The organism is Kocuria sabuli (assembly GCF_040981185.1).
Lineage (GTDB): Bacteria > Actinomycetota > Actinomycetes > Actinomycetales > Micrococcaceae > Kocuria > Kocuria sabuli.
Map to the genome: position 1 here is coordinate 1 of NZ_JAVHZE010000019.1, position 56143 is coordinate 56143.

The 56143-nt window shown below is 68.6% G+C and carries 55 protein-coding genes and 3 pseudogenes (1 of these 58 cut by a window edge); 33 read left to right on the forward strand and 25 right to left on the reverse strand.

What is annotated here, in order from left to right; all coding sequences use genetic code 11:
- Window positions 1–185 (forward strand): hypothetical protein (locus RE027_RS14985; RefSeq protein WP_368809076.1); only part of this gene is annotated, 185 nt, incomplete at its 5' end.
- Between the two features lie 356 nt (window positions 186–541).
- A complete protein-coding gene (locus RE027_RS14990) occupies window positions 542–1261 on the forward strand; it encodes a GAF and ANTAR domain-containing protein (RefSeq protein ID WP_368809077.1) in 720 nt (239 codons plus the stop codon).
- On the opposite strand, the gene RE027_RS14995 is transcribed toward RE027_RS14990, so the two are convergent.
- Window positions 1187–1483: a hypothetical protein gene (locus tag RE027_RS14995; protein WP_368809078.1), complete on the reverse strand. Its 297-nt coding sequence runs from the start codon at window positions 1481–1483 to the stop codon at window positions 1187–1189. The genes RE027_RS14990 and RE027_RS14995 overlap by 75 nt on opposite strands.
- 370 nt (window positions 1484–1853) lie before the next feature.
- Here RE027_RS14995 and RE027_RS15000 point away from each other — a divergent pair, with 370 nt between their 5' ends.
- On the forward strand, window positions 1854–2843 hold the full coding sequence (locus tag RE027_RS15000; RefSeq protein WP_368809079.1) for a GAF and ANTAR domain-containing protein: 990 nt from the start codon (window positions 1854–1856) through the stop codon (window positions 2841–2843).
- A 274-nt stretch (window positions 2844–3117) separates the two neighbouring features.
- Window positions 3118–4194 (forward strand): SDR family oxidoreductase, encoded by a 1077-nt coding sequence (locus RE027_RS15005; RefSeq protein WP_368809080.1) that lies wholly within the window; start codon window positions 3118–3120, stop codon window positions 4192–4194.
- A gap of 324 nt (window positions 4195–4518) precedes the next feature.
- Here the strand turns inward: RE027_RS15005 and RE027_RS15010 are convergent, their stop codons facing one another.
- A complete protein-coding gene (locus RE027_RS15010) occupies window positions 4519–5394 on the reverse strand; it encodes a LysR family transcriptional regulator (RefSeq protein WP_368809081.1) in 876 nt (291 codons plus the stop codon).
- A gap of 89 nt (window positions 5395–5483) precedes the next feature.
- On the opposite strand from RE027_RS15010, the gene RE027_RS15015 reads away from it, so the two are divergent.
- Complete coding sequence (locus RE027_RS15015) at window positions 5484–6428, forward strand: DMT family transporter (protein ID WP_368809082.1); 945 nt, start codon at window positions 5484–5486, stop codon at window positions 6426–6428.
- A gap of 198 nt (window positions 6429–6626) precedes the next feature.
- Here the strand turns inward: RE027_RS15015 and RE027_RS15020 are convergent, their stop codons facing one another.
- Window positions 6627–7484: a glycoside hydrolase family 26 protein gene (locus RE027_RS15020; RefSeq protein ID WP_368809084.1), complete on the reverse strand. Its 858-nt coding sequence runs from the start codon at window positions 7482–7484 to the stop codon at window positions 6627–6629.
- A gap of 496 nt (window positions 7485–7980) precedes the next feature.
- On the opposite strand from RE027_RS15020, the gene RE027_RS15025 reads away from it, so the two are divergent.
- Window positions 7981–9042, forward strand: a complete 1062-nt coding sequence (locus RE027_RS15025) for a glycosyltransferase family 2 protein (RefSeq protein WP_368809085.1) — start codon at window positions 7981–7983, stop codon at window positions 9040–9042.
- Window position 9043: 1 nt separating this feature from the next.
- Window positions 9044–9196 (forward strand): hypothetical protein, encoded by a 153-nt coding sequence (locus tag RE027_RS15030; protein ID WP_368809086.1) that lies wholly within the window; start codon window positions 9044–9046, stop codon window positions 9194–9196.
- A 288-nt stretch (window positions 9197–9484) separates the two neighbouring features.
- On the opposite strand, the gene RE027_RS15035 is transcribed toward RE027_RS15030, so the two are convergent.
- On the reverse strand, window positions 9485–10660 hold the full coding sequence (locus tag RE027_RS15035) for a PP2C family protein-serine/threonine phosphatase (RefSeq protein ID WP_368809087.1): 1176 nt from the start codon (window positions 10658–10660) through the stop codon (window positions 9485–9487).
- Window positions 10661–11076: 416 nt separating this feature from the next.
- Here RE027_RS15035 and RE027_RS15040 point away from each other — a divergent pair, with 416 nt between their 5' ends.
- On the forward strand, window positions 11077–11706 hold the full coding sequence (locus RE027_RS15040; protein ID WP_368809088.1) for an Ltp family lipoprotein: 630 nt from the start codon (window positions 11077–11079) through the stop codon (window positions 11704–11706).
- 223 nt (window positions 11707–11929) lie between these two features.
- Here RE027_RS15040 and RE027_RS15045 read toward each other — a convergent pair whose 3' ends face one another.
- Window positions 11930–12133 (reverse strand): hypothetical protein, encoded by a 204-nt coding sequence (locus tag RE027_RS15045; protein WP_368809089.1) that lies wholly within the window; start codon window positions 12131–12133, stop codon window positions 11930–11932.
- A 467-nt stretch (window positions 12134–12600) separates the two neighbouring features.
- Between RE027_RS15045 and RE027_RS15050 the strand changes: the two genes are divergently transcribed.
- Genes RE027_RS15050 through RE027_RS15060 form a run of 3 tightly spaced genes read left to right on the forward strand, consistent with a single transcriptional unit; the run spans window position 12601 to window position 15226 of the window.
- The gene (locus RE027_RS15050) at window positions 12601–12726 is read left to right on the forward strand and encodes a hypothetical protein (RefSeq protein WP_368809090.1); all 126 of its coding nucleotides are present in this window, start codon (window positions 12601–12603) and stop codon (window positions 12724–12726) included.
- Complete coding sequence (locus tag RE027_RS15055; protein ID WP_368809091.1) at window positions 12726–14177, forward strand: hemolysin family protein; 1452 nt, start codon at window positions 12726–12728, stop codon at window positions 14175–14177. The genes RE027_RS15050 and RE027_RS15055 overlap by 1 nt, the downstream gene beginning before the upstream one ends.
- A complete protein-coding gene (locus RE027_RS15060; RefSeq protein WP_368809092.1) occupies window positions 14174–15226 on the forward strand; it encodes a hemolysin family protein in 1053 nt (350 codons plus the stop codon). Before RE027_RS15055 ends, RE027_RS15060 begins: the two co-directional genes overlap by 4 nt.
- Before the next feature lie 348 nt (window positions 15227–15574).
- On the opposite strand, the pseudogene RE027_RS15065 reads toward RE027_RS15060, so the two are convergent.
- Window positions 15575–16309, reverse strand: a pseudogene (locus RE027_RS15065) (aldo/keto reductase); the annotation flags it as partial.
- Between the two features lie 11 nt (window positions 16310–16320).
- On the opposite strand from RE027_RS15065, the pseudogene RE027_RS15070 reads away from it, so the two are divergent.
- Window positions 16321–16818 (forward strand): annotated as a pseudogene (locus tag RE027_RS15070) (putative PEP-binding protein); the annotation flags it as partial.
- A gap of 112 nt (window positions 16819–16930) precedes the next feature.
- Window positions 16931–17758 carry a pyruvate, water dikinase regulatory protein gene (locus tag RE027_RS15075; RefSeq protein ID WP_368809093.1) on the forward strand — a complete coding sequence of 276 codons (828 nt, stop codon included), beginning with the start codon at window positions 16931–16933 and terminating at the stop codon, window positions 17756–17758.
- Window positions 17759–17854: 96 nt separating this feature from the next.
- Here RE027_RS15075 and RE027_RS15080 read toward each other — a convergent pair whose 3' ends face one another.
- Entirely contained in the window at window positions 17855–18316 is a 462-nt protein-coding gene (locus RE027_RS15080) for a hypothetical protein (RefSeq protein ID WP_368809094.1), read from the reverse strand.
- 661 nt (window positions 18317–18977) lie between these two features.
- On the opposite strand from RE027_RS15080, the gene RE027_RS15085 reads away from it, so the two are divergent.
- On the forward strand, window positions 18978–19415 hold the full coding sequence (locus RE027_RS15085) for a VOC family protein (protein ID WP_368809095.1): 438 nt from the start codon (window positions 18978–18980) through the stop codon (window positions 19413–19415).
- A gap of 321 nt (window positions 19416–19736) precedes the next feature.
- Here the strand turns inward: RE027_RS15085 and RE027_RS15090 are convergent, their stop codons facing one another.
- Window positions 19737–20189: a hypothetical protein gene (locus RE027_RS15090; protein WP_368809096.1), complete on the reverse strand. Its 453-nt coding sequence runs from the start codon at window positions 20187–20189 to the stop codon at window positions 19737–19739.
- A gap of 274 nt (window positions 20190–20463) precedes the next feature.
- On the opposite strand from RE027_RS15090, the gene RE027_RS15095 reads away from it, so the two are divergent.
- Together RE027_RS15095 and RE027_RS15100 are read left to right on the forward strand one after the other, a co-directional pair.
- On the forward strand, window positions 20464–20730 hold the full coding sequence (locus RE027_RS15095; RefSeq protein ID WP_368809097.1) for a hypothetical protein: 267 nt from the start codon (window positions 20464–20466) through the stop codon (window positions 20728–20730).
- A 146-nt stretch (window positions 20731–20876) separates the two neighbouring features.
- A complete protein-coding gene (locus RE027_RS15100; RefSeq protein ID WP_368809098.1) occupies window positions 20877–21098 on the forward strand; it encodes a helix-turn-helix transcriptional regulator in 222 nt (73 codons plus the stop codon).
- A gap of 439 nt (window positions 21099–21537) precedes the next feature.
- Here the strand turns inward: RE027_RS15100 and RE027_RS15105 are convergent, their stop codons facing one another.
- Complete coding sequence (locus tag RE027_RS15105) at window positions 21538–21669, reverse strand: hypothetical protein (protein ID WP_368809099.1); 132 nt, start codon at window positions 21667–21669, stop codon at window positions 21538–21540.
- A 319-nt stretch (window positions 21670–21988) separates the two neighbouring features.
- Here RE027_RS15105 and RE027_RS15110 point away from each other — a divergent pair, with 319 nt between their 5' ends.
- Complete coding sequence (locus RE027_RS15110) at window positions 21989–22867, forward strand: phosphatase domain-containing protein (protein WP_368809100.1); 879 nt, start codon at window positions 21989–21991, stop codon at window positions 22865–22867.
- A 666-nt stretch (window positions 22868–23533) separates the two neighbouring features.
- Here RE027_RS15110 and RE027_RS15115 read toward each other — a convergent pair.
- Both RE027_RS15115 and RE027_RS15120 read right to left on the reverse strand, forming a co-directional pair.
- The gene (locus RE027_RS15115) at window positions 23534–24205 is read right to left on the reverse strand and encodes a response regulator (RefSeq protein ID WP_368809101.1); all 672 of its coding nucleotides are present in this window, start codon (window positions 24203–24205) and stop codon (window positions 23534–23536) included.
- Window positions 24202–25407, reverse strand: coding sequence for a sensor histidine kinase (locus RE027_RS15120; protein ID WP_368809102.1), 1206 nt, complete (start codon window positions 25405–25407; stop codon window positions 24202–24204). Before RE027_RS15120 ends, RE027_RS15115 begins: the two co-directional genes overlap by 4 nt.
- 154 nt (window positions 25408–25561) lie before the next feature.
- On the opposite strand from RE027_RS15120, the gene RE027_RS15125 reads away from it, so the two are divergent.
- The 3 genes from RE027_RS15125 to RE027_RS15135 all read left to right on the forward strand — a co-directional run bounded on the left by RE027_RS15125 (window position 25562) and on the right by RE027_RS15135 (window position 26955).
- Window positions 25562–25984, forward strand: a complete 423-nt coding sequence (locus RE027_RS15125; protein ID WP_368809103.1) for a hypothetical protein — start codon at window positions 25562–25564, stop codon at window positions 25982–25984.
- A 34-nt stretch (window positions 25985–26018) separates the two neighbouring features.
- The gene (locus tag RE027_RS15130) at window positions 26019–26249 is read left to right on the forward strand and encodes a hypothetical protein (RefSeq protein WP_368809104.1); all 231 of its coding nucleotides are present in this window, start codon (window positions 26019–26021) and stop codon (window positions 26247–26249) included.
- A gap of 145 nt (window positions 26250–26394) precedes the next feature.
- Window positions 26395–26955, forward strand: a complete 561-nt coding sequence (locus RE027_RS15135) for a multicopper oxidase domain-containing protein (RefSeq protein WP_368809135.1) — start codon at window positions 26395–26397, stop codon at window positions 26953–26955.
- Window positions 26956–26969: 14 nt separating this feature from the next.
- Here the strand turns inward: RE027_RS15135 and RE027_RS15140 are convergent.
- Both RE027_RS15140 and RE027_RS15145 read right to left on the reverse strand, forming a co-directional pair.
- Window positions 26970–27326: pseudogene (locus RE027_RS15140) on the reverse strand (transposase); the annotation flags it as partial.
- A 212-nt stretch (window positions 27327–27538) separates the two neighbouring features.
- A complete protein-coding gene (locus RE027_RS15145; protein WP_368809105.1) occupies window positions 27539–28444 on the reverse strand; it encodes an alpha/beta fold hydrolase in 906 nt (301 codons plus the stop codon).
- 62 nt (window positions 28445–28506) lie between these two features.
- Here RE027_RS15145 and RE027_RS15150 point away from each other — a divergent pair, with 62 nt between their 5' ends.
- The gene (locus RE027_RS15150; RefSeq protein ID WP_368809106.1) at window positions 28507–29061 is read left to right on the forward strand and encodes a TetR/AcrR family transcriptional regulator; all 555 of its coding nucleotides are present in this window, start codon (window positions 28507–28509) and stop codon (window positions 29059–29061) included.
- 661 nt (window positions 29062–29722) lie between these two features.
- Here the strand turns inward: RE027_RS15150 and RE027_RS15155 are convergent.
- A complete protein-coding gene (locus RE027_RS15155) occupies window positions 29723–30001 on the reverse strand; it encodes a GNAT family N-acetyltransferase (protein ID WP_368809107.1) in 279 nt (92 codons plus the stop codon).
- Window positions 30002–30215: 214 nt separating this feature from the next.
- Here RE027_RS15155 and RE027_RS15160 point away from each other — a divergent pair, with 214 nt between their 5' ends.
- Together RE027_RS15160 and RE027_RS15165 are read left to right on the forward strand one after the other, a co-directional pair.
- Entirely contained in the window at window positions 30216–30713 is a 498-nt protein-coding gene (locus RE027_RS15160; protein WP_368809108.1) for a hypothetical protein, read from the forward strand.
- A gap of 1 nt (window position 30714) precedes the next feature.
- Window positions 30715–30915 (forward strand): helix-turn-helix transcriptional regulator, encoded by a 201-nt coding sequence (locus RE027_RS15165; protein WP_368809109.1) that lies wholly within the window; start codon window positions 30715–30717, stop codon window positions 30913–30915.
- A 468-nt stretch (window positions 30916–31383) separates the two neighbouring features.
- Here the strand turns inward: RE027_RS15165 and RE027_RS15170 are convergent, their stop codons facing one another.
- From RE027_RS15170 to RE027_RS15190, 5 genes are all read right to left on the reverse strand, one after another.
- The gene (locus RE027_RS15170; protein ID WP_368809110.1) at window positions 31384–31824 is read right to left on the reverse strand and encodes a DUF5956 family protein; all 441 of its coding nucleotides are present in this window, start codon (window positions 31822–31824) and stop codon (window positions 31384–31386) included.
- Window positions 31825–32148: 324 nt separating this feature from the next.
- On the reverse strand, window positions 32149–32784 hold the full coding sequence (locus RE027_RS15175) for a VC0807 family protein (RefSeq protein ID WP_368809111.1): 636 nt from the start codon (window positions 32782–32784) through the stop codon (window positions 32149–32151).
- A gap of 181 nt (window positions 32785–32965) precedes the next feature.
- On the reverse strand, window positions 32966–33586 hold the full coding sequence (locus tag RE027_RS15180; protein ID WP_368809112.1) for a TetR/AcrR family transcriptional regulator: 621 nt from the start codon (window positions 33584–33586) through the stop codon (window positions 32966–32968).
- A gap of 738 nt (window positions 33587–34324) precedes the next feature.
- Window positions 34325–34792 carry an alpha/beta fold hydrolase gene (locus RE027_RS15185; RefSeq protein WP_368809113.1) on the reverse strand — a complete coding sequence of 156 codons (468 nt, stop codon included), beginning with the start codon at window positions 34790–34792 and terminating at the stop codon, window positions 34325–34327.
- A 145-nt stretch (window positions 34793–34937) separates the two neighbouring features.
- On the reverse strand, window positions 34938–35546 hold the full coding sequence (locus tag RE027_RS15190) for a hypothetical protein (protein ID WP_368809114.1): 609 nt from the start codon (window positions 35544–35546) through the stop codon (window positions 34938–34940).
- Window positions 35547–35648: 102 nt separating this feature from the next.
- Between RE027_RS15190 and RE027_RS15195 the strand changes: the two genes are divergently transcribed.
- Window positions 35649–36635, forward strand: coding sequence for a GlxA family transcriptional regulator (locus RE027_RS15195; protein WP_368809115.1), 987 nt, complete (start codon window positions 35649–35651; stop codon window positions 36633–36635).
- Window positions 36636–37207: 572 nt separating this feature from the next.
- On the opposite strand, the gene srmL is transcribed toward RE027_RS15195, so the two are convergent.
- On the reverse strand, window positions 37208–38332 hold the full coding sequence (srmL, locus tag RE027_RS15200) for a PheS-related mystery ligase SrmL (RefSeq protein WP_368809116.1): 1125 nt from the start codon (window positions 38330–38332) through the stop codon (window positions 37208–37210).
- Between the two features lie 446 nt (window positions 38333–38778).
- Between srmL and RE027_RS15205 the strand changes: the two genes are divergently transcribed.
- The 3 genes from RE027_RS15205 to RE027_RS15215 all read left to right on the forward strand — a co-directional run bounded on the left by RE027_RS15205 (window position 38779) and on the right by RE027_RS15215 (window position 41902).
- Window positions 38779–39264 carry a GNAT family N-acetyltransferase gene (locus RE027_RS15205; RefSeq protein WP_368809117.1) on the forward strand — a complete coding sequence of 162 codons (486 nt, stop codon included), beginning with the start codon at window positions 38779–38781 and terminating at the stop codon, window positions 39262–39264.
- A 528-nt stretch (window positions 39265–39792) separates the two neighbouring features.
- Window positions 39793–40998, forward strand: coding sequence for a cupin domain-containing protein (locus tag RE027_RS15210; RefSeq protein ID WP_368809118.1), 1206 nt, complete (start codon window positions 39793–39795; stop codon window positions 40996–40998).
- Between the two features lie 67 nt (window positions 40999–41065).
- Complete coding sequence (locus RE027_RS15215) at window positions 41066–41902, forward strand: sucrase ferredoxin (protein WP_368809119.1); 837 nt, start codon at window positions 41066–41068, stop codon at window positions 41900–41902.
- A gap of 206 nt (window positions 41903–42108) precedes the next feature.
- On the opposite strand, the gene RE027_RS15220 is transcribed toward RE027_RS15215, so the two are convergent.
- From RE027_RS15220 to RE027_RS15240, 5 genes are all read right to left on the reverse strand, one after another.
- Window positions 42109–42741 (reverse strand): dihydrofolate reductase family protein, encoded by a 633-nt coding sequence (locus RE027_RS15220; RefSeq protein ID WP_368809120.1) that lies wholly within the window; start codon window positions 42739–42741, stop codon window positions 42109–42111.
- Between the two features lie 179 nt (window positions 42742–42920).
- Window positions 42921–43616 (reverse strand): GntR family transcriptional regulator, encoded by a 696-nt coding sequence (locus RE027_RS15225; protein WP_368809121.1) that lies wholly within the window; start codon window positions 43614–43616, stop codon window positions 42921–42923.
- Between the two features lie 190 nt (window positions 43617–43806).
- Window positions 43807–45045, reverse strand: coding sequence for an FAD-dependent oxidoreductase (locus tag RE027_RS15230; RefSeq protein ID WP_368809122.1), 1239 nt, complete (start codon window positions 45043–45045; stop codon window positions 43807–43809).
- A gap of 58 nt (window positions 45046–45103) precedes the next feature.
- Window positions 45104–46051 (reverse strand): ornithine cyclodeaminase family protein, encoded by a 948-nt coding sequence (locus RE027_RS15235; protein WP_368809123.1) that lies wholly within the window; start codon window positions 46049–46051, stop codon window positions 45104–45106.
- Between the two features lie 114 nt (window positions 46052–46165).
- Window positions 46166–47734 (reverse strand): alanine/glycine:cation symporter family protein, encoded by a 1569-nt coding sequence (locus RE027_RS15240; protein ID WP_368809124.1) that lies wholly within the window; start codon window positions 47732–47734, stop codon window positions 46166–46168.
- Between the two features lie 1018 nt (window positions 47735–48752).
- Between RE027_RS15240 and RE027_RS15245 the strand changes: the two genes are divergently transcribed.
- From RE027_RS15245 to RE027_RS15270, 6 genes are all read left to right on the forward strand, one after another.
- Complete coding sequence (locus RE027_RS15245) at window positions 48753–50150, forward strand: PucR family transcriptional regulator (protein WP_368809125.1); 1398 nt, start codon at window positions 48753–48755, stop codon at window positions 50148–50150.
- Between the two features lie 141 nt (window positions 50151–50291).
- The gene (locus RE027_RS15250) at window positions 50292–51920 is read left to right on the forward strand and encodes a thiamine pyrophosphate-binding protein (protein ID WP_368809126.1); all 1629 of its coding nucleotides are present in this window, start codon (window positions 50292–50294) and stop codon (window positions 51918–51920) included.
- A 38-nt stretch (window positions 51921–51958) separates the two neighbouring features.
- Window positions 51959–53314 carry an NAD-dependent succinate-semialdehyde dehydrogenase gene (locus tag RE027_RS15255; protein WP_368809127.1) on the forward strand — a complete coding sequence of 452 codons (1356 nt, stop codon included), beginning with the start codon at window positions 51959–51961 and terminating at the stop codon, window positions 53312–53314.
- A 17-nt stretch (window positions 53315–53331) separates the two neighbouring features.
- Complete coding sequence (locus RE027_RS15260) at window positions 53332–54732, forward strand: NAD(P)/FAD-dependent oxidoreductase (protein ID WP_368809128.1); 1401 nt, start codon at window positions 53332–53334, stop codon at window positions 54730–54732.
- Window positions 54733–54912: 180 nt separating this feature from the next.
- On the forward strand, window positions 54913–55173 hold the full coding sequence (locus RE027_RS15265) for a hypothetical protein (protein ID WP_368809129.1): 261 nt from the start codon (window positions 54913–54915) through the stop codon (window positions 55171–55173).
- Between the two features lie 205 nt (window positions 55174–55378).
- Window positions 55379–56143, forward strand: the 5' portion of a protein-coding gene (locus tag RE027_RS15270; RefSeq protein WP_368809130.1) for a purine-cytosine permease family protein. It continues 645 nt past the right edge of the window; only the first 765 of its 1410 coding nucleotides appear in the window; the start codon lies at window positions 55379–55381; its stop codon lies beyond the right edge, outside the window.

Sequence of the window (56143 nt, forward strand, 5' to 3'; positions counted from 1 at the left end):
GGGTACGCCCCGGGGAGATGATCGAGGTGTGGGATGAGCACCACCTGCGCCATGCCGGCACCGTGAGTCAGGTGGCGGCCCACCTCGGGGTGCTGTGGATGCGCGAGGCCAGCAGCGGGATCCCCAAGCTGATCCCCGTCGACGAGTACCGGCTGCGCCACGCCTGGATGGCCCACGCCGTCTGAGGCAGGCGCAGCCCCTCCCAGCAGCCCGTGCCTCTCCGGCAGAGGCAGCCTCCGGGTGGGGTGAGGCACCAGCACGATGCGTGAGGCCCGCCCCGGCACGGTCACCCCGTGCCGGGGCGGGCATCACCACGTTCGGAAGCCCCTGCCTCCGCAGAGTTCCCGCCCTGAGCGGGTTCACCTGGACAGCGGCCCCGCCTGCTCCGTGACCGTGCGCGGCCCGCTCCCTCCACTCTCATCAGGCGTAGCCTTGGCAGGAGGAGTACGGCTCGAGCGAGGAACGACCAGTCGTCGATGCCACGGCGGCGCGCACGGTGCGCAGTGGGCTCGAGCCGCCCTGTTGGACCGAGGAGGTCCCCATGCAACCCGAATCCTCCGCGATGGAACTGACCGCGGTCTTCGCCCGCATCCAGAACATGCTGCTGTCCCAGGAGCACGCCACCGCCGCGGTGCACCAGCTGGCCCAGGTCGCCCAAGACCTCATCCCCTCAGCCGCTGGCGCTGGGGTCTCCCTGATCGACGCCCACGGCAGCAGAACCAGTACCGGGGCCACCGATCATCTCGTGGAGGCCGCCGACGCCCTCCAGTACGAGCTGGGCGAGGGCCCCTGCCTGAGCGTCTGGGCCACCGAGACCCTCCAGCGCGTCAACGACACCACCGACGACGACCGCTGGCCCCAGTGGTCAGCGGCTGTTGCTCGATCGGGGATCCGCTCGATGCTCAGCGTCCCGCTGGTGTTCCAGGACCGGTGCCTGGGGGCGATGAAGGTCTACGCCACCGTCGGCGATGCCTTCACCGGTCACGAGGAGCAGCAACTGGGCCTGTTGGCCGCAGCGGCGGCCACCTTGCTGGGCGCAGCGCAGACCCGCGCGGCCCCACAGCGGCTCAGTGCTGCGCTGCAGGCCGGGTTGGCGGATCGACAGACGATCGACCGGGCCATCGGGATGCTGATGGAACAACGGGCCACCGATCCCGACGACGCCCATGCCGTGTTGATCACGGCCTCACTCGCCCAGGGCCGGCCCATGGTCGAGATCGCCCGCCAGATCCTTCAGCGACACCCGGACCCGGGCGCCTGAGTTCGCACGGTGGATCCCGACGAGGTCGGGGCCGAACAAGCCCACCTGCTGCTCGAGGTCATCGGCCGTGCCGGTATCGAGGTGAGGCAGCTGTGGATCGACTACTTCATCCTCGGCGGTCACGCCGGGAAGATCGAGGTCGAGGCCTGTCTGCACCACTGCCTGGACCTGCCCCGGCTCCAACGGGACCTGTTGACCCACGCCGCCTCCGAGCTCATCCACCGGCAACCTCCGCTGCGCGCCCTGTCCACCTGGGACCTGCTGAAGCCTCCAGGCCGTGCAGCGAAGGAGTGGATGGGTTCTCTCTGCCGTGAGGTCGTGTTCCTCGGCCAGTTTCTCGGGCGGGGCTTCCGGTGCACAGTTGCCTGCGGTCCTCGGGCACCCCACGGTCAAGCTCTGGGGAAGGTCTGCGAGGGAGGAGGCCGGTCCTGCGGTGGTGGCCTCCGCCTGGGCCCGGGTGAGGCAAGAATAGAACCGGCCTCCGCCGTCCCTCAGGGGGCTGTGCTCGATGGGGTGCTGGAGTGCATCCTGGTCTCAGAGCCCGCACGGCGAGGCCGTTCGCCGAGCAACCCCGGATGGAAAGAATCAGATGATGGGTGACCCCGAGCCCGAGGCGGTCCAGGACCGCACCCGCAGACATCGGTCTCAGGCACGAGCCCGAGATCAGGAACTGGGGGCCCAGGCGGAAGAGCCCGAGCAGGAGGACCAGTCCCGGATGCGGGCCTGGAAGACCCGGCAGGCCGCCGCCGGTGACATGGGCCTGGAGGTCGGCGACCCCCGCGCCCAGCAGGAGGACGGACATCGGCCCCGAACCGAAGAGACCGGGACGATGGGTGTCGCCTCATCCGATACGGCGAGCCCGGCTCGTCGGCGCCGGGAGGACAGCAAGGTCCACGGCACCGGGGACCTGGCCGGGCAGCTGAGCGAGCTGGCCCGCACCCTGCAGCACGAGCAGGACATGGATGCCACCCTGGCGGCGATGGTGTACGCAGCGCTGGAGTTGATCCCCGGGGCGGCGGCAGCGTCCATCTCGGTGGCCCGGGCCCACCACACCATGACCTCCCATGCCGCGTCCTCGGAGCTGGCGGCGGTCGTGGACCAGTTGCAGGAAGAGCACGGGGAGGGACCGTGCCTGGATGCAGCCTATGTGGAGAACATCGTGCGGGTCCCGGACTTCGGCCAGGAGAACCGGTGGCCGTCCTTCGCTCCGGCCGCCGCCGAAGCCGGGGCGAGGTCGATGCTGTGCTTCCAGCTCTACACCGACGAAAGGGAGCTTGGGGCGCTGAACGTCTACGGCGCCGAGACCGAGGCGTTCACCGCCACCTCGGAGGAGGTCGGGCTGCTGGTCGCCGCGCACGCGGCCGTGGCCTTCGCCGATGCCGAGCAGATCGCCCGGCTCCACCGGGCTTTGACCACCCGGGATCTGATCGGTCGGGCCAAGGGTATCTTGATGGAGCGGTTCAAGATCACCGACCAGCAGGCCTTCGTGGTCCTGACCACGGCCAGCTCCCGTTCCAACCTCAAGCTGCGCGAGGTGGCCGAGCAGCTGGCCACCACCGGCACCTTCCCCGGTGAGCACTGAGCAAAAGCGCATGGGCGGCTCGGACCCGCCCGCTGGAGTCACGGTGGACCAGAGGCCGGCCCTCAGGCGAAGCCACGGAGACGGCACCAACCGTGGAACCTGCATCGCCCAGACTCCCTGTGGACCGCGTTGCGGTGGGGGTTCCCCTAGGAGCGTTCCGGTCCACGAGGGGCGACCTCTGCCGGGCAGCCTCCGGTGCTGTGGATTCTTCCCTCCGCGCACATCGCCCTTCGGGGGAAGCGGTGCGCGGAGCGCGGTGGCACAGTAGGATCCCATGAACACATCTGAGACCTCCGCTCGGACCGCCCTGGTCGTCGGAGCCAGCGGCATCGCCGGCTCCGCGATCGTCGAGCAGCTCACTGCCCAGGACTGGGACGTGGTGGCGCTGTCGCGCGCTCCCGTGCCCGGCAGCACCGCCCGGCACGTGAGCGCGGACCTGCGCTCGGCCGAAAGCCTTGCCGCGGCGCTGGCCGGTGAGCGGCCCACGCACGTGTTCTTCACCGCGTGGTCCCGCCAGGCCACCGAGAAGCAGAACATCGAGGTCAACGCCGCCATGGTGCGCAACCTCCTGGCAGCCCTGGCCCACGCCCCGGTGGAGCACGTGGGGCTGATGACCGGGCTCAAGCACTACCTGGGCCCGTTCGAGGCCTACGGGAAGGGCGAGATGCCGGACACCCCCTTCCTGGAGGAGGAGCCCCGGCTGCCGGTGGAGAACTTCTACTACGCCCAGGAGGACGAGCTGTGGGCCGCCGCCGGACGCCAGGGGTTCCGCTGGTCGGTGCACCGGGCGCACACGGTGACCGGGCACGCGGTGGGCAACGCCATGAACATGGCGCTCACCCTCGCCACCCAGGCCGCGATCTGCCGGGAGACCGGCCGGCCCTTCGTGTTCCCCGGCTCCGAGGTCCAGTGGAACAGCTTGACCGACATGACCGATGCCACGCTGCTGGCCGAGCACATGATCTGGGCCGCCACCACGGAGGCGGCGGGGAACGAGGCCTACAACGTGGTCAACGGGGACGTCTTCCGGTGGCGGAGGATGTGGCCGGTCCTGGCCGACTACTTCGGGGTCGACGGGGAGGGTTTCCAGCAGGCGCCGCGGCCCCTTCAGGAGCAGATGCGCGGCGTCGAGGACGTCTGGGCGCGGATCGTGGAGAAGCACGGGCTCGTCGAGCCCGATCTTGCACGGGTGGCCTCGTGGTGGCACACGGACGCGGACCTGGGCCGCCCGATCGAAGTGGTCGCCGACATGAGCAAGAGCCGGCTGGCCGGGTTCACCGGCTATCGCCGCACCCAGGACTGCTTCATCCGCCTGTTCGAGCGCTACCGGACCGAGGGCGTCATCCCCTGAGCAGACCCACTGGCCGTCACTACGGCACCGATGATCGGCATCGATGTCCGTCCAGGAGCAGCAGGAGGGGACGAGCCCGACGGACGAACCATGACTTGTCCGTCACTGCACCGGATGGGTGCACACGAGTCCCTTCCCCGCTGTCCAGAGGCACCCGGGCGCCCAGGACCAGGTCCTTTGTACGGGTCGCGCAGGACGACAGAGGTGCTGGATGATCCGTGGAGCTCATCCGTTGCAGTTGAGGTTCCCTTGCCATGCGGGTGATGTTGGAGTGTCGCTGTGTGGTGGGCGCAGGGATGGTGATGAGGTGATGTTCCGGGTCACTCAGTCGGCTGACATGGTCGTGATCAGCTCGAGCATGCGGCTCACCTGTGGATGCCACGGTCGCGCGGACGGGCCGGCGAATACGAGCCTCCGCTCCAGGCGGGGAGTGATGTCCACCATCACGAGGGTGCCGGGCAGCATCGAAGAGGCCAGGGACGGCATGATCGCCACCCCGATGTCGTTTTCCACCATGCTGAGGAGGGTGGAGAGTTCACGGACGCGCTGCGCGGGGTCGTAGCGGACACCGCTGAGCGCATGAAGTTCCTTGATCTGTGGTTCGCACCCGCCCGAGGACACCAGCAGCGGGTCATCCAGCAACTCGGGCAGCCCTACCTGATCCAGGGAACTGAACGGGTGGTCGTTGCGCAGCACGGCCCGAAACCTGTCCTGGAGCAGTTCCACACCGTCCGCCGGCATGGGCTCGGGGTCGATGAGGATGGCGCAGTCCACCACGCCGCTGTTGAGCCACTCCTCCAATTCGTCGTCGTCGCCTTCGAAGACCCGTATGTCGACGCCTGGAAGGCACTCGGCCCAGTGGTTCAGCAGTCTGGGCAGCAGGCGATGCGCCACGGTGGGCGACGCGGCGATTTTCACTGTTCCTGCGGGTTTGTTCTGGTGGTGCTCGCTGATCAGGGATTCGATGGCCCGCGTTGCCGCCAGGGCAGTGCGCGCGTGCGGCAACAGGGCCCGGCCTAGTTCTGTGGGGCGAAGCGGGCTTGTGCGGTGTACCAGGGGTGCGCCTGCGGTCCTCTCCAGTGCCGCGACGCTGTGCGAGACCGAGGACTGGTCGACGCCGAGGTGGTCGGCTGCCGCACCGAAGCCGTCGTGCTCCACCACCGCTGACAGGACCGCCAACTGTTTCAGCGTCACTCCCATGGAAACTCCTCATGTTTGGATGGCCTGAATGCATTGGACTCATGATGCCCCAGGTGGCGACGCTGGACGCAGACAGATGAGGGGAGACCATGGCAGCCGAAACCGGACAACCAGCGAAAGCGTCGTCATCCATCGGGGCGCAGTACATCGCCGCGGCAGCTGTCTGGGGGGCGAGCTTCCTGTTCATCAAGGTCGCGGTCGAGGGACTCTCACCCGCGCAGGTCGTGCTCGGCCGGCTGGCGGGAGGGGCGCTGTTGCTGGCGCTCATCATGACCGTCACGCGCCGCCGGTGGCCAACGGGCACCAGGACCTGGTTGCACCTTTTCGCCATGGGAATCCTGATGTGCGTTGCCCCGTTTCTCCTGTTCTCCTGGGCGGCACAGCACCTGCCCTCCGGGGTGTCGAGCATCTTCAACGCGACCACTCCGATCGCGACGATGATCATCGCTCTGGCAGTCCTGCCCGAGGAACGCCTCACCAGGATCAAGACGGCAGCGATGATCATCGCTGCCGGGGGGATCGTCCTTGTTCTCGGGCCGTGGCGGCTCCTGGCGGACCTACAGGACGCGAACCTCCTCGCCCAATGGGCATGTTTGGGCGCCACCACCTGCTACGGGCTGGGATTCACCTACACCCGTAGGTTCTTCCGGGCCCACACCTATGACGCCACCACGGTCGCTGCCGGCCAGATCGGCGCCGGCGCCCTGGTGATCGCGGCCCTCGCACCCGTCATCGGTCGCGATCCGGTCGACCTGTCACCCGCGATCGTCATCAGCATCATCTTGCTCGGCGCGGTCGGGACCGGCATCGCCTACGTCTGGTACACCAACGTCATCAACGCCTGGGGCGCGACCCTGGCCTCGACAGTCACCTACCTCACACCCATCGGAGGTGTGATCCTCGGAATGCTCGTCCTCCAGGAACAGATCCGCTGGAACGAGATCGTCGGGGGAACCATCGTGGTTCTGGGGGTTCTGGTCAGCCAAGGCAGGCTCAGGGTGCGTCCCCCGACGCCCCACAACGACCTCCCCTAAGACCTGGTCTCATCACCTGATCTGTCGTTGCCCACCCGCCTGGGAGTGGTTCGCAGTGCCTGCACGGGGGACTGCCCCGTCGGCCCGACCTGTCGCCACTTCCTGCATCAGTCCCTGGGGACCCCGGTCCCTTCCCCTCATGGAAAGGGGTGCTGATGCGCGTTCGGGTGACGTCATCGAGGGGAGTGTGTTTCTCCCCTACTTCTGCATCACCTCCTGTCCCAGCTGTGCTACTGCGTTCCGGTAGGCGGTTCGGGCTCGGGGCGAGGAGTTGATCCGCCAGTCGAGCTCCTTGTCCAGGTGGAACCAGACAGCTGCTCGAACGTCGCCCTGTTGTTGGAGGTGCGCGAAGAGCTGGGTGATCCAGGCGGCTTTGGCCCCGCCGTCCTCGGGATCCTCTGCCGAGGCTGTTTCGGTGATGATGATCGGCAGGTCGGTGCCGAGGGACCGGAGTTCCTGGATCCCTCTCCGGAAGAGGGCGGATGGTTCGATCCAGCCGGCAGGGCCGGCCGAGCCCCAGTTGTAGCCGTCCAGTCCCAGCAGATCGACAGCCTCAGGGCCGGGGAAGTAGTCCGTGAGCGGACCGGAGTTCTCGGCGGTGAGGCCGTCAGGAATGTTGGGGGCCCAGCACCAGCGCACCCTCTCAGCGCCTGCGGTCTCGAAAATGTCGCGGACGTGGTGCCAGGCCTGCACGTAGTGTTCCGGGGTGTTTCCCTGCACGCCGGCGCCCCAGGGATACCAGTTGCCGTTCATCTCGTGGGCGAAACGCAGAACGACGTCCTGTCCCCAACGGGCCAGATCCTGCGCCCAGGCGCGAATGTGGTCGTCGTGCTCCCCTGCGGCGATCTGGAGCAGGGTGAACCGTGGTTGCTCCACCACAGGGGAAGGGAACTCGCCGGTGGAGGGGGCATGCCACGGTTCCCACGTGAGGATAGGCACCGCCCCCTGCTCCCGGGCCGCGTCGAGGGCCTGCCAGGGCGGGTGCTCCAGCGTCCAGTCGCAGAACAGGAGCATCCACTGTGCTGGGGATCCTGCCATGGCGTTGTAGGCGCGCACGGACCCATGGTCCTGGGGGCCTTTCGGAAGGCAGACCCCGACTTCCAGGGGGCGGGTGCGGGCCGGCGGAGGAAAGGACGGGGGCGTCGGGGGGCTGCTGCAGCCGGTGAGCATCAACGCCCCCATCCCGACCAGCACGACCCGGCGGGTCGGCTGGCGGCCGTGTTCGGGGAGCGTGCGGAACGAGGACGGCACTGCACGGGCCGGGCGAGTCGTCGTCATGGTCCGCCGAGTCTAGCCACTGCCGAGCAGAGTTCGTGGTGCGCTCACGTCGCCTGCTCCCAGGGCAGCCGCCTGAGCTGTCGATGATGACACATCAAGTAATACTTGCTGGTAGCTTGTTGCTTAAGCATACTCATGAGTAGTTCAGGAGCGGGGGCTCCGACGAACCGCGCCGAAGTGGGCACTTCAGGCGATGGCGTCGCCCTCGTTCACACCGTGGGGGCGGTGCTGGGGATCCATGTCGCCTCCCCACATTCGTGGCTGGGGGGGCCGAATGAAGATCGTTGCGCTGGTGCCTGCTTACAACGAGTCCGCAAGCATCGGGACCACGATCCAGGCGATCCTGGACCAGGACCGGCCGGCGGACCGGGTCGTCGTGATCCCGAACGGGTGCACCGACGACACCGCCGAGGTGGCACGACGCTATCCGGTGACCGTCCTGGAGCTGCCGCAGCTGGAGCACCGGAAGTCCGAGGCGCTCAACCGCGCCTGGGCTCGGTACGGCCAGGACGCCGACGTGGTCGTCTGCGTCGATGCCGACACCTGGCTGCCGCCCAACGCCTTCGCGGAGTGGGCCGGTGAGTTCACCGACCGGCCGAGCCTCGGCGGGTCGTCGTCGAAGTTCACCATGCAGGCCCCCGATCTCCTCTCACGGTTGCAGAAGGCGGAGTTCGCCACCTGGACCGACACCAGCCTGCGGCGCGGTACCACGCACGTGCTGGCCGGCACCGGGTGCGCGATCAGCGGCCCGGCCCTGCGTGAGGTGGCCGCCCGGGACGACCGGGAAGGACCCTGGTGCTACACCAGCGCCACCGAGGACTTCGAACTGACCTACCGCCTGCGGGAGCTGGGCTATTTCTGCCAGGTCTCCCCGCACGTGCGCGCGTACACCGACAGCATGAAGGACCTGAAGTCGCTGTGGAACCAGCGGCTCAAGTGGCAGGTGGGCACCATCGAGGACCTGTTGACCTTCGGCATGAACCGCCTGACCCTCCGGGACTGGGGCCAACAGGCGATGGGCCTGATGAATGCGGCACTGAAGCTGCTCTGGATCGTGGTGCTCGTCGGTTTCGCAGCGATCGGTGACCTCCAGTTCGTCCTGTTCTGGTGGCTGCTGCCGCTGTTGTTCGTCGCTCTCGACGTGAAGCGCGCGATGCGGATCCCGCACCGGGACAAGAAGGACCTGCTCATCGCGGCATCCTTCTTCCCCAACGAGGCCTTCATGTGGCTGCGGGCCGGATGGTTCGTCCGGTCGTGGGCCGAGGTCCTGGCCTCGAGGATCACCAATCAGAAGACCGACCGATGGGCCGCGCAGTACGCGGCGGAAGGAGTTTGACATGTATGGAGCTCAGGAGACCACTGCCGGGGGAACGGTGCTCGTGGCCGCAGGACTGGCCAGCGGAGCCTGGATGCTCGCCGTCGTAGGACTGGCCCTGGCCGGTATCGCGCTGGTGGCACTGCTGCGCAAGCCCGGTCCGCACCGGCCGTAGGACTGACCCGGGACTGCCGCCGCGGTCCCGGCAGGACAGCACAGGGGCGCCTCCCCGCGGAGGTGCCCCTTGCCTGCCGCATCAACCATCCGGCTGATAGACGGCGAACAGTTCTGGTGGGGTCCGTGCCTCACCAGGCATGGCCGGCTCGTCCGGAAGGCTCCTCCTGGCACCCGTTGCGCCCCCGCCCGAGTGCACCCGTCTGCTGACGGCCCATGCGGGTGGGGCTGGTGATCGACAGCAGGTGGACGGGGGCGCCCGGTGTGCTCACCGGGGGACGGTGACGGCTCAGGTGGTGCGTCTGAGGGCGAGGACGGTGGTGTCGTCCTCGGCGCCGGTGGAGGCGGCGTAGTCGCTGCACAGGGTCACGAGCTCCTCGGCGGTGGTGGCCAGAGCATTGAGGGTGGCAGCGGTGGAGACGGCGGCCTCGAGGTCGTCGAAGAAGTCCAGGAAGCCGTCGGAGACCACCAGCAGCGTCTGCCCGGGCAGCAGGGTGGTGGTGTGCACCTGCCAGGTCCACTCCGCCAGGACTCCCAGGGGTGGGCCCGAGGAGGCCAGCCGGCGGTGGGTGCCGTCCGGGGACAGGATCAGGGCCAGGCCGTGACCGGCGTCGATGTAGCCCATTTCCCCGGTGCCGGTGTTCAGCTGGGCGATGAAGGCGGTGATGAACGCCCCGGCCTCTTCCAGCAGCGGGGTCAGCGCCCCGGCGGCGCGTTTCATCGCCTCCGGGGCGGTGTTGTACTGGAAGGTGGCGCGCAGCACGGCCCGGGCCGAGGCGGAGAGCAAGGCCGCCGGGATGCCCTTGCCCATCACGTCGGTGACCATCGCCTGCACCTCATCGCCCATAACCACCCAGTCGTAGCAGTCCCCGCCGATGAACCGCGCCGGCAGGCACCGGCCGGCGGCCTCGAGCGTGGGAGTGCTCAGTCCGGTGCTGGGCATGAGCATCTGCTGGATCTGCTCGGCCCGGTCCTGTTCCATCTGGGCGGCGAGTTCGCGCTCGACCCATCCGGCCATCTCCGCCAGGATCCGCCGCTCCCGGGCATCGAGTTCCCGCGGGGTGCTGTCGACCAGGCACAGGGACCCGACCGGCTCACCACCGGGGGCGTGCAGCGGGTGACCGGCGTAGAAGCGCACCGGGTCGGCTCCGGTGATGAAGGCGCTGCCGGCGAAGCGGGCCTCGGTCACCGCATCGGCCACGATCAGCGGGGCGTCCTGCTCGACGGTCCGGGCGCACAGGGAATCGGTGCGACTGGCGTGGACCAGCCCGTCCAGCCCGGCCTCGGCCTTGGTGAACTGGCGTTCGGCGTCGATGAGGTTCACCGCCGCGGCCTTCACCGAGAAGACGTCCCGGGCGATGCGCACCACACGGTCGTAGCGCTCCTCCCGGGGGGTGTCGAGGATGTGCAGGGCGTGCAGGGCATCGACCCGTGCCGCCTCCACCTGACCCATGTGCGTTCGCATACTCCCAGGCTATCGAGGTGGCACGCAGCACCGCTCCACTGCCGGCCGGTGTCGTCGTCCGGTCGCTCAAATCCATGTGCTGTCCCGTGCAGGTGCGGCAAGGTGCGGATCAGTACCGGGCAACGGGTCACTGTTGGGTGGTCGGCCCCGATGCACCCGGGCAGTCAGCACATCCCGGCGAGGAAGGCTCATGGTCGACCGCTCCGCCTGAAGTCTCATCACGGGCCCGCCACGCTGCAGTAGTCGTTCCCCCGCGCCGATCCGGGTAGATCCCTCTTCGCGAGCCCTGGGTTCCGACCGGCACCGCCCGTGAAGTGCTGTACGAAAGTAATCAATGCACTCGACATTCGTCGAGAGCGCCACGGTGGCGCCCAGACAGAGACCTGGGAGACCTGCAGCAGCCACAGAGGGGATCCATGATGCGCAAGTCCGACAAGCAGGCCCTGGCCGTTTCCAGCAGCCTGGCAGCACTGCTCTTCCTCGGCGGTTGCGGTGCCGAAGAAGCCGCCACATCGACGCCGGCAGCCTCGGCTTTCCAGGACACCTCCGAGTCGGACCAGCGGGTTGCCAATGCGGAGGCTAGGGCCACGGAGGCTGAGGAGCGGGCGGAGGAGGCCGAGGAGCGTGTCGCGGAGCTGGAAGCCGAGGCGGAGGCCAAGGCCGCGGATGAGGCCGCGGACGAGGAGGAGCCGGAGATCGAGGCGGCAGATGAGCCGGCGGCTCTCGATCCGGAGCCGAACCGCGATCAGTCGTCGATGACGATGTCGCAGCAGAACGCGCTCGGCTCCGCCCGGGACTACCTGGAGTACACGGTGTTCTCGCGCTCCGGGCTGATCGAGCAGCTGGAGTTCGAGGGCTACTCGACCGCGGATGCCACCTCGCCGGTCGACAGCCTGAACACCGACTACAACGCTCAGGCGGCCAAGGCCGCCAAGGACTACCTCGACTATTCGTCCTTCTCCCGTTCCGGCCTCATCGAGCAGCTGATGTTCGAGGGGTACACCGCGGAGCAGGCGACGTACGGCGTGGATCAGACCGGGCTCTGACCGCGCGGGACTGCCGCGGTCGGAGCAGTGCGGCTGCTGGAGGTTGAGCGTACTTGGGGCATGCCGAGGCCCCCGTGACCCCTCGAGTGAGGACTCCGGCCCGCGAAGTCCGACTTCTCAGCACCTTGGGCATGTCCCCCGATGGCGCTTTGAGCCGGATGGTGATTGCGCGCAGTACGGCCCGGGACGGATCGCCCGTGATCTCGTGAGGTCGTTGTGGGGCTCAATCCGAACCGGTGGATGTCGAGGCGCTCTCCTTCGCGGAGATCGAAGACGTCACGGATGGGTCGCAGGTGGGGCGGTGGCAGCGCCGGCATGGCCCATGAAGCCGGTGGACGAGGGCGGGGATCTTGGTGCGCAATCCGGCTTCGGTCTGCTCCTGGGCGCGGGTCTTCTCCAGGGTGGTGGTGAGCAGGTGCTTCGGCACGACGACGATGCCGTCGCTGTCGCCGATGATGGCGTCGCCGGGGTGGCCGACGGCGCTCCCGGGTCAGCGTGGCCTTGGGGTCTGAGGTGGGAGAGGGCCGGTGAGGCCACATTTTCTCGTGTAGATGGACGCGGGTGTACCGGCGGAGACAGCCTGTCTCGCCTCGCAGTGTGTGCAAGAGCCGGTCTCGTGCCATCGGAGGCGAACGCAGGGGATGAGCATCTCGGCCGTGAGCAGAGGCCGTTTCCCACTGCTCGACGACGTGCTGAGCACCTCGAGCCGCGCTGCCGCTCTCGTAGGGATTCCCAGGTTGTGCCGGGCCAGCTTTGGTAGTTTCTTGATATCAGCACCTTGATGCTGGTCCGCCGACACGAGTGAGATACGGAGATCATGAGCGCCCACTGCGACGCGCCCTGTGACAGACCCTGGCCTTCGGGCCGTGCAGATGTGACGAGGTGGTGGGACTGATGGAAGTCCGGTCCGTCCTCAACGGGGTGGCGCTGATCGCCGACTCCACGGTGTTCATGGGCGCCGGCATGGGCGACACGACGCCGTGCGGTAGCAACTTCCCGGTCGTAGGAAGGGGCAACTGATGCTGGAAGCATGGATACTGCTCGTCGTCGTCGTCCTCCTGATCCTCGGCAACGCATTGTTCGTGGCGGTGGAGTTCGCCTTTCTGACCGTCAACCGCAACCAGGTCAGGGCTGCTGAAGAGGCCGGCGACCGCCGCGCTGCCGTCCTGGAGCGGTCGTTGACGAAGACCTCCACCAATCTTTCCGGTGCTCAGCTGGGCATCACTTTGACCAGCCTGATCGTCGGCTTCCTCGCCGGGCCCTCCCTCGGCGTGCTGCTCACGGAGGGTCTCGGGCTCACCGGGATGTCCCCGGCGGCCGCCGCCGGCATCGCCACCACGGCCGCGTTCGTGATCGCCACCTTCACCCAAATGGTCTTCGGAGAGCTCGTGCCCAAGAACTGGGCGATCGCCGAGCCGATGCGGGTGTCCTACCTCGTGGTGCACCCGCAACGGATCTTCATGCTGCTCTTCGGGTGGCTGGTGCGGATCCTCAACTCCTCGGCCAACTGGGTCCTGAAGCTGCTCGGGTTCACCCCGACCGAGGAGGTCGCCAACGCCCGCACCGCCAGGGAGCTCACAGCACTGGTGTCCCGCTCCGGAACGGAAGGCACTCTCGATGCTGGCACCGCTGAGCTGATCGCGCGGTCGATCGAGTTCGGCGACCGCACGGCCGCCGACGTCATGCGTCCCCGACCGCAGGTGACCTTTTTGAACGAGCACACCGCCCAGGACGTGATCGAGATGTCCGCTGCCACCGGCCACTCCCGGTTCCCCGTGGAGGGCGCCTCAGTGGACGACATCGTGGGCGTGGTGCATTTCAAGCACGCCCTGGCCGTGCCCTTCGAGGACCGCGCCTACCGTTCCGTGCGAGAAATCGCAGTCCCGGCCACCGTCGTGACCGAATCGATGACCCTGGACCCGTTGCTGCGCGAGCTGCGCAGGCCCGGGCTGCAGCTGGCCGTGGTCGTCGACGAGTACGGGGGAACGGCCGGGATCGTGACGCTGGAGGACCTGATCGAGGAGATCGTCGGGGAGATCGACGACGAGCAGGATGAGATCATCGACCGCTACCGCCGCACCGGCGGCGGTAGCATCTCGGTGTCCGGGCTGCTGCGCCCGGACGAGCTCGGCGACATCATGGGCCTGGAGCTGCCCGAGGGGCAGGAGTCCGACACCCTGGGCGGGCTGATCGCCGAGCAGCTCGACCGGCTGCCCCAGGCCGGGGACCGGACCGCACTCGAGGCCGTGGACCACGTCCACCGCGACGAGGACGGGTTGCCCACCACCACCGAGGTCACCCTGGCCGTGGTGCGGATGGACGGGCACCGGGTGGACCGGATCGTCGTCGGCCGCGCCGATGGGCGCCGCGCCGATGCCCACCACACCGAGGGCCACCACCTTGAGAGACACCACCGCGGCGATGCCTCCGGATCCACAGCCGTCGACACCGAGAGGGGTGAGGGGCGATGACCGAGGGTCTGGCCATCCTGGTCCTGGTCCTGCTGCTGGGCGGCAACGCCTTCTTCGTGGCCGCGGAGTTCGCGATGGTCTCGGCCCGCCGCGACCAGATCGAGCCGAAGGCCGCGGCCGGATCCAGCGCGGCCAAGGTGGCCTTGAAGGGCATCGAGGACGTCTCGACCTCCCTGGCCGCCACCCAGTTGGGCATCACTGCCTGCTCCTTGCTGATCGGTGCGGTGGGGGAGCCGGCGATCGCCCACACCATTGAAGGCCCCATGGCGGACCTGGGGGTGCCGGAGGGTTTCGTGCACCCGGTGGCGCTGGTGATCGCTTTGCTGATCGTGACGTTCCTGCACATGGTGCTGGGCGAGATGGTGCCGAAGAACATGGCCATCGCCCGCCCGGCGGCCTCGGCACTGCTGCTGGGTCCGGTGCTGCGAGTGTTCGTGCTGGTCTTCCGCCCGTTCATCTGGGGGATGAACCAGTCCGCCAACCTGGTGGTCCGTCACGTGTTCCGGGCCGAGCCGCGCGATGAGGTCGCCTCGGCCTTCACCTCTGATGAGGTGGCCGGATTCGTGGCCGAGTCCGGACGGGAAGGGCTGCTCGATGCCGACGAGATCCGGTTGCTCACCGGTGCTCTGGGTTTCGAGCACCTCACCGCCGCTGAGGTGGCCATCCCGGCCGGTCAGCTGCGCACCGTGGCGGCCACAGCGACTGTTGCCCAGGTCGAGGACCTGTGCGCCGCCACGGGTTTCTCCCGTTTCCCGGTTCGGGAGGACGACGGGACACTGGTCGGCTACCTCCACACCAAGGACCTGCTCGGGATCTCGGCAGAACGCCGCCACGACCCGATCCCGCCCGGCGTGATCCGTCGGCTGACCACGGTGCCCGCCGAGGCGAAGCTGCGCCAGGTCATGCGCCAGATGCAGGAGCACCAAGCCCACCTGGCCCTGCTCACCGGCACCAGCGCCCGGGCAGGAGAAGCCTCCGTGGTGGCGTTGGAGGACGTGCTGGAGGAACTCGTCGGTGAAGTCCGTGATGCCACCACCCAAGCGGCCTGACCCGGCTTCCACCCGGTCCTGACCCGGTATGGCAAGGTCCTCGTCCCGTCCCCAGGGACGAGGGCCTTGCCATCTGTGCATTGACTGCACTCGGGGCATCCACAGCCTATGACACCACCACTGTTCCCGGCTCACTCGACCCTGGCCCATACAGCACCACGGGGAGCCCGGAGAATGGGGTGGGGCGCCCCTCAGAGTGCGAAGAGGAACCGCCACAGCGCCGGTATGCACATCGGACCGCCTTGCGGTAGGGGTTCGTCCAACGTGCCTCTCCATTCTCGATGCAGGTCTCTCATGTCCTGATTCAGCTCCCCGACCGGGCCCAGAGGCAGTCGCTGGGGGTGTGGGTCACTCGGCGCCGGTGATGGGGCGGTGGCGCTGCTGCACACCGGCGGCGCCATAGGGATAGTCGTCCATCCGTGGTGCACTGACATCGTCGAGCCGCTGTGTCTCCTCCGCGGTCAGGCACAGGTCCGTGGCGGCCATGTTGTCGACCAGCTGCTCCACGGTGCGGGCCCCCAGGATGACCGAGGTCACCGCCGGTCGGTTACTGAGCCAGGACAGGGCTACCCGGGACGGTGAGGCGCCGTGGGCGTCGGCGATCTCGCGGACGGCGTCCACGACCTGCCAGGTCCGCTCCTGGGCATTGCGGCCCTCCCAGGCCTCCATGCCGCGCTCAGGGTCTTCGCCCAGCCGGGTCGCTCCGGTGGGGTCCACGTTGCGCCGGTACTTCCCGCTGAGCCATCCTCCGGCCAGGGGTGACCAGGGCAGCAGCCCGACACCGGCGTCCAGTGCCGCGGGCACGATCTCGTGCTCGATGTCGCGCACCAGCAGGTTGTACTGCGGCTGCAGGGTGACAGGGGCCGCCCATCCGTGGGCGGATGCGACGTGCACGGCCTTGGTGAGCTGCCAGCCGAGGTAGTTGGAGAACCCGTAGTAGGAGATCTTGCCTGCTGTCACGGCGTCGTCGAGGAAACGCAGTGTCTCCTCGAGCGGGGTGAGCTCGTCCCAGGCGTGCAGCTGGTACAGGTCGATGTGCTCCACGCCCAGCCGGGTGAGCGAGTCCTCCAGCGCGGTGCGCAACGGTCAGGCACGTGCGCGAGGAGATGGGGCTGAGCAACATCAAGCTCATGGTCCCGTTCGTGCGCACCCTCGCCGAGGCCGAGGGCGTCATCGGGCTGCTGGCGGCCAACGATCTGGTCCGCGGGCACAACGGTCTGCAGATCGTCATGATGTGCGAGCTGCCCGCCAACGCCCTGCTGGCCGATGAGTTCCTGGACCACTTCGACGGATTCTCCATCGGCTCCAACGACCTCACCCAGCTCACTCTGGGCTTGGACCGCGACTCCGCCCTGGTCGCCGGTTCCTTCGACGAGCGCGACCCGGCGGTGAAGAAGCTGCTGGCGATGGCCATCTCCGCCTGCCGGGCCCGGGACAAGTACGTGGGGATCTGCGGCCAGGGCCCCAGCGACCACCCCGAGCTCGCCCAGTGGCTGCTGGAACAGGGCATCGACTCGGTCTCCCTGAACCCCGACGCCGTCGTGGACACCTGGCTGGCACTGGCCCGCACCGCGACCCAACCCAGCGCGTGACCCCCTGCCCCGGTGCGTGCGCTCCGGCCCGGCGCTGATCGCGCCAAGGCCGGGGCGTCCGCCCCGGGCGGCCACCTACGAGGTTTCCCCTGAGCAGGAAGCGAGGACAATGATGACCGGTTCCGGACCGGCGGCGTTCTTCGTCTCGGACAGCACCGGCATCACCGCCGAGACCTTGGGCAACACCTTGCTGACCCAGTTCCCCGGTCAGCACTTCGAACGCCACACCGTGCCCTTCCTCACCACCGAACAGCAGGCCCGCCACCTCGTGGCCCAGATCGATGTGGTGGTGGCCGCCGGGCGGGTTTCGATGGTGTTCTCCACCGTGGTGGACCCCGGCATCCGCAGCATCCTGGCCGGCAGCCAGGGTTCTTTCGTGGACCTGTTCGGAACTTACCTGCCCCAGCTCGAGACCGCCCTGCACACTGCGGCGAGCCTGCGTCCGGGCCGGGCCCACGGGCTCGGGGACGCTCTGCGCTACCAGTCCAGGATGAGCGCGGTCGAATACGCCATGGAGCATGACGACGGGCAGTCCATCCGCGCCCTGGAACGGGCGCAGCTGATCCTCATCGCCCCCTCACGCTGCGGCAAGACTCCAACCAGCATGTACTTGGCCCTGCAGCACGGCATCCGCACTGCGAACTTCCCGCTCGTCGATGAGGATTTCGAACACCGATCCCTGCCGGCGCCCATCGCCCCCTACACCCACAAGTGCTTCGGACTGACCTCGCAGTCGTTGCGCCTGAGCCAGATCCGCCAGGAACGACGCCCGGGAACGGTCTACGCCTCCCTGGCCCAGTGCGGCTGGGAACTGCGCAACGCCGAGGATCTGTACACCCGCCACGGCATTCCGCACCTCAACTCGGCGTCCATGTCGGTGGAAGAAATCTCGGCCACGATCCTGCAGCAGACACAGATCCAAGAACATGACCCGGTCTGAGACGCCTGTCCCGGAGCGCACGAGTACGCCCGGCTCCACCTGCCGCCCCGCACGTGGACCGTGCTTGTGTGCGGGTCGGGGCCAGGGTTCGTGCGCTCAGAAGGAGAACCTGTCGGAGGCGGACCGGTCGGTGAGCACCAGGTCCCAGCCGTGTTCCCCACGCACGACCGTGGCGTCCTTCACGGTGCCGTCCGCGGCGAACCAGTACAGGCGGTTGCCGTGCCTGTGGACCCGGTAGCCGGACTGGCCGGCCACCCACGTGCCCTCGATCAGGGCCTTGGCCCGGCTGCCGGGCCACGTGGAGTAACTGAGACTTCCGAGAACAGTCAGGGTGAGGCTGATTCCCAGGGACGCGGCCACGAGTGTCGGCGGTACTCCAGGGATGGTGGCGATGGTGACGATGAGGGACATCGTGACCAGCAGAACCCCGAGAGGGTGGTTCCACCCCTTTGGTTCGGGCAGGCGGGGAGTGGGCGCCACGAACGGGAAGACGCGGACCGGGGTGGCGTCGGTGGTGGTCGGCCGGCGGGCGTCGTCGAAGAACTGCTGCAAGCTCATGGGGACTCCTGGGGCGTGCGGCACCGACCGCACGGAGCGGTCCGGAGGAGAAAGGGGTGGTGTGCGGGCTGCCGCTGAATTCGAGGCCGAAGCACCGCTGAGATCCGATTCATTGTTCCACCGTGGAGCTCATGCCGCCCCGTCGACGGATCGTTCGCTTCCTCACACCAGGCGGCAGGCAGCGGGCCACCAGGCTCTGTGCTCCTGGGCGCAGACCACCTGAAGTGGCCTCGATCGGCCGACTCCTTGGCTTGCGGCCCGGGCTGCTCCCATGCACGCCCACCCGGCTCGTCGGGGACCCCCTCAGCACTCCGGGACGACGACCAACTCATGCTGGAACGATCCCTGGGACGCACCGCCCTGATCGTCATTCCGGGGCCCGGTGTCCTGTTCATCATCGGACGCTCGCTCTCACTGGTCCGAAAAGGAGGCTTGCATCGAGCAGCCGCCCCGGTACGGGGCGGCCGAACAGGATCCATGCTCCCAGCATCAGGATCACCGGCCATTTCCAGCAGCGCATGCCTCAGGGACTTTCAGACGCAGGACCACTGGAATCTTGATCAACTGCAACGGCCATGACGTTGCAGTGGGGGTTCCGCTGAGCGGAACGTGAAGAAGGGCCGGACTGAACAGATTGCCGCGGCTCGGTATCATGCAACGCATGTCCATCAAGTTCGAGAACGTCGGCATCGCCGTCCGTGACCTCGAAGCGGCGATCGCCTTCTTCACCGACCTGGGACTGAGCGTCCTGGGCCGGGACACCGTCAGCGGGGAGTGGGCGGACACCGCCGTCGGCCTCGACGGCAACCATGCCCGCATCGCCATGCTCCAGACGCCGGACGGCAACGCTCGCCTCGAGCTCTTCGAGTACATCCACCCCGAGGCGATCGAGACGGAACCCGCACGGCCTCACGAGATCGGCATGCACCGCGTCGCCTTCTCGGTCGATGACATCGACGAGTCCCTGGTGATCGCCGCCAGGCACGGCTGCCACCCGCTGCGCGGGGTGGCGACCTACGGGGATGCCTACAAGCTCGCCTATGTCCGCGGCCCCAGCGGCATCATCGTGATGCTCGCCGAAGACCTGAAGAGGCGCTGACGACCGGTCGATGGTCGCGTGACCACCGGCCCACGCATCGCCGGCGACCACAGCCGCCGGCATCCCCGGCCGGAGCAGGCCGTCGAGGAGCGTCGAGGGATGCCCACCACATGACGGCGACAACCACATGGGACGGCGCTGCCCCCTGGGCAGGTTCTTCATCGGTCGCAGCCTCAACTGATCAGTGCACCAGCCGGCGGATGTGAGGGTGTGGCCTTGCACACTGCGGTAGACGTTCCCTGCGGGAGGGGTCGGGTGCATCCCGAGTCGTCCGAGACGAGGCCTTTGATCGGGAGGGTACGGCGCACCCGGGGATGGGCTCTACCGTTCCACCATGTAGCGGGCGCCCAGGGCCTCGGCGGGCTGTTCCATGTCGATCGACCGCTCGGGGACCGCCCCGACCACCACTTCCGCACCGTCGGCGACGAACCAGTTGCGGCCCTCGACGAAGTGCACCGAACCGCCGGCCCCGGCAGTGTCGGCGAGAAGTTCGTAGACGTCCTGACGGGCCTCGTCGCTGTCGAACCACAGCACCTCGACCGTGCTGGTGCACATCACCGACTCGCCCGTGGGCCCGCCCGAGGCGGTGCGCTTGTCGCCCGGTTCCGGTGCGTCATCGGAGCAGCCCACGATCTCGTCGACGGCTTGGTAGGTGGCCTCCAGGGAGTCGAATACCGGCAGCTCCTCGGTGTCCTCGCTACAGCCGGCCACGGCCCCGACCAGCCCGAGTACCGCCGTCAGGGACGCGTACTTCTTGGTGCGGTGGTTCATCATCGACACCCATCCCGTTCGCTTCAGCCCCACCGTAGCGAATCGGGCACAGCACCTGGTGGACCTGTCACCGTGCGTTCGGGGTTGGTCTGCGCACAAGGTGTCGCGATCTCGGGCGCACCTGTGAGGTGACGTTCTTGCGCAGCGCCGGCGGAAGGAAGGGCCACGGTGTTCGCCCGTGGCCCTTTTCTTGTGCCGCGTCAAAGGCGCCCATGGGTTTTCCGCGATCATGCGCCGCTGAGGTCGCGAGCACTTCCCCGGCATCGGGGTGGGTGCGGTGTCCGATCCCACCCCGTGGGTCGAAACCTCCCGCCTGTCCCGGTACCGCATGCGCACCGACCGGGCCGGACTGCACCTGCAGTCCGGGGAAATCGTGCTGTGCGCCCCGTACGAGCCGGCTGTGCTGAAGATGGTCGTGCTCGTACGCTGCGAGGCTGACGGATACAGTCCCGGCGCCCTGATCTCCACTTCCGAGGTGAGCTACATCGGCCCCGCCACCGAACCCCTGGTCATGACCTTGTGGGACAAGCCCGGAAAACGCTGATCAGCTCGGCGCCCGTTGCCGTGCTGATGGAACGGGGGCTTCTTCTGGCTGCGGAGTGGCCACGAGGCGGCCATGGGCCGGTGGGCGGCGCCGACATTGCTAAGGTCACTTGTTAACCGGCAGAGCGATCGAAGAAGGGGTGGAGGGTGCGCAACGAGCTGAAGGCACTGCGGAAGTCCCGGGAGCTGTCCCAGGGTCAGGTGGCCATCGCCGTGGGAGTCTCGCGGCAGACGATCTACGCGGTGGAGAACGACCGGTGCGACCCATCCTTGTCGGTGGCCTTCGCCCTGGCCCGGTTGTTCCACCGGCCGGTCGAGGAGGTCTTCCACGACCCCGGGTTCCCGTCGGCGGTGCGACGGGCCGGTTGATGGCCTAGGCCTCGGTCCTGGCCACGCCGCCGGCCTCGCTCCTCAACGCCACGTCCGACGTCCTGGGGCCTCGCCTCGGGCATTCTTCTGCGGGCTGATGGCCTCGGTGCGGCCGATGAGGTGAGGGGCCACGGTACGGGGAAGCGGGAACCGCTCCGGGTTTCTCCGGGCGGGCTCGGCGGGCTGTGACTGGAGTCAGCCGGGAACGAGTTCGTGGTCGGCGTGATCAAGCAGCCAGCGGTGAAAGCAGGGGTGGCTGGCTGCTCAACCACCCCTGTGACACCAGAAAATAGTCCCGGAGACGGGCAGAAGCACACCCCTGTCGTTTTTCGGACTGTCCATCCCTGCCACGAACCATGAGGGCGTCCTGGAAGTCCGGAGGCGGTGGCCCGTGGCAGGGCGGGTCGTCCTGGTGTCACACCTGGCCGGGGTGGATTGGTCAGGTGGGTGGTCGGCTCAGGCAGCGTCGCGGGCGTAACTCGTCCAGGACGTCCTGCAACCGGTCTGTGGTGCAGGGCTGGGCCCCGCCGGGGCCGGTGCTGTCGTGGAGCACGGTGCTGGGTGCAGTCATGGTGATGTCCTCGTGCGCAAAAGGAGACCGTACCCGGTGAACAGGCGCCGGCCCCAGCAACTGCTGCTGCAGGGCGGTCTCCTGCGCTGGTTCCCGGATCCAGGACGCGCAGGCCGGGAACGGACCCCCTGCTAGCGGGTACCGTGTGCTGATGCCCCTACCTGAAGTTGCACTGAGCCGGTTCCGTCAAACTGCGATCACCCTGGCCTATCGCACGGAGACAGGCATCCGCGACCAGCTGGCACGCCGAGCGGCCGACCATGGATGGATCCCAGCGGTGATTCCGTACTCCGGATACGCCAGCGCCGACCATGCCCGTGTGCTGGGACGGGTCGTCCTCGCCCCGGCAGCCGTGGATCCTGCCGCCCGCCGCGGCATCCCCGGATGGCGGCGCCTGCTCACCCTGGAGAGCCCCGGCATCGAGATGGAAATCGAGTTCTGCGGTACCACGACCATGGTCACCAGCGACTCCGCCGGCATCATCGACGCCCGGCTGCCGTTGGAAAGCCCCCTGGAGCCGGGCACCACCACGGCACTACTGCAGCTGGAGGGCCGTCAGCAGGTCCGGGCGGACGTGCATGTGATGAGTGCTGAACCGGTGCACGCGGTGGTCTGCGACATCGACGACACCGTGTGGGTCACCGGCATCTCCCACCCGCTCCGGGCGACTTGGCGCACCCTGAGCGGCTCCAGCTCGACCAGACGGTCGGTGCCTGGCATGGCGCGTCTCCTCCAGGCCGCTGTCGAGGACCAGGACCACCCCGCAGTGGTGTACCTGAGCAACGGCCCCTGGAACTTCGTGGGTCCGGTCACCCGATTCCTCCAACGCCACGATTTCCCGCCCGGGGCGGTGCTGATGACCGACTGGGGCATCACACCGAACCGCTGGTTCCGCGACGGCCAGAAGCACAAGTCGTCGTCTCTGGCCCGTCTCGTGGAGGAGTTCCCCCACCTCACGTGGGTCCTCGTCGGGGACGACGGCGAGCACGACCCGAAGATCTACGGCGACCTGGCGCGGGCGCACCCTGAGCGTGTGGCAGCCATCGCCCTGCGCCAGGTCCGCCCGGACGCACCGACCGGAGCTGACCAGCAGAGCGGCTCGAGCAACGGAGTACCTGTCCTGCGTGGCCCCGACGGGGACGAGCTCCTCCCACTCCTGCGCCAGGCACTGCACCACAGCTCCCCAGCAGACACCTGATCGTCTTCGTGGTGGCGCGCCGCGGATCCGGTCCCGCTGTGGACGCCGCAGACGCGAGGAGGGGCTAGTTCCCCGGGTGCATGCGAAGCGGGTCCCCCACCGGCGGTTGATCGCGGTGCCCGCATGGCCGGCACGGTTCCGGGAAGGGCACGGGCTCCGGGGCGGGTTCGGTCGTACCTGCAAGGCCATCTGTGCTGGTCGGCCCAGGGGCAGCGCCTGCAACAGGTTCGGTCCCCCCGCCGATCTGCATAGGGCCCGGTCAGGGGTGTCGCCCGATGCAGAACATGCTGACCTTCGCCGGAGCACTGCGTGATGACGGTGCTGGGTGGGGTGGGTCGGAGCTGAGGATGGGGCGAGGACACCCGCACCCCGATGGTGGTCACAGTGATGATCCTGCTGTTCCCGGCGGGAGAGCTTGAGCACCGAAGCCCATCACCTCGGGTGCGGGCCACCCACACGACGTCGTCACGGAACTCTCAGGGACAGGGGGCGGACACCGCAACGTCCTTCCCGGCCGCCCCACGGACGAGCCGGATCAGGTGTCACCTGTTCGTGCGGCAGTTCCTTGAATGTGCAGGCCCCTGCACGAGTGAAACGTGCACCACCGTTTCACGGTTTCCCGGGCGGCCTCGAAGGGCAGACCAGCACTGGTTCTCAAGTGTCATCCTACGGGGGCGCTGCTTCTCCTGGCGTGACAAGTCCTGACTCGTAGCTGAGGACGACGAGTTGGGAGCGGTCGCGGGCACCGAGTTTGCTGAGGAGTCGGCTGACGTAGGTGCGTGCAGTGGCGGGGCTGATGTGGAGGCTCGTGCCGATCTCGTCGTTCGATTCGCCCAGGGCGATGCGGGTCAGGACTTCGCGTTCACGGTCGGTGAGCGACCCCAGGAGTACGGGTCGGGTTCTCGTGGTCGGGCGTTCTGCCAGAGCGCTCATAACTTTCCGGGTGATGGACGGAGAGAGCAGGGCGTCGCCGGCGGCAACGAGTCGGATGGCGCGTCGCAATTCGGCAGGGGCAATGTCCTTGAGGAGGTATCCGGCTGCTCCTGCTCGAATGGCCGCCATGACGTTCTCGTCCTCGTCGAAGGTCGTCAGTACGACGACTCTCACGTTCACGAGTTCGCGATCACCGACGATCGCTCGGGTGGCGGCGATGCCGTCCATGGTGGACATCCGGATGTCCATCAGGACAACGTCGGGCTTGTGCTGGCGAACTGCGCTGATCCCTCGACTGCCGTTGTCGGCTTCGGCGACCACTTCGATGTCGCCGTCGTGTTCGGCAAGGGTGCGCAAACCTGTTCGGACGAGTTCCTGGTCATCGACCAGTACGATGCGGATCATGGAGCCAGCCTCGCTGGCATGGTGGCCTCGACGGCGAAACCGATGCCTGCGGAGGAGCAGGTGGAAAGCGAACCACCGAGCAGCCTGACGCGCTCTGTCATCCCGGCCATGCCGTACCCGTCTCTTGGATCGGCCTGCGCGGAACCCCGCCCATTGTCGGTGACGCTGATGTGGAGACGACCGTCGCGGATGTCTGCTTTCACGTGCGCGTGGGTGGCGCCTGCGTGGCGGACGACGTTGGTGATCGATTCCTGGATCACCCGGTAGGCCGCGGCGTCAACCGGAGCGGACAGTTCCTCAGGTGTCGCGGTGATGTCGGTCCTGATCTCGAGGCCGGCACCCTGCGCGGTGTCGATCAGCTCCTGCACCGCCGACAGGGACAGGACTCTGCGTGTCTCGTCCTGGGCAGCCGACGAACGCAGGATGCGCACCATCGATCGCAGGTCCCGCAGCGTCTGCGTGCTAGCCGTTCGAATACGATCGAGGGCCTCGCTGACAGCTCGGTCATCGTGGCCGACCGCTTCAGCTCCGACTCCGGCTTGGAGCGAGATCACCGACATCGTGTGCCCGACCGTATCGTGCAGTTCCCGTGAGATGCGTTCGCGTTCGCTCTGCATCCGCAGGTCGGCCTCACGGGCAAGCTGTGATGTGGTGAGCCTGGCGATCTCTGCCTGCTGAGCCAACCGGATGCGCCTGGTACGGAAACTGTGTCCGAGAGCGATCGCGGCCGCGAACAGGGCGATGTTGGACACCGACTCGTAGCCGACGAGGAACCCGATCGCTTCTTCGCCATCTCGGATGCGAAAGTACATCGAGACAACGAACATGACGATTCCCGTCCCCACCGACCACCCCATCAGGTCGGCCTCGGCAGTGGAGAACAGAGCCGCAACGACCGGGATCGCAATTCCGATCGGCGGGTAGTCCAGCGTGTAGTACGCGAACGTCCCGAGCACACTGAGCACGAGCACGCTCCGAGGCATGGTCCTGCGCAGCAGCATCAGACCGCCGAACCCGAGCGCGAAAAGGTAGGCGACCGCGTCCGGGGATCTCTCGCCTCCGTAGCCCGTCGCGATGATGAGTCCGATGGCCAACGACACGGCAGTCCCCAGCAGCGCGTCGATGACCCACGGCGGTACCTGAACGTCACGGCGGAGATCGCCGGCCATCTCATCCGGCTTCGCCGAAGCCCGCTCAACCATAGACACCAGGGTACGAGTAGAACGCCGGGCGATCACGGGTCTCCGGGCGCTGCCCGGTGTCGCTTCTCGGCGTACTCGGACCGGGACGCGAAGCGACATGGGTCGAGATCAGGAGCCGATGTCCGCGCCGGAGCGCACTTCTAACGTTGCCGGCATGTACAAGATCAAGAACCTGCAATGGCCGCTCGTGCTCGGCCTCGGCGCCCTCGCCCTCGTCCGGCCGCTGATGAGCATCATCGAACACCAACTGGGTGCCACCGGCCCCGCGTCAGTACCGATCATCAGCACGGTCGTCATCTCGATAATCTGGGTCGCGGTCGTCGGCCTGAGCAGGGTGGCCCTCCCTGTCCTGACTCTGCTGTTCACCGGACTGACCTACGCCGTGCTTTCCATCATCCTCAGCGGAATCCTCTCCCCGATTCTCACCGGCGAACTCCAAGGCCCCTTGGCGATGCCGATTGCCATCATCCCTGTCCTGGCGGTCAATGCCGTCTGGGGTCTGGTAGCAGGATGGCTCGCCCTCCTGGTCCAGCGTGCCCGCGGGGTCCGCCGTCCAGCCGACCACTCGTCCGCCTGACGCCGCACGGTCCTCGCACCTGAAAGGAACACCCGTGCGACAAGTCGGAACCGGAGCCCTCGGGCTCGTGGGTGGAGTGTTGCTCGCCCTGATCGTGCAGGATCTGCTCGCGGTCGCGTTCCTCCAGGACGGCACCATCCCGATCGCCCTGGGCATCCTGCTGGGCTTGCTGATGCCCGTCCTCGGCATGGTCGGTGCCGGCGCGGCCGTCCTGATCGACAACCGCTACACGAAACGCCGCTCGAGGGACACGCCGGGTGTCTGAGGCTCACCCCGTCGATCTGTCCCGGCGAACCGGCCTGAAGATCGGCGGGGTGGCGGTCACCGGCGTTGCCCTGCCGAACCTGTTGGCAGCGTGCGGCATCGACAGCGGCGGCTCCAACAACAGCATCCAGTCCAGTGCCGGCCGGGTGCTCGGCAGCCAGGCACCACTCCCCGAGACCTTCCGCACCACGCTGCCCATCCCGCCGGCGCTCCAGCCGATCCGCAGCACCGGCGGCACCGACTACTACGAGACCACCCAAAGAATCGGACAAGCGACATTCCATGCGGAGCTCACAACCGAGGTGTGGGGATACGAGGGCATCCTGCCCGGACCCACCCTCGTCTCACGCCGCGGACGCCGCACCGTGGTGACCCACCGCAACGAGCTCCCCGTACCCGTCTCTGTCCACCTGCACGGCGGCGCCCGAGCACGACGGCTACCCCACCGATCTCATCCTGCCGGCGAATGGAACAGCCGCTCCTGCCGGGCACGGCGCCACGACAATCTCGCGCAAGCGAGGACTGTGTCTACGACATCGACCAACCCGCTGGGATCCTGTGGTACCACGAGCACCGAACGGACTTCACCGGGCCACGGGTTGACCGCGGCCTGGCCGGCTTCCGCCTCGTCCACGACGACACCGAGGGCCGCGCGCCGGTCCAGGCCCGGTGCTCCGGCCGCGCGCAGCTCGGCCAGCAGCACCTGATGAAGCCCCGGCCACACTCCAGCCTCGGTCCACTCCCGCAGCCGCCGCCAGCATGTGGCCCCGGAAACGCCCAGCAGGTCCCGCAGCAGCCGGTTCCAGTCGATGCCGGTCCGGAGTGCGAACACGGTCCCGGCCAGGGCGACCCGGTCATCGTCCGGCCGACGTCCCGGTTGCCGGTACGCCTGGGTGGACGTGGCGGCAGCAGCGGTTCGAATCGCTCCCGAAGCGAGTCCTGTACAAGATCCCGCATCATGCCCACCAGGGTCGCCGGGGACCCCGTCAGCGCTCATGAGCTCTGACCAACTCATTCTGGAACGACCTCTTGAACGACGGGAGTTGAAGTGGATGCGACTGCTCCCGCCTGTCGACATCGACCGAGCTCCTGCAGGTCACTCCCCATGTTGCGATCGGCTGACAACGGCACGCTGGGTCGGCATCCCACTGCATCTGCGCAGGTCGTCGTGAGTTTCCTGCACCAGATGCAGGTTTTCACGGATGGCCTGATCGAGCGCGGCGGTGCTTGCACGGTGAAACGTTCGCTCCTGCCGATGAGCGGACGTGCGAGTGGGGAATCACCCATCCGTCAAGCTGCTCGTTGGAACCAGTCGAGCGTGAGGTCGGCGACGGGGGCAGGGGTGTCGTCGGTGACGAAGTGTGCTGCGTCGTCGACGTCGGAGAACTCGACCCGGTCGGCGTACCGCTCGGGATGGCGGCAGAGATGCTCCAGGACGTCCTCGGTCCAGGGGCGGTCCTGGCGGCCGAAGACGACGAGGGTCGGCACCGTGAGCCGCCGGCGTCGGTAGACGCCCCGTGCCATGCGCATGGCTTCGGGCAGCACCAGGCCACGCAGGAGGGGACGCACCGCGGCGTCGATGTCGGGGCGGCGCATCGGGGCGAGGTGGGCTTCGACGGTCGCCTCGGACATCGGGCGGGCGACGTACGCCTCGGAGAAGGTTCCACGCAGTGAGGCGCCCGGCCGGTGCCAGATGAACCCGGGCAGGTGCCGGAAGCCCGGGGCGACCTTCGGACTGAACTTCATGAAGGCCGGCGGCACGGCCAGTTGCACTGCCGTGCGAACCCGTTCGGGGTGGTCGTAGGTCAGGTGGAAGGCGGTGAGGACACCCATGTCGTGGGAGACGAGGTGGGCGCGGTCGATGTCGAGGGCGTCGAAGAGGGCGAGCAGGTCACGGAGCCTGGTCTCGCGCCGGACACGCGGATCGTCGGCAACCGTCCAGCCGGCCCCGCGCAGGTCGGGGCAGATCGCGCGGTAGCCGTGTGCGGCGATGACGGCAGCTGTGGTGCGCCACTGCCACCAGTGCTGGGGAAAGCCGTGCAACAGCACGACGGGTTCACCGTCGCCGACGGCGGCAACGTGAGTCTGCAGACCGGGCGTCTCGACGACGAGATGGTCGAAGCCGGGAGCCTCGGGAAGCGGCGGCGACCACGCCGCGGCGTCGGGGCGGGTGATGCGGGGCTCGGGCGCTGGCATGACGATCCCCTTCTCGGGGTAGAATTACTATTTTTATAGTAGACTTTGTGAAAGGGGTGTCAATGGCGGCGGCTACCCGGGAACGCGCGCTCGAGACGGCCGTGGAGTTGCTCGGCGCGGAAGGCGTGCGTGCGTTGACCCATGCGCGGGTCGATGAGCGAGCAGGCCTCCCGCCTGGGTCGACCTCGAACTGGTTCCGCACTCGTCGGGCGCTTCTGGGTGGAATCGTCGACTGGATCGCCGAGCACGAGCGCGCCGACTTCGACCCGGCCGCGACACCAGCGATCACTGGACTCGACCAGCTGATCGAAAGCTGGTGCGCCCTGGTCGAACTGCAGACCGGTCCGTTCGCCGCACGCACCCGCGCGCGCTACGCCCTCTTCCTCGAGCTCGCCGGCGACCCTGACCTCGGTGAGCCGCTGCGCCGGCAGCGTCGCGAGTTCGAGCGGTGGACCGAGCAGATCGTGACCGCCGCCGGCATCGCCGACCCCGCGCCGGCGACCCGGGCCCTCATGGCGCTCAGCGACGGGCTGCTCCTGCACCGGCTCACCGTCGACCCCACGCTGGACATGCGCCCCGCCATCGAACGCGCTGTGCGCGCCCTGGCGCGGTCATGACCTGACGCTCCCGCGCAGAAGCCGGCGCACCACTGCAACAGGCCTTGCGCCGCGCCGGCACGCCGCAACCGTCTCTGGGCGGGGACGAGGGCGGCAGCGCAGGCGCGTAGGGAGCCAAGAACGGCTGGATCGCTGCTTCTGTTGCCCCAGACCGTCGCTGGAGGCGCAGCGGACTGTCTCCAGCGCGTTCGCCCAGGGACGGCGCTCAGAGCTCGGCGAACGTCGCAGAGACGATTCGCGTCGAAGATCGTGCAGAAGGCACTCATGACCGGAGGTGCCGCTGCCAGTCAGGCACAAGGCCGAGCTGCTCCCGCCTCATCAACACCCGTTCCCACCAGTTGTCCACGAGAACGATGTTGCAGCAGGGGTCCCCTGCTTGCGCATCGCGTGGTGGTGCCCCCCTCGGGACTCCCCTGCGGGCAGCAACATCGCGGAGGAGGTCCTGGGCGTGGATTCCGTGCTGATGGAGCTGGGAGCCTCATGGGCGGAGGCTGTGGGTGGTCGAGCCGGACGAAGGCGGTCGCAGGTCTTTGGCCATGGCCATGCGAGGCCAGCGGTCCAATCCGTGTGCTGCTTCTGCGGCGCGCAGCGCTTTGAGCTGGTCACCGAGTTCCTCCGGTGCCAGCTCGCGCCATCCCTGACGGGAGTAGAAAGGTCCGTTTCAGGGGACGTGCCGGTAGGTGGTCAACGTCATCCGGTGTGCGCCCGAGGCGGTGGCCCAGTGCTGCGCCTGCTCCAGCAGGGCGCGACCGTGACCGCGGCGGCTGTGGGCCGGGTCCACGCTGACCTGCTCCACGTGCGGGGCGCCGTCGACGATGTGGAGGCGCAGGTAGCCCACCGGCTGGTCCTCCTCGTCGGTGGACACCCAGATCCGGCCGATTCGGCGCTCTCGCTCCAGTTCGAGGAGGCCAGGTGGGGGATCCGCCGCCACAGCGTCCATGCCGAGCTCCAGGAACAGTCGACCGGCCCGCACTTCGATACTCGCCGAGGCGGTCGGTGATCCGCCGCTGTAGCTGTAGTCGTGCGGTGGTGGTGCGGCACAGGGGTCTCATCGGCGTCCGCCCATGAGCTCTGCATGGTGCCTTGACACAACCTGAGGTGTAAAAGAAACTGTACGTGTAAAGCGAGCTGTACACCTTGAGGGAGAGCCGGACATGACGGTCGAGCAGGCGCGCACGAAGTGGGGACGCACGAAGTGGGGACGCACGAAGTGGGGACGCACGAAGTTCGGAACCGGCCGCACACCGGCGATGGCCATCGCCCTTCCCTCCGGGGTGGTCCTGGGAATGGCGGGAGGCTTGCTGTCCGTGCTCGTGGGCGTCACCGCATCGAATCCGGCACTGGGCTTCTGGGTGTTCACCTCCTGCCTCACGATGCCGGCCGTCGCCCTGGTGTACGTCCTCGTCGTGGACCGTAACACGCTCGAAGGAGCGGCCGAGCGGCCCGACGACTCCATCGAATCCGGGTGGTACGACAAGGCCGCTTCGGGGTCCTTCGCGGATCTCATCCTGGTGCTCGGGATCGCGTCGATCATCCTCACGTTCATTCCCAGGGACTTCTTCGTCGATCTGAAGCTCGTCCTCCCAGCAGTCGTCGCAGTGTGCTTCGCCTCCTTCGGGGTCCGATATCTGGTGCTGCGACGGAAAGGCTGAAGTGAGGAACCTGGTCAACGACTCACGTCAACGCCTGGGGTGGTCGCAGCAACGGCTCGCCGACGAGCTGGGGGTCTCACGCCAGACCATCATCTCCATCGAACGAGGACGGTTCGACCCGTCACTACCGCTGGCCTTCCGACTGGCAGCAGTCTTCGACAGCACCATCGAGGATCTCTTCTTTCCCGATGACCAGCCATGATCCCCACGTTTTGGCGTCCGACCGACTGAGTGAAAGTGTCCGCCAAGGGTCAGCCCCACGCACAATGCTGCTGCGGGCGGTCAGGTGATCTTCTTGGCGAACGGTGCCGACGGGCCCATGTCGTTGTTGAAGCTGTAGCGGATGTCATCCGGGATCTCTGCGGGGTAGTGCACGTCCTCGTCGAGGGCCAAGCCGTAGGTCCGACGGGCCGATCCGTCCCCCACGGTGAGCAGTGCCTGTCGGTGGTGCCGCAGCCCGCGAACCCGCTCCGGCCGGTGGCCACCCCGAGGCCCTTCCAGTGGGGTCCTGGTGTGCGGTCATCGTCGACTCCTCGGTGTGCGGGCTTCCGGGGTCCTGTCCTGCGCATCGGGGATGTCGACGTGATGAGCGCATGAGCCCGCTCCTGTAGCTTCTCGTCGCAACCTCGGCCTGGTGCTGCAGGGATGTCTCGGTGGGCCCGATCTGTTCTCAGCGTCCGGCGTAGAGCTTAGCCATGGCTCGCTGGAGGATCGGGGCGATTTCGGACGGGTACGGGGCCGGGGAGGCGTGCTGGGCGATCTGCTGGTCGAGATGGGCCCAGAACTGCCGGTCATCTCGGAAGGTCAGCGGCCGGCGGATCAACCACACCCAGCCCCGCGGGGGCAGAGGGACTCCGGCGTCGAGCAGGTGGGACTCGATCTCCTCATCCACCAGCTCGCGAGCGCCCACCGTGAACGGCTCGGTCCGGGGGCGGACGTGGCCGGTGGGTCCGTGGCACTCCGCGTCCACTGTGCGACCCAGGTCGTCGACGGGCATCCTCCGGATGTTGACCGTTCCGGCTGCCCAGGCGGCCACCGCCCCCAGCCCGTTCTCCGTGGCCACCAGCCACTCGCCGCCGGGACGACCCTCGTCCACCTGATCCCAGCCCATGGTCCTCGTGGTGCTCCCTTCTCCAGTGACGGCGTCTCCCGACCCGGCATGCGCCGCCGACGATCAGGCCGAGGTCGTCATCGCCGCGACCGGGCTGTGGTTGGGACAGAACCACGGGTCAGGACGTGCGTTCATGCCTCCCGGGGATGGAGCTGCCCCATGGATACGGTGGGGGATGGCCTCGGACAGTCGTGGGAGCACCCGGGTGCTCCGCTGCACCGTGAGTGGGCTCGGCTTCGGCGCCCTGGCGGACGCTGGGCCGGAGGAGCACCTGCGTCACACGGCCGAAGAAGTCGGTGTGGAGCAGGTCATCGGAGGATCGCTTCACGGGCCCGGTTCGCTGGGCGTCGGTGGGGCCTTGCGTGCGGGGACTGTCGTCGGGGTCTGCCCCAGGTGCCGTCGACCGTAGGCCTTCGTGGCTTGGACAACGAGGGTCAACAGCAGGAGCAGCAGCCCGGCGCTGGCGGCCGGGACCACGTCGACGGGCAGGGTGTAGGACATCGCGACTCGGGTGATGGCACCGATCAGGAAGGCGATCCCCCAGCCGGCGGTCATCGCCTGGAAGATTCTGCGGAACACGGTGTTGTGCTGCCAGTCGTGCTGCCAGCGGGCGGCGGCCTCAGCCGGCATCAGTGCCACGGTGGCCTCGAACAGCACGGGCCTTCGGCTGCAGAGACTGATCAGCAACCACGTCCCGAGTAGCGCGGTGAGCCAGCTGCCCAGGGCCATCAGCAGGCGGGCGTCGGTGGTGATCAGGCCTACGGCGGAGTTGAGCACCAGCACCGTGAGGGTGAAGGCCCCGAGCCGGTCCAGCCGATGGGCGCGGACCGTGGTGATCAGTACGCGCAGCAACGGGGCGAACCCGCCCAGCACCAGCGCCACCCAGGGCTCCGCCCCGGCCAGCCGCAGCCCGTAGTACAGGGTGAAGGGCAGGACCAGGCCTGTGCCCAGCAGTCCCACCAGCGGATGCCGCCAGCAGCTCAATGCCTTCCGGGTTCCGCCCGGCGGCGCGGTGGTTCCCGCTGCGGGGGCGCCGACCGGCGCTCCGGGGGATGTCTGCACCGGATTCCTCATCGGCTGCGGCTCGGCGGGCGGGACGGTCAGCGGCGCGGCAGGGTCGGGGACGCCCATGGTGGTCTCCTCAGGGAAACTTCCGGGTGGCGAGCTCGACCAGGGTGATGAGCTCGCGGGTGTAGGTGCCCAGGTCGAAACCCGGGTCGGTGACGAGGCGCCCGGAGGCGGTGTCGATGGCGCCGCGGATCACCAGGGCCACGCTGTGGGGGTCGAAGTCCCTGAACTCCCCAGCGTGCTGGCCGGCGCGCAACAGCTCCGCGAGGTGCTCGAGCACCGGGTCGGCTTCGCCGGGGGCGAAGCGCAGGGTGCCGTCGGGCCGCCGGGAGTTGGCTGCGATCTCGACCACCGCTCGGATGTCGGCGGAGTGCTCGCGCAGGAAGGCGAGATTGGCCTCGAGGTAGCCGCGCAGCTTCCCGGCAGGGTCGTCCTCGGTCGCCAGGCGGGCGCCGATCGCCGCCCCGGCGCGGGTGTACACATCAGACACCACGTGTCCGAGCAGTTCGTCTTTGCCGGGGAAGTAGTAGGACACCACGCCCTTGCTCACCCCGGCGCGGCGGGCGATCTCGGCCAGTGAGGCCCGCCCGTATCCGGACTCAGCGATGGCCTCGATCGCACATCTCAGAAGCTGGGCCCGGCGGGCCGTTTCTGTGAAGGTCGCGGAGTTTCCCGACGCCTGGTTTGACCGCATGGTTAAAAGATAGTCCGTCTGGTCAACATGGGGAAGAGGGGGGTTGCGGGACGTACCGGACCGCGTTCGTGGTTCCTCGCGCTGGGGTCTGCGGAAGGCGAATGCGTGCGGAGCACGGTGAACTCGGTAGGACGCCGGGCCCTCGTGAGGGCCGGGGGCGTCCCACCCGCAGGACGACGCACTTCCCTGGCGAGGTGGCTCTGGCCCGAGACCCCGAGGCGGGCGGCGAGTTCCCCGGGACCCCCGCGCTCCGGTTCCGCGTGCAGACGTTCGCGTCTGATGATCTGCGCGGCCACCTCGGGCGGGACGCCGACCACGTCGTCGAACCGCGCGCACCTGACGCGCAGTCCAGTCCGAGTGCTGGGCCAGCCCGGCCAATCGTGCCTGTCCTCCCGTGCACTGACGCTACGACCACACCCACTCCACCGCGGTGAGCCGGAGGCACTGCTCTGGACAGTGGCGACGGCGAGCGTCCCGGCCGCCTGGGCCCGGGTGATCAACACCGAGAGCCTCCGGAGCAGGGACGGTCTCTCCCGCACGAAGGGGAGCAGCGCGTGCTGCGTATCCACGATCAACAGGGCAGTCGTCACGGCCCTCTCCTCGCACCGCGACCCGCGCCGCCATGTCCATCCTGCCCGCGTCCGCTCGGTGCTGCGGGCCCGAGCGATCGGTGGTAGGCCACCAGCCGGTCGGCCAGCTCGACGGGGTGGCCGAGCATGGGGCAGTGGTCCCCGGACATCACGTCGGGTTCGAGGTGGAGCCGGTCCCGGGTGACGTGCCGCATGAACTCCAGCGGCAGGAACCGGTCCCCGTGGCTGAGCAGCACCCGGGTGGGCACCACCGGCCACCTCGGCAGTGGCCAGGGCGTCCCGAACGGGGTAGCCGGTTGTTTGCCCACCAGTCCCCGGGTGCCTCGCCGGGGGCCGGGATCTGTGCCTGGAGCATCACGAGCAGTTCGGCCGAGATCTGGTCCACCACGAGTGGCGCGGTGAAGCCACCGAAGGAGTGGCCGACCACGACGACGTCCCGGCGGGTACCCACCGCCTCGACCACGGTGGTCGCGTAGTCGGACAGTCCCGCCGTGTCGTCGTCGACCGGCAGGTCGACCGCGACCACGTCATGGCCACGGGCTTGAAGTTCAGCCCTGAGCAGGTGCCAGTACCAGGCGTCCACCGCAGCGGCGTGGATCAAGGCGAAAACAGCCATCGTGCGCCCCTTCTGGGGTCGTACCGCGTGCAGCGGCATGGTGTTCCGTCCACCGTGCGTGCTGATCTCGACGCCGTCGGCGGCGGTACTCGCATCCGCACGTGCTGATGGACTGACGTGGCTGTTCTGCGACCCGGGGTGGGATTCACAGGGTGAGCACGAGAACGCCGAGCCCGAGGGTGAGATCGAGGGCCGCGCACCACTCGGCCAGCGACCGGGAAACCACCTCGTGGCGGCGCCAGTGCACGACATCCCATACGGTGTGGCCGATCAGGCCGGCAGCGATCAGCACGCGCCCGGCCTCCGGGGAGAGCCAGAGCGCACCGAGTCCCAGCGCCATGAACCCGACGGCGGCGTAGGGCTGCCACCGGTAGAGGTCCGTCCGCGTCCAGGTGCCGCGGAGGAAACCGACAACGATCGCCGTAGCGATGATCGCGACGATCCCGGCCAGCTCGATCACAGGCCCTGCCGAGGTCAGCCGAGTGACCATCACCAGGGCGACCAGCGCCCCGAGCACCGGCCAGGACCAGCGGGGACGGACGAGCACGGCAATCACCACGTACGCCGTCGTCGCCAGCACCAGCACCAGGAGCGCGCCCGTGATGCTGTGGGGGTCGTCCGTGGCGAGGTTGAACGCGGCGAACGCCAGGCCGAGGAGCGCGGGCCACCGTCGTGCGATCGCCCCTACGAGTCGAGACGCCGGCGATGTCGAGGCCGGAGACGAAAGGGTTGCGGATGAGGAATGGTGATTCATGCCCCGAGGGTAGGACCGGCCGGGCGTCATTCTTCGGGCTCCTCCTCCGCTGCGTCCGGAATCCTGGGATACTCGTCCCACGGATGCTTGGGGGAGATCCTGATGGCTGATCGTGCCACGGCGGTGCTCGCCTACGACGGGGCGGAACTGCTCGACATCGCCTGCATCACCACGCCGTTGTCGCTGGCCAATCTCATCGGTCGGTTGCCCGATCCCTATCGGGTGCAGGTGCTGAGTCTGCACGGGTCCCCGATCCGCTGCCAGACGGGCCTGACGCTGCAGGCCGACGGGACGCTGGAGCACCTGCTCGGGCCGGTCGACACGCTGTTCGTCGCCGGTGGCCTCGGCCACCACCGGGCCGCCGAGGTGGAACCCCTCCTGCGGCACGTGCGGCGCCTGGCAGCCACCAGCAGGCGGGTGGCCTCGGTGTGCACCGGCGCCAGCGTCCTGGCCGCCGCCGGGTTGCTCGACGGGCGGCGGGCCACCACGCACTGGAACTTCGCCGCCGACCTCGCCCGCCGCTACCCGCAGGTCGAGGTTGATCCGAACCCGATCTACATCCGCGACGGGCGAATCGCCACCGCGGCCGGGGTCACCAGCGCCCTGGACCTGACCCTGTCCTTCATCGAGGAGGACCACGGGGTGCCGCTGGCCCGCCAGGTCGCCCGCAACCTCGTGACGTACCTCCAGCGGCCGGGCAGCCAAGCGCAGATGAGCCTGTTCACCGGCGTCTCCGGAGAAGGCAACGACGTGGTGCAGGCGGCGATCGGGTTCATCACCACCCATTGGGACGAGGACCTGTCCACCGCGGCAGTCGCCGACCACGTCGGGGTCAGCCCCCGTCACCTCACCCGGCTCTTCAACACGCATCTGGGTCAGCCCCCGGCCCGTTTCGTGCGCCAGGCCAGAAACGATGCCGCCGCTCGACTCCTGGAGTCCAGCGCGCTGCCGGTCTCTGAGGTTGCCCGGCGGTGCGGGTTCGCCTCCGCCGAGGCGCTGCGGCAGAGCTTCGCGAGCCAGTACGCGATTTCGCCCACCGAGTACCGCGCCCGGTTCACCTCCGCGTCCCTACCCGCTCCCGCGTCGTGACTTCCCGCCGCCGTCGATGGCCCTGTCCGCGGCTGGACTGCGTCCTCTGAAGTCCTCCTTCCATCGCGCATCCGTGAGCCGAAAGGCCAGTGGACGTGAAGCAGGACGCCAGGACCACCCCGGGGCAGATGACCCGGCGATGGGAACGTCACTGTTGTCCGCCCGGCACACCCCTCCGATGCCGGCCCGAGCACGACGTGCGTTCGGGCGCCCCGCGTGGCGGGAGCCGCCGGTGCCCGGAATGACTGCGGCACCTGGTTGGCGTGGAAACCGTTGCCGGACACGGTCGGTCCGATGTGACCGGGGCAGTGCAGCGCGGGAACCGTGGCCGCGTGGACCCGATCCTGTCGGGCGTCCGCCTCGGGGTCGTCGACGAGAGCGTGGCCGGCAACTGGTCGCCGAGGACCCGTACGCCGGCGAGGGCCACGGCCACAGCCTCGGGATCGAGAACGACGCTCCGACCGGTGGCGACGACCACACGGGGGCCTCGGTCGCTTCCATGAGATCACGGTAGGACCGGGCGAAGTCCTTCCGGCGCTGATCGCTCGCTGCGGGTGCTGGCGGGCGATCGGCTACCGTCCATCGGCAATCAGTTCCCGGTGCGGTCCTTGGTGCACGGCCAAGTACATGCGGTCGCGGAGTTCGTTCGCCTCCGCATCGGTCAGCGTGTGGACCAGTGGGCGGATGACGATCCGCACGAGAGCGTTGACCTGATGCCGCGTCAGCCCCAGCCGCGCACGGGCTGACTCCGGAAGATCGTCGTAGCTGCTGCGAGCTCGCACGGTGACACTCTCGATGTCGTCGATGCGGTGGAGGATCGCTGTCCTGATCCGGTCCCCAAGGGTTTCGTCGTCGTCGTCGGCATCGATGACGATCGAGATGTCCCGGCTGATGGACGGGAGCGTCGAGACAGGGCGCCACCGGTCCAGGTCGTTCATCTGGGCCTTGATACGAGGATCGTAGGCGCGGAGGAGGCGAATATCGTCGATTCCCTTCCGTAGCATCAGTGCGCGATCCAGGCCCATTCCCAGCGCCAGACCGGACCACACCCGGGGGTCGAGACCGCAAGATGTCAGCAGGGCGGGAGCGATGAGTCCGCACTCGGCAAGTTCGAGCCACTGCCCCTCGACCAACACATCGAGTTGCCGACCCGCCTCGGTGTATGGGTGATCGGCGGGCACCGCGCGCCATTGTGCTCCTGGCAGCACCGCATCGACGACCACCGCGAGCATTCCGTCGAGGTCCTCGACGCTCATCGAGGTCATCGACGACACTCGCCAGAGATCGACCTGGTGAGGTTCGCCGACATGGGTCCGGTCGATCGAGTCGCGACGATAGACGAGTCCTGGCAGCACGTGCAGCTCATCGACCTGCGCCGAGGGATCGAAGGTGCGGAGCAGCCAGGGGATCGAGGCCGAGGTGTGACTGCGCAACATGACGGTGGGACTGACATAGCGGGAGTATCGGGCGTCGCGCGTGATGGCGTCACTGTCGAAGCCCAGCCGGTCGTAGTTGTCTCCAACAGGAACCAGGGGGCTGGTTCTGAGCCAGCGCGCCGGAATGCCCCACTGCTCCGTGAGGGCGTCCACCACCGTGTCCAGCAACAACTGCATGGCATGGGGGCCGTGGTCCGGGTCGGTCAGGTCACGCAGCTCCAATGCGGCTGCGATGTCTTGGGAGGTGAGGTACGTGGGCATCAGAAGTCCTTGGAACGAGGGCTGGTCAGGGGATGAACTCCCTCAGCCGGCCCGTCGTCCTGGACTCCGCTACATGCGCGCGCTCAGCCCCTGACGGCCGGTTGCCGGCCGAGGGCTGAGAAATCGCTGCACGGTGCGCATACCTCTACGCTAGTGAGCTCCTCCGATAGCCGCAATCCCGGGCCCCTCGGGGTCGTTGTCGCTGGTCGCCGCGCTCATCAACGTCCCCCGACTGCGCCGGGCGAACCAGTTGTGTGACAAGAAGTTGGCGGCCCGCGTGAACGTGGTCCGGATGATTCCAGTCGTGGATCCAGCATCGACCATGTCCCCGCGGACCCCGTTGCAGTTGCGGTTTCCCCGATCGACCCGGGGTCCGGTCTCCTTCGATGGATCCGTTCTTTGTCCCTGCACCTCGACGGCCGGCCACGGCTGGCTACGATCGACGCATGCCCGACGACGTTGCCTTGCGAGAACTGTCGGCCACGGAGAGGGCCCTGCTGGCGACGGCCACGCTCGAGAACCTCAACTGGTGCGGGCAGCGGTTCTCGACGATCGATGTGAGCGTCCGGCCGGAGTTCTCCCACTACACGATCCTTGACCCCCACCGGGGTGACTTCGGGTGGGTGGCGGAAACCGGGACGGAAGCCATCGGCGTCGTATGGGCGCAATACCTCCCCCCGGATGATCCCGGCTACGGTTTCCTCGCCGAGGACACCCCGGAAGTGAGCCTCTGGGTCCGAGACGACTGGCGTGGCCGTGGACTGGGCAGAGCACTGATACGCCGGATCCAGAAGGATGCGCGAACTCGACAGGTGCCTCGGATCAGTCTTTCGGTGGAGGCTGACAACCACGCCAGGAAGCTCTACCGGGCGGAGGGCTTCGTGGACGTTCCCGGCCGCGAAACCGATGGCGTCATGGCCTGGAGCCCATAACGGCCGGTGAATCGACCTGTAAGAAAAACGCGGCCCGTTCCCACATCCGATGTGTACGGCTAGGGTGAGCGCGGGCGGTGTCGCAACGGAATGCTCGCCCGGTTCGGTGATCAGGTGCTGGTGGCAGTGCCTGATCCTGGTCATTCAATTCTTTGGGGGAATCATGACTGATGCACAGCAGGACTCGAGCCCGGAAGAAGGCCCGGCCGACGGTGGCGCGGCTGGTGCCCCGGGCGTCCACGACGGTGGTGCTGACGGCGGCGCCGATTCGGGAGCCGAAGGCCCGGCCGACGGTGGCGCGGCTGGTGCCCCGGGCGTCCACGACGGTGGTGCTGACGGCGGCGCCGATTCGGGAGCCGAAGGCCCGGCCGACGGTGGCGCGGCTGGTGCCCCGGGCGTCCACGACGGTGGTGCTGACGGCGGCGCCGATTCGGGGGCCGAAGGCCCGGCCGACGGCGGTGCGGCTGGTGCCCCGGGCGTCCACGACGGTGGTGCTGACGGGGGAGCCGAAGAACAGGGCAGCTGAGTGTGAGTGCCGCTCGCACCGACTCCCAGGACCCCGGCGCCCCCGGAAGCGCCGGGGTCCTGGAGTCGCGCCTTGTCGACATCGGTCGCGAGAAGTTCGCCCGTGACGTCTGGGGGCGCACAGCGCTGCTGACGCGTGGCGCCAGTGACTTCTCCGATCTGTTCTCCGCCGATGCCGTCGACGAACTGATCGCGCGCCGCGGACTGCGCACGCCCTTCCTGCGCGTCGCCAAGGGCGGCTCCACGTTTCCCGACTCGTCCTTCACCTCTTCCGCCGGCGTGGGCGCCACCATCTCGGATCAGCTCGATGACACCGCGCTGTGGCGGAAGTTCGACGACGGCGCCACGCTCGTCCTCCAGGCACTGCACCGCACCTGGGAGCCGGCCGCGGACCTCTGCACCAGGCTGAGCACCGAACTCGGACATCCGGTGCAGGCCAATGCCTACATCACCCCGCCTCAGAACCGCGGGTTCGACGATCACTACGACGTCCACGACGTCTTCGTGCTGCAGATCGCGGGAACCAAACGCTGGATCATCCGCGAGCCCGTCCACGTGGACCCGCTGCGTGACCAGCCCTGGACCGATCACCGTTCTGCCGTTGCCGAGGCGGCGAAAGGCAGCGCCTATCTCGATGTTGTGCTCGAGCCCGGCGATGCCCTCTATCTGCCGCGCGGGTGGTTGCATGCCGCCCAGGCTCAGGGGGCGGTCTCCATCCATCTCACGCTCGGAGTCCACAGCTGGACCCGCTACGGCCTGGCCGAACAACTGGCCCAGGCCGCGCTGGAGTCGCTGCGCGACGATCCTGCGATGCGCAGGACGCTGCCCTTGGGCGTCGACGGGCCGAGCGGGGACATCGACACCATCCGTGAGCGCCTCGCCGCCGCCATCACCGAAGCTGATTCCACCCCCCTGTTCCACCGCACCCGGCGAGGACAGGGGCGTCCGGCACCGCTCGGTCCGCTGGCCCAGCTCACCGCCGTCGAGGCCCTGGGCACCGGGGTCGCGGTACGGCTCCGCGGCGCACTGGAAGCACGGCTGGAGGGCTCGCGCCTGACCACGCGTGTGGGCTGGCTCGACTTCCCGGAGACCGACCTGCCCGCAGTCACGCGTCTGCTCGACGGCGCGGTGCACTGGGCGGACGATCTCGGCGCCGAACTCGTCGAACGACTGCTGCGCGCGGGGGTCCTCGTTCCCGCCGAACAGTGACATCGCCGCAGTGACTGCTACGGAACGCTTCTTCTGCGCCGAGAGCGCCCGGTCGCGCGGCGACCCGATGGCAGGGACGGCGCCGCGCGGCTTTGCGTGGGTCCTCATCGAACACCGGGGAGGATGGCCGATCAACGGATTCGACGGTCTCGACATCGAGCCGCAGACCAAGGCGCTCGTGTTCTCCGCCGCGCAAGCAGCGCGGGCGCGAATAGTTCTGATCAGAAGACACGGTCGTCGCAGCCACGAGGGCCCCAGCCGATGGGCCGTGCTGCACCACGAGAACTCCGGCTGCCGTCAGCGCTGGGGAACGTGGGCGCGCGACGAGGATCTGGCGGAGATCGCCGGAGCGCTCCGTGCGACCGGAGAGCTCGGCCATCCACCGGTCATCCTGGTCTGTGCTCACGGGCAGCACGATGCCTGCTGTGCTGTGCGTGGACGGCCCGTGGGGCGCGCCCTGAGCGAGCGCTGGCCGGAGCTGGTCTGGGAATGCACGCACGTCGGCGGGGACAGGTTCGCCGCCAACGTCGTCGTCGTCCCCGACGGGGTCTACTACGGCGGACTCGATGCCGGGTCCGCCCTCACCACGCTGGACGAGCACCTCGCCGACCGTGTCCGCGCAGAACATCTGCGCGGATACACGGATCTTCTCCCGCCGCAGCAGGCGGCTGTCGCGGCCGCGCTCGGACGTTTCGGGCCGGCCGGCCGCAACGACTACACGGTCACCGAGACCGTCCGCCACGGCGACCACTGGCGGATCCTCCTCACCGGCCGCCCACCGCATCCGGGCCATGTCGACGTCGAGCTGAAGGCCCGCCGCCAACCGCCGTGCCAGCTGACCTGCCGCGGACCGGCGACGAGCTCGACCACCGTCTACGAGACCATCTCGATCCACATCGTCTGAAAGAGGGACGGTCACAGGACCGGGCAAGAGGCAACGAGGGCGTCCCTTCGCTGCGCATCTGGCCGATTGCAGGGCCCTGGTGAGCTCACCGGGATGGTTCCAGCCGGGGAATCCGCAATGACCACCTTCCACGCGGACCGTGTTGCAGTCACGGTCTCTTTGCGGACGCGGGCAGGCGATCGACGGCCTGGACCGGTCGAGGCGGTTCAGGCGCTCGTCCGGGTGAAGGTCAGGTGGGTGACTCCTGTAGGCGAGCAGGTGGCCTCGACCTGGTAGTCCGCCTCCAGACCCTCGAGCCCCTCCCAGAGGCGCACGCCGCGGCCCAGCAGGATCGGGACCATCACCACGTGCAGATGATCGACGAGCCCGGCCGCGAGGAAGTCGCGGACCATGGTGGGGCCTCCGCCGATGCGCACATCCCGGCCGGCCGCGGCCTCGCGCGCCGTCTCGAGCGCCTCCGCGGGCGAGGCGTCCAGGAAGTGGAACGTGGTGCCGTCCTCCATCTCGATCGATGGGCGCGGGGAATGGGTGAGGACGAAGACGGGAGTGTGGAACGGTGGGTTGGGACCCCACCAGCCCGTCCATCCGCGGTCCTCGTGCCAGCCGGGAGGCCCGAACTTCCCCGCCCCCATGATCTCGGCGCCGATCCCCACGCCGTGCTGCCGGGCGAACGCGTCGTCCACGCCACCGCTGCCGCCGGGATCCCACCACCGGGTGGCGATCATCCATTCGTGCAGCCTCTGCCCGGCGTGCCCGAAGGGGGCGTCCTGGCTCAGGCCCTCACCGGTGCCGAAGCCGTCGAGCGAGATGGAGAAGTTGTGGACGCGGGCCCGTGACATGGCTGGTGCTCCTTCGACCTCGGCGACTCCGTCGTCCCACGATGATGACTGCTCGGCGCCCGCGGGGAAAGAGACACCTGTCACCGAGGTCCTGTGTCACCGACTCCCCGATCCGCCTGCGGTTCGTCCGACGGCGGCGGGGGCCCTGTTCCCAGCGGCCGGTCCAGAGGGGAGTGTTCTCACCGTGGTCGGTGGGGTTCGCTCTGACCGGCCCAGACGCCGCGGACGTGACGCAGGTGGGTGGTCATGATCGATGCCGCCCGTTCCGGGTCGTGGGCTTCCATGGCATCGAGGAGCAGCTCGTGCTCCTTGGTGGACTGCAGGAAGTTGGGGGAGCCGGCCATCTTGTCCAGACCGAAGAGGCGACTCTGGTCCCGCAGCGAGCCGACGATCTCGAGGAGCTTGGGGTTGTCGAGGGCGGCCAGGATGGACAGGTGGAATTCCCGGTCCGTGTCCAGGAACCCGACCCACTCACCGGCTCGGGCGAAGACCTCGGTCCTGCGGCTCAGCTGACGGAGGGGATCGAAGTCCTCGATGAGTGCCCGCTCGGTGATCTCTCGTACCGCTGAGACTTCGAGCATGGTGCGGATCTGGACGATGTCGTCGAGTTCCTTGCTGGAGGGTGTGCGCACGCGGAAACCACGGTTGCGCTTCACCTCGATCAGGCCCTCCCGGGTCAGGTCGTGCAGCGCCTCGCGCACCGGGGTGATCGAGACGTTGAGCTTCTCGGCGATCTCCCCGATGGAGTACATGGTGCCCGGCTCGAGCCGCCCCGAGATGATCTGCGCGCGGATGATCCGGGCGGCCTGCTCCCGGTAGCTCTGCGTCGCGACGGCCTGGGCGGGGCTGTCGTTCCACGTGAGAGGAATGCTCACGGTTTCCTCCACTTCGGGCTCGTTCTCAAGGTGTCATACCCACAGTAGCCGGGCCACCCTGCGGGATCCTGAGGTCAAGGGGGAGGGCTCTCGCGGATGTCCCCTGGCGAGTGCTGGTCCCGTCCGGGGGGCGACGTGGCGCCCACCGGACGGGACCGAACCGCTGGGGTCGGCATCCTCCCGCCGCGGGTCAGAAACGGTCGGCGGCCAGACCGACTCGGTGGCGTGCCGGTACCTGCCCGGTGGCCAGCTCGGCGATCAGCCGGCCCGTGGGCGGCGCGAGGCTGATGCCCAGCATGGCGTGGCCGGTGGCGACGAGCACGCGCGGCTGCCGCGGCAGCGGCCCGATGATGGGCAGCCCGTCGGGAGTCATGGGACGCAGCCCGGTCCACGGCCGGGGCTTCTCGTCGAGCTCCGGCCACCGTGTGAAGTAGGACGGGAGGCTGGAGAGGATGCCACCGGCCCGGACGGAGTCGATGCGTTCGTCGATCCCGCCGAAGCCCATGGTCCCGGCGACGCGGACCTTGGTGTCCAGAGGGGTGATGGCGACCTTCGCCTCGGCGAGGTACAGGGGGCGGGTGGGTCCGTCGGGCTGCAGCGGCAGGTCGTAGCCGTAGCCCTTGCCCGCCTGGACGGTGACCTCCTCGTGGATGCCGGCCAGGACCTGGTTGCTCCAGACACCGGCGGCCACCACGATCCGGTCGGCCCTGAGCACCTCCTCGCCCACGACCACCGAGACGGAGGAGTCCGGCTCCTGCCGCAGGGAGGCCTGGCGGCCCAGGCGGAACTCGACGCCGTCCCGTCGGCAGGCGGCGGCGAGGCCGTCGGTGAACGAGGCGGGGTCCACCGAACGGTCGCCGACGCTCTCCAGCCCGCCGGCGAGTCCGGGAGCGAAGGAGGGCGTCTCCCGGGCCAGGTCCTGCGGGGTCAGCGCACGCCAGGAGAAACCGGGGATGCGCTCGGCCACGGTCTCGAGCTCCACCGCGTGCGCCTCGAGCTTCTTCCGGTCCCGGAACAGCATGGTCAGCGGATCGGCGTGGGCCTCGAACTGCACCCCGTCGGCGCTCAGCTCGTCGAACAGCTCCAGCGTCTCCGCGCTCAGGTCCGACAGGACCTCGAGTCCGGCCTCGAACCGGGCGGTGGTGCAGTTACGCAGCATGATCGCCATGAACCGCAGGAACTGCGGGCTGAGGGAGGGGGTGACGTAGAGCGGGCTGTCCCGGCGCAGCATCCAGCGCGCGGCCTGGAGCATCATGCCGGGGGCCGGGACGGGGGCCGACATGCTGGGCACGATCCAGCCGGCGTTGTGGTGGGACGCCTTGGACCCGGGGGGTGCCGGGTCCACGACGGTGACCTCGGCCCCGCTCCTGCGCAGGTAGTACGCCGAGGACAGGCCGATGGCTCCGGCGCCGATGACGATGGCTCTCATGTGTTCCTTCCTAGGGGCTCGTCGTGGTGCGGTGGCGCCACGATCTGAGCGGACGTCCTCAACCCTGACCGGGGACGAGGTTCTCGTAGACGACGCAGGCGGTGACCAGGTCCTGCCACCCCATGCCCACGGACTTGAAGAATGCCGGGCCTTTTCGGGATGGGGCGCCGTTGCGGACGAGGGTGGAGAGATCGTGCAGGTCCTCGCGCGTGATGGTCCCGTGGTCGATGCCGATGATCACGTCCCCGGCCTCGCGCAGGGCTGTCTCGACGTCCTCGACGTACACGGTGCTGCGGGCCAGCAGGGCGTCGTCGACCTCGCGGGCGTGGGGTTCGTGCGAGCCGACGGCGACCACCACGGCGTCCTCGCGCACGAGGGAGCCGTCGAAGAGCGGCTCCCGGGCGCTGGTGCAGCAGGTGATCAGCTCGGCATCGGCCGCATCGGCGGCGGTGCCCCGGCGGGCGGCGTGGCCCTCGGCGCGCAGCTGCTCGATCAGGGCCACCGTCGAGGCCTCCGACCGGCCCACCACGGTGACCGCCCGCAGCTCCCGCACGGCAGCCACGGCCCGGACGTGGTACAGGGCCTGGGGCCCGGTGCCGAAGACCAGCAGGGAGGCGGCTGCGGCCGGGGCGAGGTGATGGACGGCCAGGGCCGAGATGGCGGGGGTGCGGATGGCGGTGAGAGCGACGCCGTCGATGAGCGCCAGCGGCCGCAGGGTGTCGGCGTCGAAGAGCAGGTAGTTGCCCTGGATCTTCGGCAGCCCCCGTGCGGAGTTGCCCGGCGCCACCGTGAGCACCTTCACCCCGGCGTAGGCGCCGTGCTCGCCCGGCATGAGCAGGAGGCTGCCCTGCTCCAGCGGGACGCTGCTGCGGGGCAGGGACTTCTCCGGGTCCAGCCCGGAGTGCAGAGCGCGTTCGAGGGCCGCGATGGCCGTGCCCAGGGGCAGCTGATCGGAGACCTGGTCGGTGGTGATGACGGTGATGTCGCTGGATGTGGTCAGGGGCATGGTGGTCTCTCCAGGATGGCGGGGAAGGGACGGCTCGGCACGGTGTGCTGGGCGGACCCGGGTCGGTGGCCCGGGTCCGCCCCGCACGTCAGCGTGAAGGACAGGTGGATCGCGTCACGGCGCGGGGGTGCGGGCCGTGGTCCCCGCCTCGGGCGCCGGTGTGCGGTTGCCCATGATGGTGCTGCGGTCGGCGTGGGCCACGAGGGGGAGCTGCCCGGTGCGGAGGTCCTCGCGGTGGCCGAAGATCTCTCGCCGGATCACCTTCGAGAGCAGGAAGACGCCCAGGAGGTTGGGAACGGTCATGAGGAAGAACATGGCGTCGGAGAAGCGGATCACGGTGTCCAGGGAGACAGCGGCGCCGACCACGATCATGACGACCCACACGAGGTCGTAGAGGCGTTCGGCGATCTTGTTGTCGCCGAAGAGGTAGCCGGTGGCCTTCTTGCCGTAGTAGGAGTAGCTCAGGATCGTCGAGAAGGCGAAGAGCACCACGCAGACGGTCAGCAGGTACGGGAAGAACGAGTTCACGGTGGCGAAGGCGGCGGTGGTGATGCCCACGCCGTCGCCCGAGGTGTTCAGGTACTGCCCGGTGACGATGACGGCGAGGGCGGTCATCGTGCAGATCACCACGGAGTCGATGAACGGCTCCCAGGCCGCGACGAAGCCCTCCTGGGCCGGGCGGCGGTTCTTGGTCACCGAGTGGGCCAGTCCCGCCGTGCCGACGCCGGCGGCGTTGGAGAACACGGCGCGCTGGATGCCGATGATGGCCACTCCGACGATGCCACCGGTGACCCCCTCCCCGGTGAAGGCGCTGGAGAAGATGAGGGCGATCGCTGCGGGCAGCTGGGTGATGTTCACGGCGAGGATCACGAGCACGCACCCGAGGTAGAGCATGGCCATCAAGGGGGTGAGCTTGCTGGTCCAGCGGGCGATGGAGGTGATGCCGCCGAGGATCACGACGCCGGCGACGACGGCGACCCCCAGACCGATCAGCCAGGCGGAGCCGGCGAAGAAGCTGTCCTCGCCCCCGGTGGCCAGGGTCACCTGGGCGGCGAGCTGGTTGGCCTGGAAGACGTTGCCGGCCCCGAGGGCGCCGATCATCATGAAGATCGCGAAGGCGTAGGAGAGCACCTTGCCCAGCCGCGGCATCCCGCGGGCGGCCAGGCCGTCGCGCAGGTAGTACATGGGCCCGCCGGAGATGGTGCCGTCGGCGTGGACCCGGCGGTACTTCTGGCCCAGGGTGGCCTCGGCCATCTTGACCGACATGCCCAGCAGGCCGGCGATGATGATCCACAGGGAGGCGCCGGGTCCGCCGATGGAGATGGCCACGGCCACACCGGCGATGTTGCCCAGGCCCACCGTGCCGGAGAGCTCGGTGGCCAGGGCCTGGAAGCTGGTGACCTGTCCGGGGTCGTCGTAGCGGTTGTAGTGCCCGCGGATGATCCTGAGGCTGTGCGGCATGTCGCGCCACGGCTTGAAGCCCACCAGCACGGTGAGGAAGACGGCTCCGCCGAAGAGCCACACGACCAGCAGCGGCAGCTGGGCCTCGCCGATCGGCACGGCGAAGAAGACGATCGATTCGAGGACGCCGACCAGGGGGCCGAAGAAGCTCTCCAGCGCCTCGTCCACGCTCGCGCGCGGAACCAGGGGCACAGTCGTCGGCACGGTGAGTGCAGCATTCATACCGGCATCACCGCAGGTGACCGGTCGGGCGAGATAGCGGAATTCATGGCTGTGCTCCTGGTGGCAAGGGTCTGGGCATCGACAGCAGTCGACGGGAGGCGGAGTGGGAGAGCTGTGCTTCTCAACGACGGCAACCGTCCTGTGCGAGACCGGGTCCGGAGGGCAGCAGGACCATGCCGTCCTTGCCGCGCCGGACGGCCGCGCTCTGGTGTGCCGCGCTCTGGTGTGCCGGGTTGCAGCCGGCGCCGCCCGGACCGGTCATCGCGCCCGGTGCCGCGTCCGGCTCGGTCCCGCGGGGACCGAGCGCCGACCGCAGACGGCGGGAACGCCGTGCAGGCTCACCATGTGCTGCGGGCGAGGAGAAGCGTCCATCTCTCCTCCTGTCGTGCTCGGGGTCGCAAGGACCGTGAGGTGCATCGGATGCTCCCCAGCGTAACCGACCGAGGTGTAATACCTTACTGATTCTCAGAATCTTTTCCTCGCCGAATTATGATCGTTACAAGGGCTGCTGTGGTTGCAGCGGACCTCCGGGAATGTGGACATGTGTGCTGCTGTGCCTCTTCGGCCGGCCTCTCCTGGTCGGCCAACCGGAGGACGTGGCACTGCCCCAGCGTGCGGAAGCGCAGGTTCGGGCGTGAAACCTCACCGGGTTGCGAACGGCTTCCTCCGGATCCAGCACTCCCTGCCCGCAGCCCGCCGAGGCGATCCTCTGCCGGAGCCCGCGACCTTCGACGTTCTCACCGGGGAATCCGTCGCCCTCTCGCCGTCATCGCGGGCCTCGAGGAGAACTTCGGTGACGGTGAGGACGAGGTCGCCCTCACCGTCCGGCGGGAGGGCGCCCACGGCCACCGTCGGGCCCGGCCTCTGGTGCCGCCTGTGCGCCACCATGTGCTGCCCGTAGGCGGGGCAAGCCCGCCAGGAGGATCATCGGTAAGCTGTTGTGCGTGATCACCACGCGCACGGATTGAAGGGGGATGGGGGAGACGGACCGGAAACGCCGCCGCGCCCCCGACTGCCCATGGCGAAATCCCTGACGATCGGCGACCTGGTCGCGAGCCCGGTGCTGGGCACGCGCATGCACAGTGGCGCGTCCGGGCTCAACCGTTCCGTTCTGTGGGCGCACTCGTGCGAGCTGCAGGACCCGGGACGGTGGCTCCAGCCGCACGAGCTGCTCATGACCGTGGGCATGTGCATCCCGGCCGGCAGTGATGCCCAGCGCGCGTTCATCGCCGACCTCGACGAGGCGGGTCTGGCCGGGATCGCGATCGGCGACCACGGGTTCGCCCCCCCGCTCACCCGTGCCCTGGCCGAGGAGTCGGACGAGCGCGGCTTCCCTGTGCTGCTCACCGAGCGGCAGACCCCGTTCGTCGCCCTGTCCCGGATGGTGGCCTCCTTCGGAGCCGAGGAGCAGTCCATGGGCGTGCTGCGCCTGGCCAAGCTCTACAACGTGGCGGGCCGGCGCGAGCTGGCTGAGAAGAGGTCCGGACGGCCGCTCGCTGAGCTCTTCTCCACCTCCGTCACCGTGGTCGACGACGAGACGGGATGCGTGGTGATCGGCGATGGAGCGGTGGCCCCGGCGAGCGGTCGGCGGCGCCCGCTGCGGACGCTGCGACCCACACATCTGCTGCTCGAGAACGACGAGTTTTTGGACGGCCTGTCGCTGGTGCATCTCTCCCAGGTGCTCGAGGTCGATGCCAATGAGCTGCTGCAGGCTGCCGTGGACCACGTCGAGCGCGGCGAAGAGGTCCTGGCCCGATCGCTGGCGAGCCGGGCCGACGCCGGTCACGCGCTCACCGAGCGGTGGGGCGTGGAGCGACCCGGCTACCAGGTGATGGTCACCGAGTGTGAGGTCGCGGCTCGGGCGCCGCTCAGACTGGCCCTCGACGATTCGCCGGCTGTCTGCGGGCAGATGGGCGGACGTCAGGTCGTTGCGGTGCCCGTCGCTGCCGTGAAGGGGGTGCGGCTGCGCCTGGACGAGCTGGGTCTCGTGGTCGGGGGCTCCGCGGTGCATCACGATGAAGGCGATCTCGGCGGCGCGATAGAAGAGGCTGTGTCCGAGTACCTGTTCGCCAAGGCCCGGGGTCAGCGGTGGCGCGAGTTCCGCGGCGAACGGCTCTCCCTGCTGGGGCGGTCCCGCTCCGAGCGGACGCATATCGTCCAGAGCGTCCTGGGCCCGCTGGCCGGTGAGGACCCGAAGATGACCGCGTTGCGCGAGACGCTCTTCGCGTTCCTGGATCACGACCAGCAGTGGAACGACACTGCCCGGGCCCAGAACCTGCACCGGCAGAGCGTGGCCTACCGCCTGAACCGGGTCGAAGAGCTGACCGGGCGCAGCGTGCGCCGTACGCAGCATCTCGCCGAGTTCTGGCTCGCCCGCACAGCATGGGAACAGTTCGCCCTGGAGCGCGGGAAGTAACTCCACCCGACCCCCAGATTGTCACTTTTGACAAATATTTGCGGATATATAGCTGTTCGTCTGATAGCCGAGCCGCTGAGCACCCTCGTAGCCTGTGTGTCACAGGCCACATTTATTGACCGCGAACAAGGGGTGCTGCAGATGAACACGACCGGCCAACCACAGGAGCGCACTGGCGGAGAACTGCTCATGGCAGCCCTCGCCGCCCACGGCGTGGACACCGTCTTCGGGATCCCCGGTACGCACAACCTGGGCATCTTCGCTGCGATGGGCGGCCACGGCATCCGCAACGTCACCACCCGGCACGAGCAGGGCGCCGGCTACGCGGCCGACGGCTACGCCCGCTCCTCCGGGCGGGTCGGCGTGGTGGTGACCACCACCGGTCCGGGCGCCACGAACGCCGCCACGGCACTGGGCCAGGCATACTCCGACTCGGTGCCGGTGCTCCTCATCGCCCCCGGCGTCCCGAGGGATCACCCCAGCGACGGCGACGGGCTGCTCCACGAACAGGTGGACCAGCGCGGCACCCTGGCCGGAGTGGTCCGCCAGAGCCACCGCGTGCAGAGCCTGGCGGAGATCCCCACGGCCGTCGCCCGCGCCTTCGCCCGGATGGGTCACGGCCGCGCCCGGCCGGAGTACCTCGAGATCCCCTTGGACCTGATCGACGAGCGAGGCGCCGTGCCCGACGTCGCCCCACTGCCCCCGGCTGCCCCCGGCGTACCGGCGGAGGCCGAGATCGGCAGCGCCGCGCGAGCCCTGGCCGGCGCTGAGCGGATCCTCATCATCGCCGGCGGCGGCGCAGCGGGAGCAGCCGAGCAGGTCGCCGCGGTGGCCGAGCACCTCGGCGCGCCGGTCATCACTTCCACCAACGGCAAGGGCACTCTGCCCGAGGATCACCCCCTGGCGCTGGGGGCCGGGATGCAGATCGAGGCGTTCCCGGAGCTGGTCGAGAGCGTGGACACCGTGCTGGCGATCGGCACCGAGCTGGCCTCCGCCGACTGGTTCGGCCGGTACCCCCAGTTCCCCAGGACCGTGGTGCGCATCGACGCGGATCCGACCGGCCTGCTCACCAACGTCGCGCCCAGCCACCCGCTGCTCGGCGATGCCGCGGAGACCCTCCGGCTGCTGCTGGAAGCGCTCCCGGAAAAGGACCGTGCAGCGGATCCGCGAGCGGGGGCGGAACTGAAGAAGCGCTTCGTCCAGGCGCAGGAGAACTCGGCAGAAACCTGGATGGAGTCCTTCCGATCCCTGAACGAAGTGCTGCCGGACGATGCTGTGATCGCGGCGGACAACGCGATGTCGGCCTACAACGGGGCCGTCCCGGCCGTCCGTCTGTGCAGGCCGCGTTCCTTCCTGTTCCCGACGGGCTTCGGCACCCTCGGGTACGGCCTGCCTGCCGGCATCGGTGCCAAGCTTGCCGCCCCGGAGACTCCCGTCGTCGTGCTCCAAGGTGATGGCGGCCTGATGTTCGTCATCAGCGAGCTCGCCGCGGCGGCGGAGGCGCGCCTCGCCCTGCCGGTGATCGTCTACGACAACGGCGGGTACGGGGAGATCCGCAACGAGATGGCCGACCGCGGCGACCCCGTGCACTCCGTGGCACTGTCCTCCCCGGACTTCCCGGCCATGGCCGAGGCAATGGGTTGCCACGGGGTGCATCTGAACGAACCGGGCGAGCTCGGGCAGACCGTCCTGCAGGCCCTGGAGGCCGACCGGCCCACCGTCATCCACGTCATCGAGCACAGCCGCGCCGCCACCGGCATGCGCGGCTGACCCGCACAGCAACAGACACGAACACAGGAGGTTGGACCATGATTCCCTACGCCGTTGTCGACCCCGCCACCGGGCAGACCGTCAAGGAGTACCCCGGGGCCACCGACGCCCAGATCACCCAGGCGATCGAGGATGCCCATCACACGTACACCGAATGGGGGCGGACCACAGGGGTTGCCGAGCGCGCTGAGCTCGCCCGCCGCGCCGCCGAGCTCTTCACCGAGCGCAAGGAGGAGCTGGCGCAGATCATCCACCGCGAGATGGGCAAGCCGCTCGACCAGGCCGTGGGCGAGGTCGAGTTCTCCGCCGACATCATCTCCACGTTCGCCGAGCACGCGGAGGAGTGGCTGGCCGACGAGCCGCTGAAGGTCGCCGATGGGCTTCGTACCTTCATCCGCACCCAGCCGACCGGGGTGGTCCTGGGCATCATGCCGTGGAACTACCCCTACTACCAGGTGGTGCGCTTCGCCGTCCCGAACCTGATCCTGGGCAACACGGTGATCCTCAAGCACGCCGAGCAGTGTCCTGAGTCCTCCGCCGTGATCGCCAAGATCTTCCACGAGGCCGGTTTCCCGGAGGTTGCGTTCATCAACGTGTACGCCTCGCACGAGCAGATCTCCGCCATCATCGCCGACCCGCGGGTCCAGGGGGTCTCCCTGACCGGCTCGGAGCGGGCCGGCTCTGTCGTCGCCGAGCAGGCCGGGCGGCACCTGAAGCGCTGCGTGCTGGAACTGGGCGGCTCGGACGCCTTCCTGGTGCTGGACACCGGGGACCTGGACTTCGCCGTGGCCCAGGCCGTGGGCATGCGGATGGAGAACACCGGCCAGGCCTGCAACGGCTCCAAGCGCATCTTCGTGGCCGACAAGCACTACGACGAGTTCGCCGAGAAGTTCACCGCCGCCATGCGCGAGAAGTCCTACGAGAACGGTGACTTCGGCCCGTTGTCATCGCAGCAGGCGACCCAGCGGTTGACCGAACAGGTCGGTGCCGCCGTGCGCGAGGGCGCCGAGCTGGTGGTCGGGAACAACGAGCCCGTCGGGAACGTGTACACGCCCGGCGTGCTCACCGGTGTCGCCCCGGAGATGGAGGTGGCCTCCCAGGAGCTCTTCGGCCCGGTGGCCCAGCTCTACCGCTTCTCCTCCGACGACGAGGCCGTCGACCTCATCAACGCCGTGCCGTACGGCCTGGGCTCGGTCATCATCTGTGACGACCGTGAGCGGGCCGAGCGCGTGGGCGACCGGCTCGAGTGCGGCATGGTCTTCGTCGGCTCCGCCGAGCTGGAGGGACCGGACGTGCCCTTCGGGGGCGTGAAGCGGTCGGGCTTCGGCCGCGAGATGGGGAAGCTCGGCATGGAGTCGTTCGCCAACAAGAAGATCTACCGGTTCGCCGACTGAGACCGCGAGGGACAACCATGACTACAACACGCAGTGAAGAGCTCATCAACGGGGACGTCTCCTTCTGGGTGCGCGACGCCGGCTGGCCGGCACCCCGGGCGCCCCTGCCGGGGGACCTCGACGTCGACGTCGCGATCGTCGGAGGCGGCCTGACCGGCCTGTGGACGGCTTACTACCTCAAGCAGGAGCGGCCCGACTGGGAGATCGTGGTGATCGAACGTGAGTTCTGCGGCTTCGGCGCCTCCGGGCGCAACGGCGGCTGGATGAGCGCCGAACCCGCTGGACCGTTCCGCCGCTATGCCGCCGACCGCGGTGTCGAGGCCGCCCTGGCCATGCAGCAGGCGATGTTCGGGGCAGTGCGGGAAAGCGTGGACGTCGCCCACCGCGAAGGCTTCGGCGACGCGGTGGACGAGACCGGACTGATCCACGTGGCGACCTCTCAGGCGGGTCTGACCCGCGCCCACAAACACGTGCAGGAGATGAAGCAGCAGGGGTGGGGCGAAAACGACGTCCACACGCTCACCGGTCCCGAGCTGCTCCGGCGCGTGAACGTCGACGGCGCCCTCGGAGGGTACTGGACCCCGCACTGCGCCCGCGTCCACCCGGCGAAGTACACCTTCGGTGTGGCTGCCGCGGTGGAACGGCTCGGGGTGCGCATCTACGAGCAGACCACGGCCACGGCGCTGGAGCCCCACAAGGTGGTCACCGACCGCGGGGACGTCACCGCCCACGCGGTGGTGCGCGCGCTGGAGGGGTACACCGTCAGCCTCCCCGCCGAGCCGCGCACCCTGCTGCCGATGAACAGCAGCCTGGTGATCACCGAGCCGCTGACGCAGCAGCAGCTGGACAGCATCGGCTGGTCCGGTGCGGAACTGCTCGGGGACACCGCGCACAGCTTCTCCTACCTGCAGCTGACAGCGGACTGCCGGATCGCGATCGGTGGTCGGGGCAAGCCGTACGACTTCGGCTCGCGGTTCGACCGCGGCGGGCGGACGGCGGAGTTCGGCGTCGACCTCATCGGGGAAAGACTGGTCCAACTCTTCCCGTCCCTGGAAGGCATCCGCCTGGAGCAGACCTGGACAGGGGTCCTCGGGGTCCCGCGCGACTGGTCGGCGGCCGTGAACTACGACGCCGGGACGGGCCTGGCCTCGGCCGGCGGCTATGTGGGGCACGGTCTGAGCGGCACCAACCTGGCCGGCCGGACGCTGCGCGACCTGATCCTCGGCCATGACACGGAACTGACCCGCCTGCCGTGGACCGGCCGCAAGGCCCGCCACTGGGAGGTCGAGCCGCTGCGCTGGATCGGCGCCACGGGCCTGTACAAGGCCTACCGCTGGGCGGACCAGCGCGAGAACAGGTCGGATTCGCCCTCGACGAGCGTCATCGCCAAGGTCGCTGACCGGATCGCCGGGCGCTGAGCTCAGCGCCCGCACCCCACCACGGTGAGCCGAAGCCCCACGGCTGTCCCGCGCACCGCTGCAACCACGGATCCGGGAAGTCATCGGCCACACCCCGGCCGGTACGTGTCACGAGTCCGAGGTGCCAAGCGTTCCACGGCGCAGGCAGCGCCACACCGGTGCTGCGGGCCGGTGGTGTCCATGCTGCACCTCGATGAGCAGCCCGGCGGAGACGATCCGTGGCGCCCATTGCCCGGTCAGATCACTCCTCGTGAACGGATCCCAGACATGACATCGATCAAACCCGGGGACCGGGTCACAGCGCAGCCACCTGGTCACTTCGCCTACCAGGCGCAGGTCGAGGAAGTCGCCCCTCAATTCGGTGTCGTGTGGATACGGGACCTGAACCTGGGGGTCCGCAAGATGGTCGGACTGGACGAGTTGTGGAGCGCTCCCGCCTAGTGCCGGCAGGCCTCATCCGGAAGTCCGGATGTCACACGTCACCTGCACTGCACACCAGGCGCGTGTGCCGGGCAGAGCTCCACGCCCGAGTGCGCACAGCCACATCCCGTGTGGATCGAATGCGTTCGATCCACACCTCCCACAACGAAGGAGTTATCCGGTGAGTACACCAATTCTCCGCTCGACTTCGGGTGTCCTCTCCCGCGTGGAAGCGCGCTCGATCGACTACGTCCCGCTGGCCGAACGCAAGGGCCGGCTCTTGGACCAAGCCACCATCTGGTTCGCCGGGAGCGCCCAGCTGCTCTCCCTCGCGACCGGCGCGATCGGGATCGTGCTCGGCCTCAACCTCGGGTGGACGCTCATCGCACTCGCCATCGGTACCCTGCTCGGCACTATCCCGGTGGCGGCCCACGCCACACAGGGCCCGCACCTCGGCCTGCCGCAGATGATCCAGTCGCGCCCCCAGTTCGGTCGTTACGGGGCTCTGTTCATCTGGGCGATGGCGATCGTCGTGTACTGGGGCTACATCGTTCTCGGCGGGGACCTGCTCGGTGCGACGGCAGCCGAGCTCACCGGTGGATCATCGCAGTTGTGGATCATCGCCGTCTGCGCTGCTGCCACTCTCCTCGCAGTCTTCGGCTACCACTGGTTGCACAGGGCGCAACGCGTGATCACCGTGACCCTCGTGGCGGTCATCATGGTCTACGTCGTGGGGCTGCTGGCGACCGGGTCGATTCCCACCGCGCTGTTCGACCTGTCCCAGTCGTTCGACATCGGATCGTTCCTCGTGGTGGTCTCCGCAGCGACGGGATACCAGCTCACGTGGGCGTTCTTCGTCTCGGACTACTCGCGCTACATGCCGCCCGGGACGAGCAAGCCCGCGATCATCGCGGTCACCTCCGGTGGACTGTTCTTCGGCCTGTTCACCTTCATGGGCGTGGGGGCGGTCTGCGCCGCACTGCTGCCCGCT

Coding starts and splice junctions, on each gene's coding strand:
- RE027_RS15240 (WP_368809124.1), bottom strand. CDS start 47,734: ATGAATGCTGCACTCACCGTGCCGACGACTGTGCCCCTGGTTCCGCGC.
- RE027_RS15190 (WP_368809114.1), bottom strand. CDS start 35,546: ATGAATCACCATTCCTCATCCGCAACCCTTTCGTCTCCGGCCTCGACA.
- RE027_RS15160 (WP_368809108.1), top strand. CDS start 30,216: ATGACGGTCGAGCAGGCGCGCACGAAGTGGGGACGCACGAAGTGGGGA.
- RE027_RS15075 (WP_368809093.1), top strand. CDS start 16,931: ATGACCGGTTCCGGACCGGCGGCGTTCTTCGTCTCGGACAGCACCGGC.
- RE027_RS15145 (WP_368809105.1), bottom strand. CDS start 28,444: ATGCCAGCGCCCGAGCCCCGCATCACCCGCCCCGACGCCGCGGCGTGG.
- RE027_RS15025 (WP_368809085.1), top strand. CDS start 7,981: ATGAAGATCGTTGCGCTGGTGCCTGCTTACAACGAGTCCGCAAGCATC.
- RE027_RS15105 (WP_368809099.1), bottom strand. CDS start 21,669: ATGACTGCACCCAGCACCGTGCTCCACGACAGCACCGGCCCCGGCGGG.
- RE027_RS15005 (WP_368809080.1), top strand. CDS start 3,118: ATGAACACATCTGAGACCTCCGCTCGGACCGCCCTGGTCGTCGGAGCC.
- RE027_RS15170 (WP_368809110.1), bottom strand. CDS start 31,824: ATGGGCTGGGATCAGGTGGACGAGGGTCGTCCCGGCGGCGAGTGGCTG.
- RE027_RS15235 (WP_368809123.1), bottom strand. CDS start 46,051: ATGCCCCTGACCACATCCAGCGACATCACCGTCATCACCACCGACCAG.
- RE027_RS15220 (WP_368809120.1), bottom strand. CDS start 42,741: ATGTCACGGGCCCGCGTCCACAACTTCTCCATCTCGCTCGACGGCTTC.
- RE027_RS15245 (WP_368809125.1), top strand. CDS start 48,753: ATGGCGAAATCCCTGACGATCGGCGACCTGGTCGCGAGCCCGGTGCTG.
- RE027_RS15000 (WP_368809079.1), top strand. CDS start 1,854: ATGGGTGACCCCGAGCCCGAGGCGGTCCAGGACCGCACCCGCAGACAT.
- RE027_RS15060 (WP_368809092.1), top strand. CDS start 14,174: ATGACCGAGGGTCTGGCCATCCTGGTCCTGGTCCTGCTGCTGGGCGGC.
- RE027_RS15250 (WP_368809126.1), top strand. CDS start 50,292: ATGAACACGACCGGCCAACCACAGGAGCGCACTGGCGGAGAACTGCTC.
- RE027_RS15010 (WP_368809081.1), bottom strand. CDS start 5,394: ATGGGAGTGACGCTGAAACAGTTGGCGGTCCTGTCAGCGGTGGTGGAG.
- RE027_RS15090 (WP_368809096.1), bottom strand. CDS start 20,189: ATGATGAACCACCGCACCAAGAAGTACGCGTCCCTGACGGCGGTACTC.
- RE027_RS15155 (WP_368809107.1), bottom strand. CDS start 30,001: ATGGACGCTGTGGCGGCGGATCCCCCACCTGGCCTCCTCGAACTGGAG.
- RE027_RS15230 (WP_368809122.1), bottom strand. CDS start 45,045: ATGAGAGCCATCGTCATCGGCGCCGGAGCCATCGGCCTGTCCTCGGCG.
- RE027_RS15085 (WP_368809095.1), top strand. CDS start 18,978: ATGTCCATCAAGTTCGAGAACGTCGGCATCGCCGTCCGTGACCTCGAA.
- RE027_RS15115 (WP_368809101.1), bottom strand. CDS start 24,205: ATGATCCGCATCGTACTGGTCGATGACCAGGAACTCGTCCGAACAGGT.
- RE027_RS15015 (WP_368809082.1), top strand. CDS start 5,484: ATGGCAGCCGAAACCGGACAACCAGCGAAAGCGTCGTCATCCATCGGG.
- RE027_RS15040 (WP_368809088.1), top strand. CDS start 11,077: ATGATGCGCAAGTCCGACAAGCAGGCCCTGGCCGTTTCCAGCAGCCTG.
- RE027_RS15260 (WP_368809128.1), top strand. CDS start 53,332: ATGACTACAACACGCAGTGAAGAGCTCATCAACGGGGACGTCTCCTTC.
- RE027_RS15035 (WP_368809087.1), bottom strand. CDS start 10,660: ATGCGAACGCACATGGGTCAGGTGGAGGCGGCACGGGTCGATGCCCTG.
- RE027_RS15030 (WP_368809086.1), top strand. CDS start 9,044: ATGTATGGAGCTCAGGAGACCACTGCCGGGGGAACGGTGCTCGTGGCC.
- RE027_RS15120 (WP_368809102.1), bottom strand. CDS start 25,407: ATGGTTGAGCGGGCTTCGGCGAAGCCGGATGAGATGGCCGGCGATCTC.
- RE027_RS15125 (WP_368809103.1), top strand. CDS start 25,562: ATGTACAAGATCAAGAACCTGCAATGGCCGCTCGTGCTCGGCCTCGGC.
- RE027_RS15180 (WP_368809112.1), bottom strand. CDS start 33,586: ATGCGGTCAAACCAGGCGTCGGGAAACTCCGCGACCTTCACAGAAACG.
- RE027_RS14990 (WP_368809077.1), top strand. CDS start 542: ATGCAACCCGAATCCTCCGCGATGGAACTGACCGCGGTCTTCGCCCGC.
- RE027_RS15150 (WP_368809106.1), top strand. CDS start 28,507: ATGGCGGCGGCTACCCGGGAACGCGCGCTCGAGACGGCCGTGGAGTTG.
- RE027_RS15050 (WP_368809090.1), top strand. CDS start 12,601: ATGGAAGTCCGGTCCGTCCTCAACGGGGTGGCGCTGATCGCCGACTCC.
- RE027_RS15185 (WP_368809113.1), bottom strand. CDS start 34,792: ATGGCTGTTTTCGCCTTGATCCACGCCGCTGCGGTGGACGCCTGGTAC.
- RE027_RS15205 (WP_368809117.1), top strand. CDS start 38,779: ATGCCCGACGACGTTGCCTTGCGAGAACTGTCGGCCACGGAGAGGGCC.
- RE027_RS15080 (WP_368809094.1), bottom strand. CDS start 18,316: ATGAGCTTGCAGCAGTTCTTCGACGACGCCCGCCGGCCGACCACCACC.
- RE027_RS15265 (WP_368809129.1), top strand. CDS start 54,913: ATGCTGCACCTCGATGAGCAGCCCGGCGGAGACGATCCGTGGCGCCCA.
- RE027_RS15055 (WP_368809091.1), top strand. CDS start 12,726: ATGCTGGAAGCATGGATACTGCTCGTCGTCGTCGTCCTCCTGATCCTC.
- RE027_RS15215 (WP_368809119.1), top strand. CDS start 41,066: ATGGCAGGGACGGCGCCGCGCGGCTTTGCGTGGGTCCTCATCGAACAC.
- RE027_RS15195 (WP_368809115.1), top strand. CDS start 35,649: ATGGCTGATCGTGCCACGGCGGTGCTCGCCTACGACGGGGCGGAACTG.
- srmL (WP_368809116.1), bottom strand. CDS start 38,332: ATGCCCACGTACCTCACCTCCCAAGACATCGCAGCCGCATTGGAGCTG.
- RE027_RS15255 (WP_368809127.1), top strand. CDS start 51,959: ATGATTCCCTACGCCGTTGTCGACCCCGCCACCGGGCAGACCGTCAAG.